The following is a 57,671-nucleotide window of genomic DNA, read 5'->3' on the forward strand; positions in this document are numbered from 1 at the left end:
TTTTAATAGAGCAGGAACAAGTAACGGAGCTTATTACGGCTCAATTACAACAATTAGAATCTAGCGCATTACTTAAGGCATGCGTTTAAAAAACAATGAAATGAAAAAGATACATATATATTTATTTGGTTTAGGAAATGTGGGAAGCACATTAATTAAACAAATCCTTGAAAGTGAACGTTTCTTTAAAACATCACATGGAATTGAATTGAAAATAGTAGGTCTGGCAAACAGTCGTAAAGTGTTAACTACCATCGATGGTGTTACTTCAAACTGGGAACAGCAATTTGCTCAACAAGCGGTAACTAGAGAGCCTAATGCTTTCTACGATTTTGCATCCATCTACAATGAAGTGCGCATAGCGGTAGATGCAACAGCGAGTAAAGAGCTCTCACAGTTTTATCCAGAACTTGTGGAGCATGGATTTCATGTGGTTACAGCAAATAAAATAGCCAACACGCTTTCTCAAGATTTCTATGACGACTTACGAGATTTATTGCGTGAAAAGGAACTTTGCTTTGAGTATGAGACTAATGTAGGTGCAGGATTACCTATTGTAGATACCATTTGTAATCTTCATGAAAGTGGTGAGCAAATCTTTGCAGTGAATGGTGTTTTTTCAGGTTCGCTAGGATATATATTTAATCGTTTTTCTCAAGAAGACGTTTCTTTTTCAACCGTTGTCATTGATGCACTTAAAAATGGTTATACAGAGCCAGATCCAAGAGAAGATTTATCAGGAAATGATGTAGCTAGAAAACTGCTTGTTCTGGCTCGCGAAGCAGGATTAAAATTAGAATTTACTGACATCACTATAGAGAATCTCGTGATTCCAGAATTACAGACAGCTTCATTAAATCAGTTTTTGGAACGTATTCAGCTGCTGGATGAGCCTTTACAAAAACGCAAATCGCAGTTGCAGCAAGACGAAGTATTAAGACACTTAGGTCAACTGGATACGCTTAATAAAAAACTAACCGTATCACTACAAGTAGTTAAAAAAGACAGTCCAGCTGGACAATTACAAGGCAGTGATGGATTTTTTGAAATTTACTCAGAATCCTATGCTTCTCACCCGTTAGTCATTAAAGGAGCAGGAGCTGGAAGAGAAGTCACCGCACGCGGATTGTTGTCAGATATTATAAAAATCGCTCGTACGGTTCCGGTGATGGTATTGAGGTAGTTAATCTGTTTTTTTAGATAATTCTTGTAATTGTAGTTTCAGTTCTTCAATTTCCTTTTGCTGCTCTTGCATTGCTTTAACTAGAATAGGAATAATCTCAGTGTAGTTTACTGCAAGAGATTTCTCAGCATCAGTACCTTCATTTACTAGTGCTGGGATTTGATCTTGTAAATCTTGAGCCATGAAACCATAATGAGTACGTTCTTCAGGATCATTTATATATTGATATTGATAGGTTTTCATTTGTAGAATTTCATTGACTCCTAGGTTAAGTGTTTTGATTTCTTTCTTTTTTCTCCTGTCAGAGGTTTGAAAAGCTCCTTGGTAATATAGATTGCGCCATGCGTTACCATTACGACCTAAATCTTTTACATTATCTAATACTGGAAAATGTGCAAAATCACTGAACATATAGTCTGCATTTGTGCCTCCTGTGCTGCCTATGTTAATACGTAAACCACCATTTGCATTATTATCGTTAGTATGAATAGCTTGAGTATATACTCTACGGAAATGTCTATTAAATATTCCTAAATCAAATCCATCATTGTTTACATTATCTATAGAGTTATTACGTGGAAACATCTGATTATTATCTAATTCCAGAACTGTGCTATTCGAAAATGAAAACGAGGTGATACCGTCATTCTGTTGATTATTTAGATCTATAATTTTATTTGTAATCGTTAGATCAGCATGAGTGGACGTTCCTTCTATTCGCAATCCGTCACCATCAGAGTCAGTGTTTAGGTGAAGAATTTTAGTTGGATTCATCTCACCTATTCCTACATTACCGTTAGTTGAGACACGTAGTTTTTCTGTTGTATTTGTAGCAATTATTAAGTCTTGATTATCCCAAGTTCCTAAAAAATGTTTTCCTGCAGTTGTTCCCGCAGTGGTCCCCATATTACCAGTGGTTTTCCAAAAAGAATCTGGATCAAAGGTGGAATTACTTGTTCCCGTAAATGGTACCCATTTAGAAGAGTCCCAATAAAAGAATCCCTTACCTGTTGTGGTGCTTTCATTGTAAACAAGTAAACTCTCTACCATGGTTCCTGTAATAGGAGCTTGAGTATTAAGGTCATCTATTTCAACACGAGGAATTAATATTCCTTTGTCATTATTATCACTTGTTATATCTAGAATAGAAGAGTTTGCAGGTGTAGCTGTCCCTATACCTACCTGAGCAGATGTAAAAACCCCATAAAAGAGGAGAAGAGTAAAGATATTTTTCATTTTGGTTGGTTTTAGAACTTACTTCCTCCATGACTTACGTACATCTCTTTTTAACAGTTGTTAAATTAATGTTAACAGGTGATTCGTCTGTCGGTTTATTAAAAACAGAATACCTTACATTTGAAAATGCTATCTCGCAAAACAAAATATGGAATTAAGGCGCTTACTTATCTCGCACGATTAGATGATAAGGAGCCAGTGTCTATAAGCACCATTGCTGATGCTGAAAATATCCCACATAAATTCTTAGAGGCTATTTTATTGGAACTGCGTAAGAATAGTGTTCTAGGATCTCGTAAGGGAAAAGGTGGTGGTTATTACTTAATGCAGTCACCAGACACTGTCCGCATGTCAACAGTTCATCGTATTCTGGAAGGACCTATTGCAATGCTACCTTGTGTAAGCCTTAATTACTATGAAAAATGTGACGATTGTATTGATGAAGATTTATGTTCTGTAAATAGATTGATGATTCAAGTGAGAGATAATACTCTAGAAATCCTAGAAAATCAAACGCTCAGAGACTTAATACGTTAATTTTTTTAAAATTATAATCCTATTGTTCTTGTAGGGTATAAATTTTATTATATTCGCAATGTTATTTTATAATGACGTTAGTTTTGGATAGGTCGTTTAAGACACGGGTTTTTAATTATTTGATCGGGCTGTTTTCAGATAATATTAGTGAAGCTCGTGTTGAGACCTTTCTTTTTTTGATACTGATAAATATCATTTTATAGAAACTTTTTCTAGCAGTGCCTCTCTTTAAGCACAATTATCACCTTATTTAGCTTTCAATTACCATTCAACTACTTGTTTTCATCCTATTTGATGACGACCTTTGCATGGACCTATTTTGTGGTCTTAAAGTTGCAAGTTTACCATTATGATTAAAACAGATATTCTTATCATAGGTGCTGGTCCTACGGGATTGTTTACCGTTTTTGAAGCCGGATTATTAAAATTAAAATGCCACATCATCGACGCACTTGCGCAACCAGGTGGACAATGTAGCGAGTTATACCCTAAAAAACCTATTTATGACATTCCTGGATTCCCAGAGGTGCTCGCAGGTGATCTAGTAGATAACTTGATGGAGCAAATTAAACCGTTTCAACCAGGTTTTACACTCGGTGAACGAGCAGACGATATAGAGAAACTTGAAGACGGAACATTTATCGTTACTACAAATAAAGGCACAAAGCATCACGCACATTCAGTGGCTATAGCTGGTGGCTTAGGTTCCTTTGAACCACGTAAACCACTTATTGAAGGGATTGCTGACTATGAAGATCATGGTGTTGCTTACATGATAAAAGATCCAGAAGTATATCGCGATAAGAAGGTTGTGATTGCTGGTGGTGGAGATAGTGCTCTAGATTGGTCCATATTCCTAACCGATGTCGCAAAAGAAGTTACACTCGTTCATAGACGAGCAGAATTCCGTGGAGCACTGGATAGTGTTGAGAAGGTTCAAGATCTAGTAACTCAAGACAAAATTAAACTTATCACACCTGCTGAGGTTACTGATGTAAAAGGTAATGGAAAAGTAGAATCTGTTACGATTACAGTTCATGATGAGGCTAAGCGTTTTCAAGAGATAGAATGTGATGCATTTATACCACTCTTTGGTTTATCTCCTAAATTAGGTCCTATTGCAAACTGGGGACTTGAGATTGAAAAAAATGCTATTAAAGTAGATAATAGTTTAGATTATCAAACTAACGTTCCTGGTATATACGCCATAGGTGATGTAAATACCTATCCAGGTAAATTAAAATTGATTCTTTGCGGCTTTCATGAAGCAACTCTAATGTGTCAGAGTGTATATCAACGCATGAATCCAAATAAAAAATATGTTCTTAAGTACACAACCGTAGGTGGAATAGATGGTTTTGACGGTTCTCGTAAAGAGGCAGAAAAAGCCGTAATTAAAAAGATAGACTCTTAATGGAACAAGATGTAAACATAATCATTATAGATAGAGAAGGCGCAGAACACGTCGTTCAAGCACCTACAGACATGAACATGAACCTTATGGAAGTTTGCAAGGCATATGAATTGCCTGTTGAAGCCGTCTGTGGTGGGATGGCCATGTGTGCTACATGCCAGGTTTATGTGAAAAGTGATCACGATCTAGGCGAGCGCAATGATGATGAGCAAGCTATGTTATGGGAAGCTTTACATGTAAAGGATAATAGCCGTCTAGGTTGTCAAATTGCGATTTCTACCGATTTAGAAGGACTCGTTGTCGAATTAGCTCCAGAGCAGTAATCTATTTTATATTTTAGCACGATGAATAAATGGATTGTTGTGTTATTTTTACTCGCTTTCGCGAAAGCGTCACTGGCACAGCAACCAGATTCTAATTCATTTCCCGCTGTTCATAATTTTGAAGCGTCCTATCTCTACGGAGCTATTCTTGAACATAATCCTGATATTGCTCATTTAATAACAGACCATCCAGATGGAGTGTTGTTGCGTTACAATCGCAAAACATTTGGAGAAGAAGAATGGGAATCAAAGTTCAATTATCCAGATTGGGGTTTTTCTGGGATCTATCAAGATATGAAGAACCTATACTTAGGTGAAGCATATGCGCTTTATGGGCATTACAATTTTTATTTTTTAAAGAGAAACCTAGAATTAAGTGTAGGAACAGGATTTGCATGGATGACGCGTCCATTTGATCCAGTTACTAATCCTCGCAACAATGCTTATGGTTCAAGAATAACCAGTTCGACTTATTTGCTCACTAATTATAGAAGAGAAAACATATATAAAGGAATAGGTGTCCAGGCAGGATTTACATTGATTCACTATTCAAATGCAAACTTTCAATCACCTAATAATTCAACTAATTCATTTCTTTTTAACGTAGGTGTGAATTATAATCTCAATTATAAAAACACTCCAGATTATAAACACTGGGAAAAGACGAGTTATAAAGAAGCGCTTAGTTTTAACGCAATTGCAAGATTTGGCGTTAATGAAAGCGATGTGCGTGGTAGTGGGCAGTTTCCATTCTATACATTTTCATTTTATGTGGACAAGAGAATAGGTTATAAAAGCAGCTTACATTTAGGGACTGAGTTAATGATATCAGAATTTTTAAAAGGATATAGAGATTTTCAAGCAAATAGTTTTCCTAACAGTGGAATCACAGGCGATGAGAATTATCAAAGAGTAGGAGTATTTGCAGGACATGAATTACATATAGGTAAGACAAGTGTCATCACACAAATAGGCTTTTATGTGTACAGACCACTAGATTATGAAAAGCCTTTTTATAATAGATTAGCTTTGCAACGCAGGTTAAACGATCATTTATTTGCAAGCTTATCATTAAAATCTCACGGCGCCGCTGCAGAAGGTGTTTCTTTAGGAATAGGTTATAGACTGTAACAATGAAAGCATATTTAAAATTTACCATGTTATTTCTATTCACGCTCTTGTCGAGCTGTGATTCTGAGAATGGATTGAATTGCACTCAAGCAGCTGGAGATCTAGTGCGACAGGAATTGAGTCTAGGTTCTTTTGATAAAGTATTGGTTTATGAAAGAACAAAATTACTGGTTCAACAAGGACCAGAATACAAAGTAATCGTTGAAACTGGTGAAAATTTATTGAATGACATAGATGTTATGATTGAGAACAATCAACTCATCATTGTAAATAATAATGGTTGTAACCTAGTAAGAGATTATGGAATCACAACGGTAACAGTCATTGCGCCTAATCTTACAGAAATTAGATCCAGTACTGGTGAAGATACCAGATCTATAGGAACACTTAGTTTCCCTGAACTCACACTCTTATCTGAAGATGCTGAGGTAGAAGATGCTTATCATACCACTGGGAATTTCTATCTAGATCTCGACGTGAATAGTTTTAGAATAGTAACTAATAACTTAAGTAATTTTTACCTCACTGGTCAGGTGGAAATAGCATATCTAGAATGGTACTCTGGTGATGGACAACTGCTTGCAAAGGATCTCGAGATTCAAAACGCCCAAATATATCATCGTGGAACTCAAAACTGGCAACTTGATGTAAAACAAAATATCACAGGTAGTATAGTAAGTTATGGTGATGTGATTTTAGAAGCCGCACCAGCATCAGTAAACGTTCAAGAGACCTGGGAAGGCAGATTGATTATTAAGAATTAATCTTTTAATTCCATCTTATAAAGCATCAATCCACTGGCTGGTGCAATGTGAGATAAATGTATTTTTTTACTTCCGTCGAGCGTTTCTTTGAATTCTTCAAGTGTAATCTTATGCATTCCTAGATCAAATAGTGATCCCATCATCAAGCGCACTTGGTGTCTTTTAAAGCCCATTCCTGTAACTCTAAAAACGAAACTCTGCTCTGGAAAAAAGTTTGCGGTGAATAAAGTATTTATTTCTATATGACAAGAGTTCACAGTGCTCACCGTATCTGTAGTATCAGATGGTTTATAGGTGTAGGACCAGAAATCGTGTGTGCCTTTAAAAAGTAAAGCAGCTTCTCGCATTAATGGAATATCTAGTTCGGTTTTCATGTACACCATTAAGGATGCACAAAAAGGATGGAATTTTTCTCCATGAGAGAATAAGTAAATGTATTCTTTCTCTTTAGGATGCTGTATCACATTAAAAGTAGCCGTAGTTTCTTCTATGGACAGTGCTCTTATGTCGCTAGGCAAATTAAGATTAAAGTCTGCTAAGAATGTGTCTAGATTTAGTGCCTCATCATCTAAGAATAATTCAATCACCGTTTCATTTACAGAAACGCGTGCGTCGGTTCTTCCTGCGGCAAGGACTTTGAAATTGGGATGATCAAGAACAAATCGCAAAGTGCGTTTCACCATTTTTTCCACAGTGGGAACGTCAGGCTGTTTTTGCCATCCATGAAATCGGAATCCTAGATACTGCAGCTTAATGAGGTAATAAAGACGTTGCGGTTTTTGCATGTGCAAAGATGGGGTTTCTAATTAATTAAATTAATACGTATCTTTGGTTTAAAGACACGTGTAATGAAAACTAAGTTAACGCTCACTATTGAAAAAGCTATCATAGAACAGGCTAAGCAATATGCAAAAGATACTGGTCAGAGCCTTTCTGAGTTGATACAAAATTATCTCAATCGACTTTCTAGAGAAAATGTAGGGACAGAGAACAACAAGCTGGCAGAAGAACCTAGTAAATATCGAAAAATGGCAGGTATTATTAAATCTGACTTAGATCCGGTAAAAGATCGAGATAAAATCAGGGACATAAGGATTGAAAAGTACATGCAATGATTTTATTTGTTGATGTAAATATTATAGTTGATTTGTTTTTGCAACGTGAACCGTTTGTTGAAAATGCTATTCAACTATTTGAAAGTGTTGAAAAGAAAAATTGGCGTATTTACACATCTGACAATGCAATTACAACAGCTTATTATTATTTAAAAAAAGCAACTAATGAGAAGCATGCAAAGAAAACAATAGCCACATTTTTAAGTGATGTTAATATTGTGCCAGTCACTAAAGAAATGCTTGTGAACGCAACAGTTAGTAAAATAAAAGATTATGAAGACGCCGTTCAATTTCAGTGTGCAGCTTCAATCACTGCAATAGACGGAATAATCACTAGAAATAAAAAGGACTTTAAGCATTCTACCATTCCAGTATTTTCTCCAGAAGAAGTGTTGTAGTATTAGAGGATAGGATTGCCTACTGCCTACTGTTTCTCATCCGTCAACTCCTGAAACATCGTTTCAAGATTTTTATTTCTTTTATTAAGTGCTAGAATTTTCAACTCATTATCATGCGCAAAGTCAAAAACAGCGCTACGCATATCTTCTTGAGTTTCAAATTTCAAAGAGTAAGTAAAACCAGTCTCGTTAACGAGATCTGTTACTTCACGCACTTTAGAAATGCGATTTAGTAATTCAGGTTCAACTTTATAGTCAAATTCTACTTCTATGACTTGAGCAGCATCGCTATTGAGATTCTTTAAGTAATCGTCAGCAACAATTTTACCTTTGTTGATAATAATCACTCGGTCACACATCGCTTCTACTTCTTGCATGATGTGTGTGGAAAGTAAAATGGTAGTATTCTCACCTACTTTTTTAATGAGCTGGCGTATTTCCACGAGCTGATTTGGGTCTAGTCCAGTAGTAGGCTCATCAAGAATAAGCACTTTTGGTTTGTGGAGTAAAGCGTTTGCCAGTCCTACACGTTGTTTGTATCCTTTAGAAAGCTGACTTATTTTTTTACCTACGTGAGAACTTAATCCAGTTTCCTCTATGACTTCGGCGATGCGGTTTTTAGCATCTTTTATTTTGTACACATCGGCACTGAAATCTAGGTACTCTTGCACATACATCTCTGGATATAATGGATTGCTTTCTGGCAGGTAACCTATGGATTCTTGAACGGCTTTTTGAGCTGTTGCAATGTCATGACCGTTTACCGTTGCACTACCTTCTGTAGGGTTGAGGTACGTGGTTAAAATGCGCATCATGGTTGATTTTCCTGCACCATTTGGGCCTAGAAAACCTACAATCTCGTCACTTTTTATAGAAAAACTAACGTCGTCCAGCGCTTTTTGGCTGCCGTAATATTTGGATACTTTTTGAACTTCTATAGACATAAGGTAAAGATAAGAATTTGTGTTTGTTACGCTTTCATTTTTTTTACGCTTTCGCGAAAGCGAAATAATTAAACTCATCCATACATAAACGATTCCAACTCTTAAAAATTTTAAAACAGTTGCTTGAGTTCTGAATTACTAGTTTACCTTTGAACTTCAATGAAGAATCAAATAAGATTATGGCTGGACTGGCACGTTTCTCTAGAAGCGTTCAGGTAGTCTATGTCTTAATTTTTAAAATATAGAGTCCTGATGATTGCGTCGGGACTTTTTTTATGCGATAAAGTGTCCTGAATGTATGGAACAGTAGCCTTTATGCTAAATTTGTATCAATTATGGAAATTACAAGAGAGAATAGAAAATGGTTGGATGACTTACAACTCGAGCATCCACTAGTTATTGCAGGACCATGTAGTGCAGAGACTGAAGAGCAAGTGCTGGAAACAGCTCATGCACTTAAAGATAGTGACGTCACTATGTTACGTGCTGGAGTGTGGAAACCACGTACTAGACCAGGTAGTTTTGAAGGAGTAGGCGCGATTGCATTACCATGGCTCATGCGTGCCAAAGAAGAAACGGGTCTTCAAATCGCCATAGAAGTAGGTAGTGCGATGCATGTGAAAATTGCGTTGCAGTATGATATAGATGTGCTATGGTTAGGAGCACGTACTACGGTAAATCCATTTCTAGTACAAGAAATTGCTGAGGCTTTACACGGAACTAATAAAGTAGTTCTTGTAAAAAACCCAGTAAATCCAGATTTGGCTCTATGGTTAGGAGCCGTAGAGCGTTTACAGGCTCAAGGAATTAAAAACCTAGGTGTGATTCATAGAGGTTTCTCAACTTATAGAAAAACCGATTATAGAAATAATCCTCAGTGGCAAATACCTATTGACTTAAAATCCATGCATCCAGACTTACCGTTAATTTGTGATCCTTCACATATTACCGGGAATCGCGAAATGATTTTTGATGTATGTCAAACGGCGTTGGATTTAAGATTTGACGGTTTGATGGTGGAAACACATCCTACACCAGAGAAAGCATGGAGTGATGCCGCGCAGCAAATCACGCCAGCTACTATGATTCAAATCATGGAGGATTTACGTATTAGAAAAAAAGACTTCTCTGATGCTAGTGTGACTGAGAATCTAGAACACATACGTACAGATATTAATAATCTAGACGCAAAAATAATAGGTCTGTTAAGTCAGCGCATGAAACTTGCTGAAGATATAGGGACCTTGAAGAAGAAAGATAATGTGTCTATCTTGCAAAGCGAGATATGGAAACGTACACTTGCTCAAATGAAAGATCAAGGTGCAAATGGCGGCTTGAGCGATTCGTTTATAGAAGCATTTTATAAAGCCATTCATCAAGAGAGCATCCATCACCAACAAAAAATGTTTGAATAGAATTAAAACTAAAATGAAAAATAAATTTAAAGATAATTCGCGGTTGAACTTTTTTAATTCAATGGTGCAGACTTGTTTTTGTTTTTCATTTTGTTTTTGTTTTTTGAGCGCAGCGATATGAAAGGAACCGTATATAGATCTACAGGAAGCTGGTACGAAGTAAAAGGAACTGATGGTGCGATGTATTCATGTCGTATTAAAGGTAAATTTAGGCTCAAAGGAATTAAAAGTACTAATCCTGTTGCTGTAGGTGATCGCGTAGAATTTGAGATTGAGAAAAAAGGAGATGAAGAAATAGGAATCATTAATGAGATTGAAGAACGCGATAATTATATCGTGCGCAAGTCTGTAAATCTCTCAAAGCAAACTCATATTATTGCTTCAAATGTGGATCAACTATTCTTGATTGTCACATTGAATAATCCGCCTACGTTTACTTCATTTATTGATCGTGTACTTGTAAGCGCTGCCGCATATCAAATCCCAGTGGTTTTATTATTTAATAAAGTAGATACATATAATGATGATCAAGGTGAGGTAATCTTGGATCCAGAAACTGGTGAAGAAATGCTCTCCATGACTGAGTTGGATCAAGTGCGCGTGTTGATGCACTTGTATAAATCCATCGATTATGAATGTATTGCAATTAGTGCCGCCACTGGTAAGAATATAGATCTTGTAAAGGAAAAAATGCTAGGTAAAACGAGCATGTTTGCCGGTCATAGTGGTGCAGGAAAAAGCACTACTGCAAATGCGATCCAACCTGGACTTGCTTTAAAGACTAAGGCGATTAGTCTACAACACAAACAAGGACAACACACCACTACGTTTGCAGAGATGTTTGATCTGGACTTTGACGCACGTATTATTGACACACCAGGTATTAAAGGGTTTGGTGTAGTAGATCTTGAAAAAGAAGATATAGGCGGATATTTCCCAGAGATTTTTGAGCGCAAGCAAGACTGTAAATTTCATAATTGTCTGCATTTAGAAGAGCCTAAATGTGCGATAAAAGCTGCTGTGGAAACCGGCGAGATTCATTTGAGTCGTTATGAAAGTTATGTGCAAATAGTAAATGGTGATGAAGATAATTACAGAGCCGATAAATACACCACGCCATGAGAATAGTGCTGCAACGAGTAAGTGAAGCGAGCGTGACTATAAATGGTAAAACTCATGGAACTATCAATCATGGATTACTTGTTTTATTAGGAATCACAACGACAGATTCTCAGGAAGACATCGACTGGCTCGTGAATAAAATTGCCGGTATGCGCATTTTTTCAGATGCAGACGGTAAAATGAACTTGAATGTAAATGACGTGGTTGGAAACGTACTCGTTATTTCTCAATTCACTTTGTATGCCAGCACTAAAAAAGGAAACCGACCTAGCTTTATAAACGCCGCAAAACCAGAAATTGCCATTCCTTTATACGAGAGTTTTGTAAACACGCTTTCGCGAAAGCTGGATAAAACCATCCCAACAGGAATCTTTGGAGCAGACATGAAAGTAGCACTAGTTAATGATGGACCAGTGACCATTGTGATAGATAGTTTGAATAGGGAATAGATTTCTTTACTGTCTATAGAGATGTTAACTAAAAGTGAATTTCTGAACTAATGTTTTAGCAATCAGGTTTTTTTTCGGTTATTGCATGCCATGAAAAATAAACTATTTCTTACATTTTTACTTTTTGTACTAGGTATTTCTATGACTATGGCTCAAGACAACTTATTGATGAGCTTAACCATACCTGTAGATTTAAAAGAAGGCGCAAATACGATAATTAGAAAAAACGATATTACATTAACTATTAATGACCGCGATGAGGTTATTTATGAAGTAGATAGAATTGTGACCGTGTTTGATGAAAATGGTTATGATAATGTAGATGCTATAGAAGCATATGATAATAGTACCATTATTAAGAAAATGGAAGCTGTTATTTATAATGCCTTTGGTAAAGAAATTGAAGTTGTTAAGAGAAAGGATTTCAAGGATTACAGTTCTGTAAGTGGATCAACTTTATATAGCGATTCAAGATACCTTTCACTAGGTTATATTCCTAGATCTTATCCAGTCACGGTGCATTATACTGCAGAAGTAAAGTATAAGTCTACGGCATTTTTACCCAGCTGGAGACCGCTAGAATCTTATGGTGTAAGTACAGAATCTTCGTCCATTAATGTGATTAATGAAACGGATATTAATGTGAGGCTTAAAAAAGAGAATTTTGATGGTTATAATATTGAGGAAATATCACCCTATCATTTTCAAGGAACAAATATTCCAGCGATTAGCTATGAAGAATATGCGCCTACTTTTTCAACTTTTGCGCCGCGTTTAAAGATTGCTTTGGAGCAATTTGAAATGAAAGGTGTTGAAGGCATTAATCCAGATTGGAATCAATTCGGTAAATGGATGTATGATTCCTTACTACAAGATGTGACAGAATTACCAGAAGGTGTTCTAGCCGAAGTTAAAGAACTTACCAAGGATGCAATTACAGATAAAGAAAAAGCTGCAATTGTCTATAAGTACATGCAAGATAGATCTCGTTATATCAGTGTTCAAGTAGGAATAGGTGGATGGAAACCAGCTCTAGCTCAAGAGGTACATGATCTAGCTTATGGAGATTGTAAAGGACTTACTAATTATACGCTGGCAATTTTGAGAGAGCTTGGAATTCCAGCATACCATGCTGTTATATATGGCGGTCGTGGTATAGTAGATATCGATCAAGATTTTTCATCAACTCAAGGAAATCACATGATTTTATATATGCCGCAACTCGATGATGAGAAAAATGTATGGTTAGAATGTACTAGTAAAACAAATCCGTTTGGTTACATAGCTGGTTTTACAGATGACAGAGACGCACTTGTAGTCACTCCTGAAGGTGGGAAAATCATGCACACAACAGTGTATGATACAGAAAGTAATACACAATCTACCAGTGCTCAAATAGAAATTGATGCAATGGGTAGTTTAAAAGCCCAAGTTGAAATAACAAGTGCTGGATGGCAGTATAGTTTTAGAGATGAACTTGCAGGAATGTCAAAAAATGATTTGTTTAAAAGATACAAATCACAATGGGGCTACATGAATGGTATTAATATTCAAGAGGCACAGGTTCAACGAGATGTCGATAAAGTAATAGTTACAGAATCTATAGCGATTCAAGCAGAAAATTATGGTTCCCAATCAGGAGAAAGATTGTTGTTTCAACCTATTGTATTGAATAGACGTCAATCTATTCCTAAAAGGCACAGAAATAGATTAAGACCTGTTGAAATAGATCGAGGTTATATAGACATTGATAATTATACGATTACCATAAGTCCAGACTTGAAAGTTGAAGCATTACCTGAAGACTATGAGTTAAATACTCCATTTGGTAATTATAAAGTCTCGGTTAAATCTGTTGACGCAACTACAATTAAAGTATTTCGAGAATTAAAAATTAATAAAGGTGTTTTCCCGAGTGAGCAATACAAGGAATTTAGAGAATTCATATCTCAAGTTGTAAAGCACGATAAATCTAGAGCTGTTCTAGCAAAAATTTAAATATGAAAAAAATAGTATTCTTTTTATTACTTGTAAGTGTTTCATTAAACGCTCAAGACTTCAAATTTGGTAAAGTGTCTGTTGAAGATTTTAATAGTCTTACTGAAGATGATAAAAATGCTGAGGCCGTAGTTCTATACAGATCTGTAGAAATCGATTTTCCATATAGCAATAACGAAGGTTATACCAAAAACACAGAAGTACATGAAAGAATTCTTATTAATTCTGAAGATGGATTGAGATGGGCAACCCAAATGGAACGCCTGTATAATCGTAATAATTCTACCGAAGAACAATTAATAGGTTTAAGAGGTTACACATATAAATCAGTGAACGGTGAAGTAAAAGAAGTGAAACTTAGAAAGGATGGCGTTTTTGAAGATGAAATTAATGAATACTGGAAAGTAAAAAAATTCACAATGCCTGACGTTCAAGTCGGTTCTATAATTGAATTTAAATACACCATAACGTCTCCGTTTGTGACGGTGGATGATATTGATTTACAATATACTATTCCTATTAAAAAGGAGAAAATTAAAATGATTTTGCCGCCTTACTACATTTATAATGTATCATTCAATCCGCGTGCAGCTTATATTCCATCGTTTGCAGAAGATAATACCAAAGACAACGGTAAAATTCAAGAGTTAAAAAGAGTGCTTGTTGAGGTTGAAGATGTTCCTGCGTTAGAAAATGAGCCAATGTCTGGAAGTTTAGATAATTTCAGATCAAAAGTTATTATTGAGTTGGCTGGGAAAAATTTTCCAGGAAAAGCGCTTGATTTGTACTCTACTTCTTGGGAAAATGTTGCCAAAACGATTAGTGATAGTAAGAACTTTGGAGATCAATTAGAGAAAACCAAATTTTTTAAGGAAGATCTTGAAGCTGTTTTAAGCTCTAATATTTCTCCATTGGATAGAGTCGAGGCAATTTTTGAACATGTAAAATCAAAAGTCAAATGGAATGATTACTATGGAGTTTATGCTCAAAAAGGTATTAAAGATGCCTATAAGGAAGGTTCTGGAAATGTAGCAGATGTTAATTTACTACTTACAGCTATGTTAAGCGATGCTGGACTAGAAGCATTTCCTGTACTAGTAAGCACAAAAAATAACGGAATCCCATTTTATCCAACTCGTGAAGGATTCAACTATGTGATAGCTCTTGTTATGATAGATGGCAAAATTATTCTACTAGACGCTACAGAAGAAAAATCTACTTTAAACGTGCTGCCTTCTCGTGTACTTAATTGGCAAGGTCGTGCACTTATTAATGATGGAACATCCTACTGGGTGGACCTCAATCCTAAAATCAATTCTAAAGAAACTACACTTTTACAAGTTTCCCTAACTGAGGATGGCTTGGTAGAAGGAAAAGTTAGAAAGCGTTTAACTGATTATGAAGCGTATCGCTATAGAAGCAGATTGGATTTAAGTGATACGTCTAAATTGATGGAGTACCTTGAGGAAGATGAATTAGGACTTACCGTGGAAGATGCGATTGTTAAAAATGCAGATAACTTAAGTAAACCTCTAGATATAAGTTACGATTTTGAACAGGAAGATGCATCAGAGGAAATAGGTGGTAGTCTATATATAAGTCCTTTATTATTTGAAGCAACCACAGTTAATCCATTTAAAAGTGAAAAAAGAACCTTGCCCATAGATTTAGTGCGTCCAGTCTCTCAAAAAATCATTGTCAACATGAAAGTTCCAGAAGGATTTACTGTGGTTTCTCTGCCTGAAAGTATAAAGGTTAACTATGGAAACGGCTATGCTGACTATATGTATGTTATAAAACTAAATGGGAATATCATCACTATTTCTTCTGATTTTAATCTAAATGTAAATCTAGTTATGCCAAATGATTATCAATTTTGGAAAGATTTTTATGGTAAAATCGTAGAAAAGGAATCAGAGAAAATAGTTCTTAAGAAAATATAAGTAGTCTCATTAATAGAGATAGTACTTAACTTTGAGGAATTAATTAAAGTTTATGAGCCTTAAACAATCACAAGAACAAGTGGACCAGTGGATAAAAAGCCACGGTGTGCGTTATTTTAATGAGCTTACTAATATGGCTCAACTTACTGAAGAGGTAGGTGAAGTTGCACGCATAATCGCTAGAAGATACGGTGAGCAAAGTGAGAAAGAAAGTGATAAGAATAAAGATTTAGGAGAAGAACTAGCAGACGTTATGTTTGTGGTACTTTGTCTTGCAAATCAAACAGGTACTGATCTAGAAGGTGCATTTGCAAAAAAGCTACAACTTAAAACAGAGCGCGACCACGATAGGCATCATAATAATGAAAAGCTAAAAAGCTAGTGATGGACCTGCTGCTCAAAAACAACAAGAGCTTACTAGATGAAAAAGTAGTTTTTACAATCACAGGTTCAAAAAGTGAGAGTAATAGATTGCTTATTTTAAAAGCACTGTATCCATCCATAAAAATTAAGAACCTTTCAAATAGTGATGACACGATTCACATGCAACAAGCGTTATCATCTCAGGAAACTACGATTGATATAGGTCATGCAGGAACCGCAATGCGATTTCTCACTGCATATTTCTCTGCTAAGAGAAATTCAACAATAGTCTTAACAGGTAGCGAGCGCATGCAACAGCGACCTATTAAAGTGCTTGTTGACGCTTTAAGATCTATAGGCGCAAGAATTAATTACTTAGGAGAAGAAGGATATCCACCGCTGCAAATCAATGGTGGTTTTATTTCAAAATCTAAGTTAAAGATAGATGCAACCGTTTCCAGTCAGTACATTACTGCCTTAATGCTAATCGCTCCATCATTAGAAAATGGTTTGGAAATAGAACTTAAGGGCGATCTTACCTCTCGACCGTATATAGAGATGACTTCTAGGCATCTAGAATCTATAGGCGTGAACCTTTCATGGAGCAAAGAAAGTTCGGCTACTACCATTAAAATTGAACCATTATTGCATCCATCTACTAAAAATCTTATTGTAGAAAGTGACTGGAGTAGTGCAGGTTACTGGTATAGTTGGGTGGCTTTGCAACCAGCAGGATATGCTTTAAGTTTAGAACATTATTTTGAAGATTCAGTTCAAGGAGATAGCAAGTTGAAGGATTATTATGAGCTCTTCGGTGTTCAAACGGTATTTAAAAATGGCCTTCTTACTTTAACTAAGACAGATCAGAAAGTGGTTCAAAATATTGAGCTTCATCTCATAAATGAACCCGATCAAGCACAAACCATCTTTGCTACATGTTTGGCCTTAGGCATTAACGCTCATTTTACAGGATTACACACGTTACGTATTAAAGAAACGGATCGTATTGAGGCATTAAAAACGGTGGGATTACGCTTTCGCGAAAGCGAGATCTCAACAACTCAAGACTCTATAACACTCCACTGTAAGCCCTTAAAAAGACAACCGCAAGAGGTCATTATTGATACTTATAATGATCACAGAATGGCATTGGCTTTTGCTCCATTATCATATATAACACCTTTAATTATTAAAGATGCTGGAGTGGTGACTAAGAGCTATCCACAGTATTGGGAAGATTTAAAAGCGGTAAATGTCGATATCACAGAAATTTAAGTGTCGATTTACTTGACAACGCCTATCTCAGAATCGTATATTTGTAAGTTCAAAATAAAACTAATATATGAAGCTATCACAATTCGGTTACGAACTTCCAGAAAACTTGGTCGCGCAACATCCAGCAGAGAATAGAGATGAATCGCGTCTTATGGTACTACATAAGAAAACAGGCGAGATAGAACACAAAATGTTCAAAGACGTCATAGAGTATTTTGAAGAAGATGATGTATTTGTGACTAATAATACTAAGGTTTTCCCTGCTAGATTATATGGTAATAAAGAAAAAACTGGTGCTCGCATCGAGGTTTTTTTACTTAGAGAATTGAATCCTACTACTAAGTTATGGGACGTTCTAGTAGATCCTGCAAGAAAAATTAGAATTGGAAATAAATTATACTTTGGTGATGACGAGAGTCTTGTGGCTGAGGTTATCGATAATACAACCTCAAGAGGAAGAACTTTACGTTTTCTTTTTGATGGTAGTTATGAAGAATTTCGTGAAAAATTAAAAGATCTAGGTGAGACTCCTTTACCTAGAGAACTAGGTCGTGAAGTTGAGGAAGAAGACGAGGAAAGATATCAAACGATTTATGCAACAAATGAAGGAGCTGTAGCTGCACCAGTTGCAGGACTGCACTTTTCTAAGCACTTGTTAAAGCGTTTAGAAATTAAAGGAATTAAGCGTACTAATATTACTATGCATATAGGATTAGGAACTTTTGCTCCTGTAGAAGTAGAAGACCTTTCTAAGCATAAAATGGACAGTGAACAAGCTGAAATTACTCAAGAAACTTGTGACATTGTTAATGAAGCAATTGATACGAGAAAGAATGTTTGTGCTATAGGAACAACTACTATGCGTACTCTCGAAAGTGCAGTAAGTAGTGATGGCCATTTAAATATATATGAAGGATGGACTAATAAATTTATTTTTCCACCTTACGAGTTTAGTATAGCAAATGCGATGATTACAAATTTCCATCATCCTAAATCGACTTTAATGATGCAAGCGGCAGCATTTGCAGGTTATGATTTATTGAAGAAAGCATATGAACTAGCTATTAAAGAAGAGTATAAATTCTCTACTTACGGTGACGCGATGCTGATCATCGATTAATAATTATAACATTTCTATAACATTTTACCGCTTAGAGCATTTCTAAGCGGTTTTTTTATGCTAATCACGTATATTGCAAACCTTTAAATCCCTAACTATGAAAAAAATTACAGCCTTATTAATTTTAACTTTTGTGTCCACCTTTTTATGGGCGCAAGATGTGGAAGGTCCTAAGCCTATCTCATGGAAATTAAAACAACAATATAATGCACCAATTGCAAAATTTGAAGGTGTTCCATATAGAGAACTTGCAAAGGAAGACGCAATTAACGATCTCGATAAAAGTATTCCTTGGAGATTTGGTTATGAGTTTGCAACAGACTTAGATCCAGCAACTGCAGGAGAAACTATTACTCTTGCAAATGGTGATCAATTATGGAGAATACGTATTCAAACTCCTGGAGCGTACACGACTAACTTACTATTTGACTGGTTCAAGTTAAAAGAAGGTGCTAGCGTGAGAGTTTATTCTCATGATCGTACTGATGTTTCTAAGCTTTACACACATGAACAAAATAACGATCAACAGATTTTAGGTATATGGCCTATCGCATCTGATGATGTTTGGATAGAATTTATTGAGCCTAGTAACTCTATTGGGCAAAGTAAATTAGGTATAGGAACTGTTGTACATGGTTATAGAAATATAAGTGAATCTTCAGATTTTAAAGCACTTAATGATTCTGGAAACTGTAATCAAGATGTAGATTGTGATATCACACCTACTGGAGCTGATCCATTTTCTATCAATCAAGTAAAAGAGGATATGAAAAAAGCAGCTGCTATGATCGTTCTAGGATCAGGTGTTTGTAGTGGTGCTCTAGTTAATAATACAGCAAACGATGGTACTCCATATTTCTTAACAGCAAATCACTGTGTAGGAAGTAATACAGGTAGTTGGGCATTCCGCTTTAACTGGCGCAGTACAGTAGCACGTTGTGCTTCTACTTCTGGTAGTATAACAGGTTCTTTTAATCAAACTGCTAGTGGAGCAACATTATTAATGAGTAGTAGTGAAAGTGATTCAGCATTAGTTAGAATTACAGATACAGGATTCTTTAACGCTAGCCCAGATGTGATTTGGTCTGGATGGAATCGTTCTCTTACAGCAACACCAGCGATTAATTTCGGAATTCACCATCCTTCTGGAGATATTCAAAAAGTATGTAGAGATGATCAAGGAGCTGTGCGTAACACAAGATCTTTTAATGGTAATGCTACAACTGAGATGTGGTTGATAAGCGATTGGGACCTTGGAGTAACTGAGCCTGGATCTTCAGGATCGCCATTATTTAATGAAAACGGACAGATTATAGGTGTGCTTTCAGGTGGTGCAGCAGCTTGTAACGGAACAAATGATAATAACCAGATCGATTACTACGGTCGTTTTGGTGTTGCTTGGGATTTTGGAAACACCGCAAGTTCTAGATTGAGAGATTGGTTAGACCCTAATAATACTGGTGTATTAACTATAGATACTTTCCCAGCCTCTCAACAATTCAATAATGATGTTGCTATTAGTGTAAATTCAGAAGTTTGTGGTACAGAATTAACATCTTCCGTTGTGATTAACAATATAGGATTAACTGCGGTTACGTCGGCATCTGTACTATACGGTTTAGGTTCTAGTAACAATTCGATTACTTATGCTGGGAATATCGCTCCAGGAAGTTCTGCAACGGTAGTTTTACCAGTTCAAGTAGTAGGTGCTACTCCACAAAACTTTACAGTTAATGTTACTAATCCAAACGGAGTAATGGATGAAGATACTTCAAACAACTCTGCTTCAAACTTAGTGCAATCTACAGCAGCTTATGACGGTAACAATACGGTAACGTTTAGTATTACTACAGACGATTATGGTGATGAAACTACATGGTCTCTTGAAGATTTATCTGGAACAATCTTACAACAAGGTCCTGCTACGCAATATGCAAGTAATTCTAATTTTACAGAGACTTTAAATGTTGTACAAGGTGAATGTTATATTTTCACAATTAACGACTCTTATGGTGATGGAATATGTTGCCTAGAAGGAAATGGTAGTTATGAATTAAGAACAGATAGCAATGTGCTTATTTTCTCAGGTGGACAATTTACAAACACTGAAGTAACAGAATTTGGAATTAATTCAACTGCAAGCGTTGATGATGCGGCTATTTCTGTAGAGATTTATCCTAACCCATCAAAAGGTCTTTACAATGTTACTTTACAAGAAAAAGCTAGTTATTCTATATATGATTTATCAGGAAAATTAGTTCAAGAAGGAAATTTAAATGCTGCTTCTAATCTTGTGAACCTTTCACAGGTAGCAAATGGACTTTATTTAATAAATATTGAAACAGCAACTGGAGCAATAACTCAAAAATTAATTAAAGAGTAACATTTAACTCCTTAACATAGAAACGCGCTGCAAGATTGTCTAATTTTGCAGCGCGTTTTAATTGATAGCTATTCCATTGAAAGACATTAAAAAAGATATAAGATCCTATACTCAAGATGAATTGAGAGCATACTTTGTGGAACAAGGTCAGCAGGCATTTAGAGGTAATCAAGTATATGAATGGTTATGGAAGAAAGGTGCTCATTACTTTGAGGATATGACTAATCTTTCAAAAGAGACTCGTGCTTTTTTAAAAGATCACTTCGTTATTAATCATATACGAGTAGATCACATGCAGCGCAGTACAGATGGTACTATTAAGAACGCAGTGAAATTGCATGATGGATTAACCGTAGAGTCTGTAATGATTCCTACACCTACCAGAACTACCGCTTGTGTTTCTTCTCAAGTAGGATGTAGTTTGAATTGTGAGTTCTGTGCTACCGCGAGATTAAAGCGCATGCGCAATTTAAATCCAGACGAGATTTATGATCAAGTAGTTGCCATAGATCAACAAAGTAGAAGTTACCATAATAGGCCACTATCAAACATAGTCTTCATGGGAATGGGTGAGCCATTAATGAACTATAATAACGTTATTAAATCCATTGATAAAATCACTGGTGATGACGGTTTAGGAATGTCTCCTAAGCGCATCACGCTTTCCACAAGTGGTGTGCCCAAGATGATGAAAAAACTCGCAGATGACAGGCCTAAGTTCAATCTAGCTCTTTCTTTACATAGCGCAATTGATGAGAAGCGCGTAAAAATTATGCCTTTTAATGAGCAATTTCCATTAGAGGACATTAAGGATGCGCTACGTTATTGGTACGATAAAACAGGCACTAGAGTGACTTATGAATATGTAGTCTGGAAAGGCATCAACGATACTAAGGAAGACATAGATGCGCTGGTTGAATTTTGCAAGGTGATACCGTGTAAAGTAAATATTATAGAATACAACTCAATAGATGACGATCGTTTTGAACAAGCCTCTAAACAAGCTGTAGATGCTTATGAACGAGAATTAAATAGATTTGGATTCATAGTAAACGTGAGACGCAGTAGAGGTAAGGATATCGATGCAGCCTGCGGTCAGTTAGCAAATAAGTCGTAGGTATTACGCTTTCGCGAAAGCGAATTCAAACCATCTTTACATCTTAATAATCACTCGGATCAAGAATAGATACTTGTGCATTTATGATTCCTTGGAAATCCTTCTCATATTGAATCGTCTTAAAAGGAGAACCAGATAACTCAAAGCCTAATTGAGCATCTAAAGAGTATTCCCAAACAATTTCTTGAGATGAATTTATTTCTCTCAGTATTCTTCCAGTTCCACTTGTGATAAGTGTGTTGCCATTCAATAATCTATAAGCTCCAGAGGTGCGAGGAGATTTAATATCACTATCTTGATAAATCCATGAGTAATCTAAAGGTGCGGTAGATTCATAAGGCATCATAATGTAATTACCATTAGAATCTATAGGAGCTGCAATCTCTACTACCGCAGACAGGTTATCATCTATATTATTGTTAAACACCATAAATGTTCCTCCAGAGTTCTCAGTACTAGCAATGTAAGTAGCGTCATGCTGACCAAATAATTTCTGATCTTGAGCATTGCCATTTTTATGTGCAAGGCTATTTCCCCAGCGGTACAGTAAATCACCACCTTTTCCAGCATTTCCTCCTGTATGGGTAGCGGCTTGGGCTGTTGTCGTGCTATGATCTATAACCCATATCTCGCTAAAAATTCTGCTGCTCATAACGATTTGATCAAACTCTTCTATGTATTCAAGGCTGTTAATGTGGTTGAAATTTGCAAGCCCATCAGTCGCTGGATTGTTTATGTCTATTAATTCTGGATGAGCGCTTACTGAGCCAAAGTTGTTCTTAGTGCTATCATAATCTTGAACTAAATGATCCCAAACGCTCCATTCCCAAACTATGTTTGCTCCATTTGATCCCAAAGGTTCTATTTCTATGATGCGATCTGGCCACACTTCATTACTTAAAAGTAAATTGAGATCTCGACCGTTGAGTATGGCTTCGCTAGAGTCTTTTTTATCCCATACGCTAGCTAGTAGATTGCCATTAGGTAAAATGACTAAATCGTGATGTAAAATAAAATCATTACTGTTATATTCCCATTGCCATACTTGATTACCATCTTTATCAAGTTTCTCGATTCCGCCGGTTTGCCCACCAAAGTTAAAGTCAGGATTATTGAGTTGAATGGCTCTATAAATACCGCCATCATTATCTAAGTATGCCATTAAAGCATTATCATCACTTTCCCATTTTTTAACTGGAAATCCTTCCTTGTCTATTAAGAAAGTTTTGTTTGTAAATGAAGGAGTAGCAAGTATATAACCATCTTGAAAACCACCAGTTTTATAAATTGTTACTGCATTTGTAAGGACTGGAGCTGCTGTCATGTCATCATCATCACTCTTGCAGGAAAGAGTAGATAGAACTAATAATACTAAGTAAGTTAATTTGAATTTCATGTAAAAAAATAAGCACCTTAAAAATAAGGTGCTTATTATAAAAACAATTGAATTTATCGTTTATTTCTTGATAAACTGTACTGTTTGAGAACCGTTATCAGTATCTAATTTCAATAAGTAAAGTCCAGCGCTTAAAGTATTAACTTTAATCTGGTTGTTCTTAACCTCTACATTTTCAGTGATTAGTTGACCTAAACCATTGTAAATAGTAACATTATTAATGATTTCTTCAGTTTGAATGTTTAAGAAATCAGTTGTTGGGTTAGGGCTAATTGTAAATAGGTTTTCAACTTGATCGTTTACAGATGCTGTTCCTTCAGTCATAAATTGCCATACAGGACCAGTTGTATTTATACCACCAACGTTTCTAGGTTGTAATTGCCAGTAGTAAGTAGTTCCAGGAAGCATATTTGTTAAATCTACAGTAGTAGCTGTTGTTGATCCCAAGCTGTTTAAAGCTGCAGGATCTGTACCGAAAAAGAATCCATAAGCTTCTGGTGCATCACCTGTTGCAGCAGCACTCCATAAAAATGTAACTTGGTCACTATTTGCAGTGTCAATTGGTACATTAGTAGCCATATCTGCAGGGAAAGGATTGATTGCTGCATCTGGAGCAGTAATAGTTCCCATTTCTGTAGTAAAACTCCATACAGGATTATTAGTTGCTGGTCCAGCTGTGTTTTTAGGAATTATTTGCCAGTAGTAAGTAGTATTATAAAAGAAACCTCTAATTGCTATTGGAAGTGTAGTCGTAGCTGGAACAGTTCCTAATGAAACTAAAGTTGTAGGTGAATCACCTAATAAAAATTCATATTCATCTGGAGCAACAGCTCCTAATGAACCATCAGCCATCCATCCAAATTGAATTGAGTTATCTGGAACATTATCTGCATTTGCATCAGATGTGTCTATGATGATTCCAGTTGCCATATCTGCAGGTGTAGGAGTGTTAGCATTTCCAGGAACTGATGCAGCACCTTGAACTACTTCTACATTATCAAAAGTAATTGCATCACCATCATTTTGTACGTGAACAAAAGCGATGTAAACACTTTGATTTAAATAAGCAGCAAGATTAACATTGAAAGAAGTAAATACAGCATTTGTATTATTACCTAACTCAGCTTCGTTTAAGTTTTCTATTTCAACAAATGTTGTTGTATCTGTTTGAGATGTAGTAGAAATTCTAATTGATAGTTCAGATCCAAATTCACCAGCATTTAAGTCAGTCGCATCAAATAATAATACATTCTGAGTTGAATTTATAGGTATAAGAGGTGAAACTATCCAATCTTCGGCACTCATCATAGGAGTTACTGCTTCCCACAAACATTGTGCTCTGAATTCTGGATCCGTACCTGCTTGAGCCCACTGAACTGTTGTTCCAAGGCCATTTGCACCATCATAAACAGCCCAACCTGCTGGAGGAAATGCTGCACCGGCACCATTAAAGTCTTCTAAGAACTGTGCTGTTCCAAAGTTAAATGACACTAGCGCCATTAGAATTAAAGTAATTTTTTTCATTTTATAGGAATTTAAGTTTATTGCGCTAAATATAGCCATATCCTAAAAAGTTGACGTCCCAATTGTTTAAGATTTAACTTGTATTTATCATATATGTTAGATTATTCGATGGAAATCGTTTTAATCGGTTGAATGGTAAGTTGTTATTTCCACGTTTTTTAGTTTTAATTCATTTTACCATTAAAAATGCTAAAATTCCCAAGCCTTATTCAATGGGTAGTATATTTGTAAACATGAAAATAGTTGAGCAAATTAAAGCACCAGTTGCCCACGAGATGGAACTCTTTGAAAAAAAGTTTCAACTTGCGATGGCTTCACGTATTGCATTGCTTAACAGAATCACTCATTTTATAGTTAATCGCAAAGGGAAACAAATGCGTCCTATGTTTGTTTTTCTTGTCGCAAAAATGATAGGCGATGGTGAGGTGAATGATCGTACCTATCGCGGTGCGTCAGTGATTGAATTAATTCATACCGCAACTCTTGTGCATGATGATGTGGTAGATGATAGTTTAAAACGCCGCGGATTCTTCTCAGTAAACGCACTTTGGAAAAATAAAATTGCGGTTCTAGTAGGTGATTATCTATTATCTAAAGGATTGTTACTCAGTATAGATAACGGTGATTTTGATTTATTGCAAATCATAAGTGTAGCCGTACGTGAAATGAGTGAAGGAGAATTACTCCAAATTGAAAAAGCACGCCGCCTGGATATTACTGAGTCCGTTTATTATGACATTATCCGTAAAAAAACCGCTACTCTTATCGCCGCATGTTGCAGCCTTGGTGCTTGCGCTGTAGCTCCTGGAAGTGATGATGTTGAGAAGATGCGCGAGTTTGGTGAAATGATAGGAATCGCATTCCAGATTAAGGATGATTTATTTGATTATGGAAACGAGCGCATCGGTAAACCTACCGGTATAGATATTAAGGAGCAAAAGATGACGCTGCCGCTCATTCATACCCTACAAATCTCCAGTAAGAAAGATCGTAAATGGTTGATCAACTCTGTTAAAAAACACAACCGCGATAAAAAACGAGTAAAAGAAGTCATTGATTTTGTGAAAAATAACGGTGGACTAGAGTATGCCGTGACAGCGATGTATGAATATCGAGATAAGGCCATGAAAATACTAAATACCTATCCAGACTCAGAGTACAAGCGATCTCTGGAGTTAATGGTGGAGTATGTAATCGATCGTAAAAAGTAAGAAATAATCAATTATTGATGTGATGAGTTTTCATTTGGGACACGCTTTCGCGAAAGCGTAACAAAAAAAATCACACCACTCTTTTACAAGACGCTACCTCATAACAAAAACGTACCTTTGCAACCGCAAATAAAACAGCATGAGTATAGTAGCAATAGTAGGAAGACCTAATGTAGGTAAATCTACCCTTTTTAATAGACTGATTCAACGTAGAGAAGCCATTACCGATGCGGTAAGTGGTGTAACACGTGATCGTCATTATGGAAAAAGTGACTGGAATGGAAAAGATTTTTCTATTATAGACACCGGTGGATACGTATTAGGTAGTGATGACGTTTTTGAGGCAGAAATTGACCATCAAGTAGAACTAGCCATAGATGAGGCTGACGTGATACTTTTTATGGTAGATGCCGAGGATGGAATTACCGGAATGGATGAAGATGTAGCAACTTTACTACGTAAGGTGAAAAAGCCTGTCGTGCTTGCTGTAAATAAAGTAGATAATCCAGAGCGTGAAGCAAACGCTGTGGAATTCTATAATCTAGGTCTAGGAGATTATTACACACTTTCAAGTACTAGTGGTAGTGGAACTGGAGATTTACTAGATAAAGTTGTTGAGTTATTACCAGATACTCCTGTTAGAGAAGATAGTGACTTGCCACGATTTGCTGTAGTAGGAAGACCTAATGCTGGTAAATCATCTTTCATAAACGCACTAATAGGTGAGGATAGATATATCGTTACAGATATTGCTGGAACTACTAGAGATTCTATTGATACTAAGTATAATCGTTTTGGATTTGAATTCAACCTTGTTGATACCGCTGGAATACGTAGAAAGAAAAAGGTAAAAGAAGATCTGGAGTTCTATAGTGTGATGCGTAGTGTAAGAGCCATAGAACATGCAGATGTTTGTATCCTTATTCTAGATGCCACTCGTGGATTTGATGGACAGGTACAAAACATATTTTGGCTAGCTGAACGTAATCGTAAAGGAATCGTGATTCTAGTTAATAAATGGGATCTCGTTGATAAAGAAACTAATACTGCCAAAGAATTTGAAGCACAAATAAGACGAGAAATGGAACCCTTTACTGATGTTCCTATCGTGTTTATATCTGTATTAAATAAGCAGCGTATTTTTAAAGCTATTGAAACAGCTGTAGATGTGTTTAAAAACAGAACCAAGCGTATAAAAACGAGTGAACTTAATGAGGTGATGTTGCCGTTGATAGACCATTATCCGCCGCCATCTTTAAAAGGTAAGTTTGTTAAAATTAAGTTTGTTACTCAATTACCTACACCACAGCCACAGTTTGCATTCTTTTGTAACCTGCCGCAGTATGTAAGAGAGCCTTATAAAAGATACCTCGAGAATCAATTGAGACAAAAATTTGATTTCCACGGTGTTCCTATTAGTGTTTACATGAGAAAGAAATAAACTTAGATATAGATTTTATAAAGACCAGCAATTGCTGGTCTTTTTTATTTGTAAGCAATCTGAATTGTAGGAATATTTATAATTTTCAAATAATATTAACGTTCAAGTTTGTTGATGGAAGTAACTTCACCTCATTAGCTAACCAACTATGAAAAGAATAATATTAATCACAATAGCCCTTCTCGCTATGGCGACAGTTCAAGCGCAGAGATTTGAGATTCAAGGTATTGTTCAGGATTCTACGAGTAAAGAATTGCTACAAAGTGCCACGGTATTTTTAGAAAGTAAAAAAGACTCTACTTTAATTTCATATTCCATTACTGATGAGCAAGGAGTTTTTAAACTTGTAGGAAATACAGGTGTTGAGGAGTTTAATTTCTTTACGTCATTTACAGGTTATAAGGAATTTACTAAAGCTATTAATTTTAAAGATGGACGTACCATCGATTTAGGAACCATTAGTTTATCAAGCGATGTGGAGTTTCTAGAAGGAATAGTGGTTAAGGCTCGCAAAGCGCCTATTACTGTAAAACAAGACACCTTAGAATTCAATGCAAAATCATTCAATACAAAAGCAGACGCTAATCTGGAAGACGTAATTAAAGAGCTGCCAGGTGTAGAAATTGATAAGGATGGAAAAATCACAGTAAATGGCAAAGAGGTCACTAAAATTCTTGTGAATGGCAAAGAGTTTTTTGGGAACGATCCTCAAGTAGCATTAAAGAATTTGCCCAAAGAAATCATCGATAAGATTCAAGTCACAGAATCTAAAACTGAAGAACAAAAGGCAAACGGTGAAGCTGGAGATGCAAACGCTAGCGAAATCAACATTACTATAGATGAAGATAAAAATAAAGGTTGGTTCTCAAGGTTGACAGCAGGCGCTGGAACAGATGATCGATATAGCGCTAGTGGTATCGTGAATTACTTTAAAGACACGTTTAGAGTGAGCGTGCTGGGAAGTACAAATAACATTAATAGTCCTGGATTCTCTTTTGATGAGATTTATGATGCGATGGGAAATAGCGCATATTCTATAAGTCGTAGTTCAAATGGTAGTTTTGGAATTAATGGAGTCAGTTTTGGAGGTTCTGGAGGAATCACTTCAAGTAGATCTGCTGGATTGAGTCTTGCAAATGATTGGGATGAAAAAGTAGAACTATCAGCTAGTTATTTTTATGGGAATAATGATACAGAAACTGCAACTGATAATAGGACAACTACCTTTTTACCAGACCGCGAATTTACCACGACATCTTCTTCTAGAGGTAGAAACATGGGAGATTCCCATAGGCTTAATAGTCGGGTAGAAGTTAAGCTAGACACTCTTACCACTATAAGTATCGAGCCTAGTTACACGCAGAGTTCCAGTAACAACGTGAGTAATCGTATTGCAAATACGCTAGATGATGCTGGACAAGAAATAGACGTTACGACATCAAGCAATTCAGATTCTGATAATTATAACGCTGGTGTAAATCTTTATGTGAGTCGTCGTTTTAAGAAAAAAGGAAATTCGGTTTCACTTTATACTACAGTAAATACTAATAATTCTGAGTCGTTAAATGATTTCTTTTCTGAGCGTATCATTTCAGATAATGGAACAATGACATCAACACAAATACAAAATCAAGTCATTAATCAAGACTCTAAAGGAACCGGATTTTCCTTTTCACCACGCTGGCGCAAATCTTTAAATGAAGACTACGGTCTTAATGTGGCCTATAGAATATCTGCAAATCATAATGAACAAAACAGAAATGTTTTTGATAGAGATGTAACTACTGGTGAGCCTACTATATTTAATGCTGGATTGAGTAATGATTTTGAGACAGATAATACGCAGCATCGTCCTAGTCTAGGACTTGTTTATTCCAAAGATAAATTCCGATGGGAAGTTACTGCAGGACTGCTGTATCAAACATTAAATACAAGTAATGCGTTGCTCGATAGTTCATTTGATAGGTCGTTTTCAAATCCTTATTTGAGAGCTTATTTGAGTAAGCAAATAGGTAAGTTTTCAAGCATTTATTTAAACTATAGTAATAATATTAATGTGCCTAGTATTAATCAATTACAGCCCGTTGAAAACAGTACAAATCCGCAAAATATTGTGACGGGAAATCCTAATCTTGAAGCCACAAATACCCATAATTTATATCTTAATTACAATAATTATAATTGGGAAGAAAATAAAGGTTTTTACTCTGGAGCAGGTTTTACATATACAGATAATCAAGTGGTAGGTATCACACTTACAAATCCAGATTTAATCAGAAACACGACTTATACAAATGTGGATGGAACTTATAACGGTTATCTCTATTCAGGTTACAGCATGAAGTTTCAAAAAGATAAACGCAGTATCAGTTTGTCTGCTGGATTAGATGGGAATTTATCACTAGATAAGGGTTTTTCTAACGGAATCGCATTTGAAACTAACAATTTGAACATTTCACCTAACCTAGGTTTTGAATACGAGATCGACGATATTTTTGAACTAGAAACAGAGTATAATATCGATTTTAATTCAAGTAAATTCTCTTTAGAAAATTTTGAAGATCAGAAATTTGTGAACCATAGAGCATCTATAGATTTAACCACATTCTGGCCTAAGAACCTAACTCTAGGATTGCGTGGTGAGTACAACGTTTTTGGTAACGTTACAGAGGAGTTTGATAACGATTCCTTTGTAATGATAGGTAGTCTAGGATACAAGTTTGCAAAGGATAAAGCAGTTGTCAAGTTAACGGCTTATGATATTTTAAATCAAGTGATCGATACGCGTCGTACGGTAGCGCAAGATTTTATTTCTGACTCGAGCAGTTTAGTATTGAGACAATATTTCATGTTGAGTTTTACCTATAAATTCTCAAAATTTGGCGGTAAAGATCCCAATAAAAACTAGAGATTTTTAGTATTACGCTTTCGCGAAAGCGTAATTAAACTTCATAAATTCTATCTAGAAGTTTATGGTATGGTTTGAATCTATTGAAAAAGCTTGAAAGCAGACATAAATCAACTACAGATTTGTTAACTTTCCACCTTTAAAATCTGCTATTGCAATCCACTATTCCTATCATAAGAGTTATCATCCCAGCCTATAATGAAGCTGATTCTATGCCTCTAGTTATCAACGACATACCTAATATGGTTGCTGAGGTAATTGTGGTAAGTAATAATTCAAGCGACGATACTATTGTTAATGCAAAGAATGCTGGCGCTACAGTTCTAGAAGAAAATAATCGCGGTTATGGTTATGCTTGTTTAAAAGGCATGGACTACGTCGCTCATTTATCTCAGTCTACTGACATTATTGTGTTTCTAGATGGAGATTATAGTGATTATCCAGAACAGTTAACCGATCTTGTAACTCCTATCATTGATGAAAACATTGATTTTGTTGTAGGTGCGCGAGTAGAATCGTTAAGAGAAAAAGGATCGATGACGGTTCCGCAAATCTTTGGAAACTGGCTGGCGACTTCATTGATGAGTTTGTTGTTCAAGTCACGTTTTACAGATTTAGGACCATTCCGTGCTATTAAGTATGATAAGTTACTGGCGCTTCACATGGAAGATAAAACCTATGGTTGGACTGTTGAGATGCAGTTAAAAGCACTCAAGAAAAAGTATACTTATGTGGAAATCCCTATGAAATACCGCAACAGAATAGGAGTTTCAAAAGTATCGGGTACTGTTAAAGGTGCTATATTTGCAGGCGTAAAAATCTTAACCTGGATATTTAAATACGGCTTCAAGAAATGATATTAGAATGGATCTGCATTATTATTTATAGTACATCACTCGTGATGATTCTATTCTATTCATTTGCACAATTAAATCTCTTATTCAATTATTTATCAGCTCGCAAAAACACAGTTGATGGACCTACATTTGATTTAAATAATCCAGCTGAGGTTCCTTATGTAACTATTCAATTACCTGTTTATAATGAGGCTTATGTGATGGAGCGATTGCTCGATAACATAGCATTAATAGATTATCCTCAGGATAAATTAGAGTTTCAAGTACTCGATGATTCAACTGATGAAACGGTGGAAACAACTCGACTACATATTGAAAAACTGGCTGCTACAGGTATAGATATTAAACATATCACGAGAGAAAATCGTGAAGGATTTAAAGCTGGTGCTCTTAAAGAAGGATTAGTTCATGCTAAGGGAGAATTCATCGCCATATTTGATGCAGATTTCCTTCCAGAACCAGACTGGTTGAAGAAAACCGTAATCCATTTTAAAGATCCTGAAATAGGAGTCGTTCAAACTCGATGGGGACATTTAAATAGAGATTACTCAATATTGACACAAATCCAGGCATTTGCACTGGATGCACATTTCACACTAGAACAAGTAGGCCGTAATTCTAGAGGACATTTCATTAACTTCAACGGTACCGCAGGAATATGGCGCAAAGAAACCATTATCGATGCCGGAAACTGGGAAGGCGATACACTTACTGAAGATTTAGATTTGAGCTATAGAGCACAGCTTAAAAACTGGAAATTTAAGTACTTAGAAGATGTAGTAACTCCTGCAGAATTACCTATCGTGATTAGTGCTGCTCGTTCACAGCAATTCCGCTGGAATAAAGGTGGCGCAGAGAACTTTAGAAAAATGTTTAAAAGAGTCATCTCCTCAGATATGTCTTTTAAATCTAAGACACATGGTGTACTGCACTTATTGAACAGTACTATGTTTCTTAATGTACTAATAGTAGGAGTTCTTAGTATTCCTATGTTGTACATTAAAAACACTTATGCACACTTACATGATTACTTTTATGTTATGAGTTTCTTTGTGGTGAGCTCCATCATATTTTTTATATGTTACTGGTACATGTACAAGAATACCTATGGCGGCGGCTTCAAGAATTTCATCAGTTACATAGGGATGTTTTTCACCTTTTTTTCCATAGCAATGGGATTCTCTCTGCATAATTCCATAGCGGTAATGGAAGGTCATTTAGGAAAACGCAGTGAATTTGTGCGCACTCCTAAATTTAATCTTGCAGCAGTAGGCGGCAACTGGAAGACTAATAAATATCTCAAGAAGAAGATAAGTCGCAATGTGATCATAGAAGGAATTTTGATGTTGTATTTCGGTTTTGGAATGTATTCTGCTTTTATAGTCGGTGATCAAGGTGGCGATTTTGGACTCTTTCCATTTCACTTAATGTTGTTTATAGGCTTCGGTTTTGTGTTCTTCCGTAGTATTACAGATAAGCAGTAATGGAACGCAGGTTAGGCAATGCACTCGGTATATTAACCATTTTAAGTGCTATACTTTACAGCTTGTTTTTCTCGCTTGAGCGAAAGCAATTCCCAGAACTTCTTTTCCTCTACACATTACTTTTTGCGGCCTTTATAGGATGTTGCTATGTGGCAAATAAGTCCACACAACAAGATTTTAAACTATTACCATCATTTTTAGGAAGGTGGTTTTACGGCTCTTCATTAGTTGGCGGTCTATTTTTCATAGGCTTGATATTGCGATTATTGCTGTTAAATAATACACCACATTTATCACAAGATTTTTTTAGGTTTATATGGGATGGGCATCAATTACTGAATGGTTTTAATCCATACTTACACTTGCCAAATGATGTCATTCAATCTGGAGCAAATCATATCCCAAATGCTACGTTGCTTCATGCTTCTATGGGCGAATTATCAAGTGGTCATTATACTAATTATCCACCGTTGAACCAATTGTTCTTTACAGCTGCTGCGTGGTTAGGAGGCGATAATACCCTAGCAAATGTGATATGGATGCGTGTTTTTATAATCCTTGCAGACTTATTTATATTCATTTACGGAATTAAATTATTGAGATTATTAGGTAAGCCTATGTGGTTGATAGCACTGTACTATTTAAATCCTTTTACGATTATAGAATTAACAGGTAATCTGCATTGGGAAGGAATGATGGCGCTCTTTTTACTCATGTCTATTTATTACTTACTCATTTATAAGAAATGGTATAGCATGCTGTTTATGAGTTATGCGATTTTATTAAAACTCTTACCGGTAATAGTGCTGCCTTTATTATTTAGGAAACTCAATTTTAAAAAAGCACTTATTTATTACGTTGCAGTTGCGCTAGTTATCGCGCTGGGATTTGCTCCATTTATTTCTCAAAATTTAATAGATAACTATACAGCGTCAGTAGGATTATGGTTTGGCAACTTTGAATTTAATGGTAGCGTTTATTATCTCGTTCGTTATATAGGTTATGAAATTACAGGTTATAATATTGTTCAAACTGCAGGTAAAATTTTACCCTTAATAACACTTATCATTATTACTCTGATAAGCTTAAAGCGTAGAAATGAACAACCAAAGGTCTTATTATCGAGTATCGTTTTAGCTTTCTTTACCTATTTACTTTTTTCCACCACGGTACATCCATGGTATCTGACCATACCATTATTATTCAGTGTATTTACTTCTTATCGTTTTATGCTCGTGTGGAGCTTCACTATTTTCTTGAGCTATTATGCTTATTCAAATGATGGTTTTATAGAAAATGGCTGGTTGATATTTCTAGAATATGCAGTAGTCCTATTAATGCTTATTTTTGATTTGAGAAAAGGGAAAACCACAATAGTAAAACAACAATCTATAGCAGATTAACAAACCAACCACCATGAAACAACTCATTATATTTCTTCTCGTAATTATTTTAGGATTTATAGCCTATGATTTTTATAAAGATTGGGACCGATTTCATGCTCCAGAATATCATTACACAACCGAAGCAGCAATAGATGCAAGTTATCACGATCAAGCAGTTGTAAGAGATTATCACGAGGCTATTGCAGATTTAAATACTTATGTAAAATTGCAATGGACGGCAAATGATATAGATGTGCGTTTACCAGAGGATGATGATTTAGAAACGCAACAAGCGGTTAAAGAATATGCAAACAAACTAGCTCACGTTACTTATCTACAACAAAAGCTAGAGCAGTCTGCGCTTTATAAAAAGCAAGGCTGGAGCAATGAGCAAATCATGGCGTTTGAAAACAATCAATCTTCACCTGAGGCTTTAAAAACCCAAAGCCAAAAAGCTTTAATGAATCAACTTTTCAAAAACGAAGTAGGAAATAGTCAGCGTATAGGTTCAAAAAGTGCCCTAACGTTTGAAATCCAAAAAATCCTAATTGATAAAGGCTATGAAATTCCACTAGATGGCGTTTTTGCACAAATCACTAGTACCGCACTAGCAGATTTTGAAGCAAAAAACAATCTCTATCCAGACGGGAAAATAGATGCGCTTACTTTTGATGCATTGATAAAGTAAGTTTCAATTGCTTGATTCACAATTTGATGACATCTTTGTCATAAGAATGACGCAAACAAGTCAATTCTAAAACTTGACCTTCATGAGCTTTACTCCTTAGGTTTGTTCCACTAATTTTAAATTATGAAAAAGATGAATCCAGTAGGAACTAAAATCAAAGAAATACGTGTCAAAAAAGGGATGTCTCAGGAAGAACTCGCCACAAATTCTCAAGTGAGTTTACGAACCATCCAGCGTATTGAGAATAATGAAAATGAACCTCGCGGTAAAACTTTACAGCTCCTATGTGAAACGCTAGATATTAATATTGAAGAGTTACTGGATTATGGAAAACATGAAGACCGACAGTTTTTAGGATTATTTCATTTATCTATCATTATAGGAATTCTATTTGGAGTAGGAAGTATTCTGATTCCTTTAATATTGTGGATGACAAAAAAGGATAAAATTAATGGTTTACAACGTGTTGGAGCACGTACCTTAAATTTTCAAATTTGGTGGTTAATTTTAATGGTTATAATTCCGGCTATTGGGTTTGTGCTTATTTTTAATCAAGGAGTGCCAGGTATTAAAGCGATGACGAGTATCATGTTAATACCAATTGTAATGATGATTATAAATGCCATTTTAGCCATGATTTTTGCTATTTTAAATTTTAGAGGCAAACAAATTACCTATCCCAGTATCATTCCTATGATTAAATAAAAAAAGGGTTTCTTATTCTTTATAAGAAACCCTTTTAGAATATTAATTTTAGGCATAGCTTATTTCTTACTCACTTCATACAAATCTGTCCTGCGATCTTTAAGGTTTTTTACTGCACCATAATTATGAAGCTCTTTTAATAAATCTAGATCTACATCGGCCACAAGAATCATTTCAGTATTTGCTGTGGCTTCTGCTTTGACGCCATTTGATGGGAAAGCAAAATCACATGGAGTGAATACCGCGCTTTGCGCATAAGAAATATCCATGTTTTCTACGGCAGGTAAATTCCCCACGCTACCAGCTATCGCTACATAACATTCATTCTCCACCGCTCGAGCTTGAGAGCAAAGGCGTACACGAGCATAAGCATTCTGTGTATCGGTCAAGAACGGTACAAAAAGAATTTGCATGCCTTCTTGAGCCATAATGCGACTCAATTCTGGAAATTCACTGTCATAACAAATCAAGATTCCTATTTTACCACAATCCGTATCAAAAGTTTGAATCTTATTTCCTCCTTGAAGACCCCAAACTTTTTGCTCGTCTGGAGTGACGTGGATTTTTTCATAACGCTCAATAGTTCCGTCGCGACGACATAAATTACCTACGTTATACAATTGTCCGTCGATAACCTCAGGCATAGAACCTGTGATGATATTGATGTTATACTTAATAGATAATTCAGAAAACTTATTTCTAATCATCTCTGTGTACTTAGCAAGTTCTCTTATAGACTGACTCACGCTCAGTTTATTATAAGCAGCCATTAATGGCGCATTAAAATACTCTGGAAACAAAGCAAAATCTGCACGATAGGCAGCAACGGCATCTACAAAATACTCAACTTGCTGCATGAGCTCGTCAAAACCTGAGTAAGGACGCATTTGCCACTGGATCAAACCTAATCTAACAGTGCTTTTTAGTGCCGTAGTTTCAGTAATCGGTTTTGTGTAATAAATGTTATCCCATTCTAGTAGTACACCAAATTCCATAGAGGCTTTATCGCCGTCTAGGTAGTTTTTAAGAACACGAGAAACGTGGAAGTCGTTAGATAACTGAAAGTTCAGTACAGAGTCTGTAATCTCTTTATTGCGCACTTTTTCTATGTATTCCTTAGGTGTCATATCACTCGCATGATTATGATAATTAGGAATCCTACCACCAAAAGCGATACCTCTCAAATTCAAATTCTCACAAAGCTCCTTACGATAATCATACAAACGACGACCTAATCGCATACCGCGGTATTGTGGTTTTATAAAAACTTCAATACCGTAAAGGACATCTCCATCATCATCGTGCGTGGAGAATTTATAGTTACCAGTAACTTGCTCATACGTATACTGACCACTAAAGTCTTCATATTTTACAACTATCGACAGCGCACAAGCAACGATTTCTTCATTCACTTTAAGCACAACCTGACCTTCTGGGAATTTTTCTATGAGCGTTTTAATTTGCTCTTCTTTCCAATAAGAATCTGGTAGATTGTTGTAAGAATCAATCATCGCATGCTTCAACTCTTCATAATCTTTGAGTTGCAAGAACTCTAGATTCAAATTGTCAATCTTACTCATATTTATATCACTCATGGTCGTGTACTTGTATTTTAAATGTAATGGGAATTCAGTAATCTTTAGCTAGGTAAAAAGTTAATTTTTCAAGCATAAAAAACCTGTAAACTGCCATGCGTTGAGCAACTTACAGGTTTTGTGTTATCATGCTTTATTATAGTTGTTTTAAATACGCTTTCGCGAAAGCGCAAAAAAACAGCATAACTAACAATCTACATCTCTAATAAATAAGCAAAAATCAAAGGAGCAACGATTGTTGCATCACTTTCTACTATAAATTTAGGAGTGTCTTGATCTAGTTTTCCCCATGTAATTTTCTCGTTAGGAACGGCTCCAGAGTAGCTTCCATAACTAGTCGTAGAGTCTGATATCTGGCAGAAATAGCTCCAAAAAGGCGTGTCTGTACGTTCCATATCTTGGTACAACATAGGCACCACACAAATAGGGAAATCTCCTGCAATCCCACCACCGATCTGGAAGAAACCGATTCCTTTTTGTGAATTATCTGTATACCAGTCTGCAAGGTAAGTCATGTATTCAATACCGCTTTTTACGGTGCTCGCTTTTAACTCGCCTTTCATCACGTAGCTGGCAAAAATATTACCCATCGTACTGTCTTCCCATCCTGGAACGATGATCGGTAAATTAGCCTTAGCAGCAGCATACATCCATGAATTCTCAATAGGGATTTCATAATACTGTTCTAGAACACCGCTTAATAACAGTTTATACATGTATTCATGCGGGAAATAGCGCTCGCCTTTTGCCTCTGCATCTTTCCATATCTTAACGATGTGCTCTTGAAGTCTTCTAAAAGCTTCTTCTTCAGGAATACAAGTGTCGGTCACACGATTCAATCCTTGTTCTAGCAATTCCCATTCATCCTGTGGTGTTAAATCGCGGTAATTAGGCACACGTTTATAATGACTGTGCGCCACGAGATTCATTAAATCTTCTTCTAGGTTAGCTCCAGTACATGAAACGATATGTACCTTATCCTGACGAATCATCTCGCCAAATATTTTCCCAATCTCGGCCGTGCTCATAGCTCCTGCAAGTGAAACGAGCATTTTTGAACCTTGGTTCAGTTGTGCTTCATAACCTTTGGCGGCATCTACTAGAGCTGCACTGTTAAAGTGTAAGAAGTAATTTTCTATGAAATCTGTTATCGGTTTTCCCATGTTTTGTTTTTTGAAGACTAGTCTTCTATGTTTTTCATTTTCTTTAATCCAGCTTTGGCAAACGAGTTTCCTGCTTCGTAACCTTCAGCTCCTTCTAGGGCTATATCTTTAAATTTATAGCTCAACATTTTATAGTACAATTTTGCAGCTAGAAAGTCTGATGATTTCTCTGCTGGATTAGGACATAATTCTACGATGTCAAATCCTACTACGTTCTTCTCTGCAAATACCATTTTTAAGAAATCGAGCGTCTCGTACCATAACAGTCCGCCAGGTTCTGGTGTTCCAGTAGATGGACAAATTGATGGGTCAAACGCGTCTAAATCTATAGTGATAAATACGTTTTCAGTTAGAGCTTCGGTAGCTTTTTCTGGCCAGTAATCATCTTCTACCATTTCATGAGCAAAGAAGATTTTCTCATCATCATTAATTCCTACTTCTATGCTGTCCATAGAACGTATTCCTACTTGGACAAGATTTGTTTTTTGGCTGGCTTCATAAACGGCGCAGGCATGATTGCATGTGCTACCATCATATTCTTTACGCAAATCTGCATGAGCGTCTATTTGTAGAACACTCAAGTTCTCGTACATCTCATTAAATGCTCTTATAGAACCTATGGAAACAGAATGCTCTCCACCAAATAGGGTGACAAATTTATTTTTCTTGATGTACTTTTTAGTCGTTGCATGCACAGCATCTACCATAGCCTCAGGCGAGCTGTTTTCACTTACCGGATCTGCTAAGAAAACACCGTGATGATATACCTCAGTATCAGTTTCAATATCATATAATTCCATGTTTGCGCTAGCATCTAGAAACGCCTGCGGACCTTTGTCTGCACCTTTTTGCCAGGTGCTAGTTCCATCATAAGGAACTGGAATTAAAACAATAGATGCATTATCTAATCCAGCATATTCATCTGGGATTCCTGCATAGTTTGAATTGCTCATGTTGTGAAGTTAAAGTTGGTATTAAAGTTAATTGTTGATTTAAAGTTAGGTTTTTATTTGTTTTGTTTCCATTCCCCAGCCCTAAAGGGTGCGGAAACAAAAGCTGTTTTTTCAATTTCAATTTCAATTTCAGTTTCAGTTTCAGTTTCAAATTCGAGTTCGATTTTTTGTTTCCATTCTCCAACCACTTCGACTTAGCTCAGTGCATCGCCTAAAGGGTGCGGAAACAAAAAATGCACTATGTTTATTTCAAATTCAAATTCTTATAAAAATCTCACCCTTTAGGGTTGGGGAAAAGATTTCGGTAATTCAAGTTTAATAGTCGGTCTTCGAGAGCTTCAGACCTCGATTTCATCTTTCCAGCGAGCATTGAGGTGGTCACTGAGTTTATCGAAGTGTTCTCGAAATGCGGTTTTCAAATTCATTAATATCCTAAAATCCCTAGCATCTGTTCTGAGCTTTGTTGTTCTTTAAAGACTCTGGTTTGAATGTTTCCATCCTCGTCACGATCAATCAAAATGTGTTTAGGTGCCGGAATGAGACAGTGCTGTAGTCCTCCATAACCACCTATACTTTCTTGATATGCTCCAGTATTGAAAAAGCCTAAATAGAGCGGCTTATCTTTATGATATTTAGGTAAATAAATAGCATTGATATTTTGTTCACTGTTGTAATAGTCATCACTATCGCAGGTCAGTCCACCTAAAAGGACACGTTCATACTCGTCGTTCCAGCGATTGAGCGCTAGCATGATAAAACGTTTATTGATTGCCCATGAATCTGGTAAAGTCGTGATAAATGAACTGTTGATCATGTTCCATTTTTCACGATCGTTTTGTTGTTTTTGGTACAACACTTTATAAATAGCGCCACCACTTTCACCTACGGTAAAGGAGCCAAATTCTGTAAAAATATGTGGTACATCAACCTCTGCCTCATCACAAACTTGCTTGATTTGAGCTACGATTTCATTAATCATGTATTCATAGTCAAAGTCAAACGCGAGCGAATTCTTTATAGGGAATCCACCACCTATGTTGAGACTGTCTAATGATGGACAAATCTTTTTAAGGTTCACATACACCTTCAAACATTTGTGCAACTCGTTCCAGTAATAAGCATTATCACGTATTCCAGTATTGATGAAAAAGTGAAGCATTTTAAGCGACACTTGCTCGTGATCTTGGATTTGAGCTTTATAAAAATTCAAGATATTTTTATAACCTATTCCTAAACGGCTGGTGTAGAACTCAAACTTAGGTTCTTCTTCACTAGCAATACGTATTCCTACTTGGAATTTCTTATCAGTCACATCAGTTAATAAATTGAGTTCCTCATAATTATCTATGATAGGAATACAATTTTTATGACCTGAATTGATAAGATCAGCAATATTCTCGATGTACTTCTCACGTTTAAAACCGTTACTGATAATATACGTGTCGTTCTTAATTTTTCCTTCGGCTTTTAAGCTTTTGATAATGTCTAGATCAAACGCACTGCTCGTTTCCAGGTGAATATCATTACTCAACGCAGTGTCCAGCACGTGTTTAAAGTGTGAACTCTTAGTGCAGTAGCAATAATTGTATGTTGCTTTGTAGTCCGCTTTCGCGAAAGCGTTACTGAACCAACCTTTTGCTCGCTGAATATTATCAGAGATTTTAGGGAGATACGTGAACTTTAATGGTGATCCATGCTGTTCTACAAGTCCCATCAAGTCGATGTCGTGAAAGTGAAGTTTTTTATCTTCTAGTTTAAATTCCTCTGTTGGGAAGAAGTACGTTTGATCGATAAGATCAATGTATTTAGTATTCAAGGGCTATAGGTTAAATGTAATTTTAAAGTAAATTACAGAGTAAACAAAATAAACGTTAATTAAAAATTGAGTTACCTAAATATAAATTGAATGGCGATAAGAAGGGACAATATTATTTCTTTTTTTTAAATAATTGCAAAAAAAAATAGCGTTGCTCATAAAAACAAGCAACGCTAGTAATAATAAGTGTTTCAGGCTTATATCATCTTTAAATTGATGATTTCTTGCTCTGTTAATGAACGGTAATGACCACGTGGAAGGTCTTTTTTAGTCAGTCCACCCATCACAACTCGATCAAGAACTTTAATTTCATAATTCACGGCCTCAAATAAGGTCTGAACGATATTATCCTTACCACTGTGAATTTCGATTCCTAGTTCGTTATTACGTCCACCTTCTACGTAATTGATTTCTTTTACTTCGATAGTTTCGCCATTAATAACGATTCCATTACGTATTTGCATTAAATCCTCGTGCTTGAAACTTCTATCAAGTGCGACTTGATAAATTTTGCGCATTTCTAGATTAGGATTATTCAGTTTGTTTGCCATTTCTAGATCGTTAGTAAACAACATCAATCCTACAGATTGTCTTCCTAGACGGCCTACGTAATGCAAGTTTGCTACTCCAGCACTCTGCATTAAATCAAGTACCGTTTTACTAGAGCGTTCACCTTTACGTGGTGCGATAAAACCTTTAGGCTTGTTAAGAATAAGATACTGCTTTTTATAAGGCTGTATGTTCTGACCATCAAATTTTACCTCATCAGTCAGTTTTACACGATATCCCATTTCAGATACCGGTTTACCATTTACGGTAACGCTACCAGCTTTTATATAAATATCTGCATCGCGACGGCTGCATATTCCAGAATTTGAAATGAATTTGTTCAAGCGTATCGTTCCGTCGTCTATTTTCTTCTTAGAAGTACCTTCAGACTTTTTACGCATGATGTATTCCTTCTTAGTAACTGGATTACCGCTTCGTGAAGTTCCTACAACTTGATTTTTACCACCACGAGTTGTAGGTCGGGTAGGTGCATTTCCTCTAGAAGATGATTTTCCTCTATTATCAGTGCTGCCAGCATTGCGTCTATTGCCGCCTCTTGAGTTTGAAGAATCTTTGCCGCCATCACGACCGCTACCTCTTCCACTTGCTCCTTCATTACCTCTTCCCATGGTATTAAATTTTTTGCAAAGATAGCTTTTTCAGAATGTGATAATGCAAAAAGAATTTTAAAGTATAGATGTCACTTGTAATAAGTTAAGTGCGCCTTTTATTTAAATTTCACCGTGGTTTGGCGTTCTCGATTTACATGTAATTGAGTGACATCGGGTCTGGAATAATGTCCTACGGCGTCAAAGTTTTGACGTTCTTCTAGCACACGATTAAAATCCAGCGTTGCTGTAATAATTTCTTCATTACCTATTTGTGGTTCAATAATCCATTCACCATCTGGTCCAGCGATACAACTGCCGCCATTTGCTAGAATTGCTGGAGACTTTTCTAGAATCATATCAAGATAAGGCGTGTTTGCCGGGAAATCTTCTTTGAACATGGTGCTCGATACTGAAAGTACAAAAGTGCGTCCTTCTCGAGCGATGAATCTTGTGATGTCTTTAGTATTGTGATCACTTCCAGGCCAGCAAGCTACGTGTAGATTTGTTCCTTGGGCATACATGGCAGCGCGTGGTAGTGGCATCCAGTTTTCCCAGCAGTTGAGTCCACTTACCGTAAAGTCTTTCAGTTTGTGAGTTACCAGTCCATTTCCATCTCCAGGCGACCAGGTCAATCGCTCGTCATAAGTAGGTTGTAATTTGCGGTGAACACTTTCTATGCTTCCGTTTTGGTTGATATATACCATACTGGCATAAACGCTATGTCCGCCACGATCTTGAGGTCTTTCTATAATCCCTAGATAGATGGCTATGGAGTTCGCTTTCGCGAAAGCGCAAATCGTATCCAATTCTCCATCCTCAATAGAGATACTGTTCAACACATAGTGTCTATGTAATTCTTTCACTTCTTTTTTATTCCACGCAGCACCATCCATAATGCTTAACCAAAACGGATAACCTGGTAATAATCCTTCACCAAAAACCACCAATTCTGCATTTTGCTTTTTGGCATCTTCCAGTGTGGAAAGTATTTTATCTATTGTCGCCTTTTTATCTAGCCATACTGGCGATATTTGAGCAAGAGCTACGTTGATGAGGTGTTGCATTAAAAGAAATTTTGAAGTCGATCTACAATAGCTGGTAAGTCTATTAATAAAATAGAAACGACACCACCAGCAATAATGATTTTAAGGATAAAGTGGATTAATAGATATTCTCGCTTGCGTCGCGAACTCCACAACAGCGGTAAACAAACCAGCAACGCTCCACCTATAAGCGCAAAATAATAACGCATATATCCTATATCAAAGTATAATAGCAATGCTACTATAGGAGCTATAGTTAATAAGGTAAGTATCGTGTAAAATCGTTTGCTTGCTTTTTCTCCCAGCACCACCGGAATGGTCTTATAGTTTTGGGCTAGGTCACCTCTTAAGTTCTCCAAATCTTTAATCAACTCGCGCATGGCAAGAATTAAGAATAAGAAACTACCGTGAACAAATACCACCAGATATAAATTGCGGTAATACATAAATAACACAAAGAAAGGTGTGATAGCAAGTAGTGCTGCTGTAAGATTACCAGCAAAAAGCACTCGTTTTATCTTATGAGAGTAGAACCACATGGCAAAAATATAAGCTGCAAAAAATAACCCAGCTCGCCATGAGACTATGAGACCTAAAATAAAAGCAATCGCATTTACCGTAAAATAAACGGACCATAATGTGGAACGACTCACTTGGTTTTCCAGCAAGGTTTTTTGAGGTCTATTGATTAAATCTTTCTCGCGATCGTAAAAATTGTTGATGATGTAACCACCGGCAATAGCTGCCGCACTAGCAAGGATAATCAACCACAACTTATAATCCAGCACAATCTCCTTAACAGATAATTCTGGAGCTATAATAAAAACCGCAGCCAGTAATTGCGCCACCGCAATAATACTGATGTTGTACAACCGTACGGTAGAAAATAAGCTCAGTGCTTTAATGACTAGCGTTTTAATACTAGACTTGGTGCTCATGGGATATGCCTGATCTTTATTCACTCGACTAAGTTAAGCAGAAACGATTTTGTAATTGATAATGGTTTGTGAAAAGTGTCACTTCTATTTGTTATTCTGAACCTGCCAGACGGCAGGCAGGTTTATTTCAGAATCTGCTGATAATAAAACATTATCATTATTTCACCTACAATCATAACACTTTTTAATTCTCTAGAAATCTACCTTTGAAGATTTATTGAAAAGGAAATTTGATCATGAAATTCCCTAGATTAAAATAGATAAAAATACTTTTTTATAGAATCTTTTATATTTATTAAGTTTTAAATTACTAATAATCAATTATTTATGTTTAATTCCATAATTGATTTTTAGTTTTAAGATTTCTTTAGGAAACAAAGTTGATTATTGAGGAACATAAGTTTGAAAAGATGCATCATTTTCAAACGAGTTAAGCCGAAAATCGATAAGAGTAGGCACAATACAAATCGTGATTACTATAAATTAAACCTAATCACAAAAATTATTTTTTATGAAAAAGTATTTTAAATTTTTACCAGTTTTATTTTTTGGTCTTTGCTTAGTTTTAAATTCTTGTAGCAAAGAATCAGAATCATTAAATTCAAATCAAAACAATGTAGCTAAATCATCAAATGATAATATTTCTAATATTTTATCTTCGCTAGATTTTGCAGTTCAAGCAAAAATCGAAAATAATAATTTATCTGATGAAGAGTTAAGTACAATGTTTATTAATCATCTGCAGTCTATAAATGGCTTAGTAGTTGAAGTTGATTCTTCACCTACAAATATTGAAAGTATGGAATTAAGCGATGATTATTGGTTAGCTGCATCTTTAATTCACGACGTTTCGGGTTACAGCACTTCAGATGATTATAAAAATGCTTTGAATTTACTTTCCAGTGATTTATCCAATTATGATTTAACGGCATCAGAGTTGACTACCACTCAAGGAAACATTTCATTTATGCTTGCTTTCGTAGATTACATGGAAAGTCTATCTTTACAAGAAACAGCTATAATTTCTAAGTCTGGAGATTGTGATGGCTGGTGGAGTTGTTGGGGTAAATGTGCTGCAGGTACTATAGGTGGAGCTTTAACTGGTGGTGTTGCTGGGTGCGCTGCTTTGGGTGGAATTGGTGCTGCAATCGGTGCTGCTGTGACTATATGGGCTGGACCAGGTGCTGCAGGTGGAGCTGGTGTTGGTGCCGCTGCTGGATGCATTGTTGGAGGAGCTGTTGGTTCTATTGGTGGAGGATTGGCAGGAGCAGCTGCTTCTTGCGATTAAAATTTTGTTATGAAAAAATACATTTTTAAATTACTATTAACTGGTTTTATTTTTATTTCGATTGCCACTTTTTGTTCATATCTGATAAATTTGAACCAAATGAGATTTATTGGGACATCATCTGAATGGAAATTTGATTATTCCAAAATTGGCTTTATAATCTTTTTTATAATGTTAGTTTTAAACATTATTGGAATAGGATTGTTTTACCTAATCAGAAAGAAAATAACATAATCCAAAAAACTCCCATCACAACCGTGATGGGAGTTTTAAAATATTATAATTTGAGTTCTAAAAATTATAAACCACTTCTAGTTTATAATCTTTCAAGCTTTGCTCTGCTTTTTCTAGATCTTCAGTAAATCCTAGGATATAACCACCACCACCAGATCCACAAAGTTTCAAGTAGTAATCACCTGTGTCCAGTCCGTTTTTCCATAAGTCATGGAACTGTGCTGGAATCATAGGTTTAAAGTTGTCGAGAACGATATGGGATAATTTCTTAACGTTACCAAAAAGACCTTTTACATCACCGCTCAAGAAATCTTCCACACACATATCTGTGTATTTCACAAACTTGTTTTTCAACATACTACGGAAACCTTCTTGCTTCATATTCTCCATAAAGATATTTACCATAGGAGCTGTTTCTCCTACAATACCAGAATCTAGCAAAAATACAGCGCCTTTACCAGTTGTGGATTGAGAAGGAATATCTGCAGACTCTATATCTTCAGTACTGTTAATAAGGATAGGTAAACTCAAGTAAGAGTTCAACGGGTCGAGACCCGAACTTTTACCGTGGAAAAAGCTTTCGATTTTTCCAAATATTACCTTTAAAGTCAGCAGCTTCTCGCGAGTTAAATTTTCAAGAACTGTGATTTTTTCAACCGCATACTTATCATATACTGATGCTACAAGAGCGCCACTACTTCCTACACCATAACCTTGTGGTATGCTGGAGTCAAAAAACATTCCTGCAGCAACATCTTTCTTTAAAGCATCGATGTCAAACTGTGGGAACTCCTTATCATGTTGCATCAACTGCTCGATGTGACCGGTAAGTCTAGATAGATTTTTGTTTGATTGAAGTTGTTCCTCGGTAGGATTATCACTTATTTGTAAGGCACCTTTATAGAAATTATAGGGAATAGAAAGACCTTTTGAATCTTTAATAATCCCATACTCACCGAAGAGTAAAATCTTTGAATAAAAAAGCGGTCCTTTCATAGCGTCTAAGTTAGCACTTTTTTGCACCTGTGCCCAGTTGGTCGCAAATATAGTGACCATTTTGACAATATTCCACTAATTTGTTGTTAATCAACTGTTGTACAGCGTCCTTATTTTCATGTGGATATAGCATGTGTACGTTTGCACCAGCGTCTAGCGTGAAACACACAGGCACACCTGTTTCTTTACGGAACGCCCATATTTCCTCGATAATTGATAGTGTTTTAGGCTTCATGAGTATGAAGTATGGATGCGAGGTCATCATCATTGCGTGTAAGGTCAATGCTTCACTTTCGGTAATCTTTATAAAAGTATCAAGATCACCTTCCTGTAATGCTTTTTTAAGAGTGGAAAGGTTCTCGTGAGCTTGTGAGAATCTCGCTTTCGCGAAAGCGTGTCCATTCATCAACTCGTGTCCCACGGTAGAACTCACCACTTTTTCACCTTTATCTACCAGTAAAATCGTGTCCTGAAAATCCTGAAAAACAGAATGTAAATAATCACTTGTATCAACACCATAGTATTGCGAACTGCCTTCAACCTCATCATGCGTTCCCCAAACTACTGCACTACCTTTCAAACTACGGCATGCACTTCCTGAACCTAATCGAGCGAGGAATGACGCTTTATGAAAATCCATTTCCTGACCGGTAAGCGTGCTTTCAAAATCCATCATGCAAACAGATATTGCCGCCATGCTGCTCGCACTACTCGCGATTCCAGAACTATGTGGAAACGTATTATGTGTATCAATCTCAAAATGATATTGAGATATCCACGGACAATAGTCGGCTATGCGCTTGAAATAAGCCTCAATCTTAGGAGCAAATTCGGGTTTAGGAGTACCATCATAAGAAATGCTGAAACCGTGATTACCACGTGTAGCATTAATAGTTGTTGCCGTGTGACATGAATCTAACGTGAAACTAATAGACGGATTTGCAGGTAATTGCATGCCGTATTTACCCCAATATTTTACAAGCGCAATATTAGATGGCGCTTGCCATTTTGTAGATAAATGGTCCTTTAAAATAATCTCACTTTCTAACTTAAACTGATGTTCCAATGGGCTCGAATTAAGTGACAAAGATAATTATAACTAAGTAGCCTTTAAACCTGTCATTCCGAATTTATTTCAGAATCTGCTGGTGATAAAAATGTAAGTTTATATTACCCATAGTTTAAGCTCCTTTCCTAAGATAAGGAAAGGTGGGCAAATTGGAGTTTACGCAAATTCGGTCGGAAAGGTTGAAAAACGGAAGTTAGAATTAAAGTCTTACGTTTTTTCAACCACTCCTGATATCACTTCGTCAAGCGAAGTAACATCTGTCCTCGCCTTATCTAAGGCGAGGAGCTTTTACTACGTAGGATTTAAAAAAGCTCCTTTCAGATCCCTGATAATTTGTTCTCACAAATTTCTGGGAGAGGAAAGGTTGCTTAGGCTCGGCAGAGACTAAGAAGGAAAGGTTGAAAAACGGATGTTATCCTAAACCCAAACTTTAATCTCGAAACTTCATCAACCAAACATTCAAATCATGTTCCAATTTATAAAAGTCTTCGTTTTCAGAATACTTCAGTTTTATCACAGACGATATTCCTTCTTGTTGGGTCTGAGACTCTGATACATCTTCAAATGAAATGGATTTATGCGGTCGGTGGTGATGGTTATTTATTACTGCTTTAATTTCTTTAGTTAAGTTCATCTCCTGCGCACCATCTTTAAACTTGCCATAATCTGCTATATACTTGAGTTTGTTGTCTTCAATGGTAAGAATCTCTTTCCCATTACGATTCCATAGAAACATTCTTATAAAATGCCAGCCTAGCAATCCTAAAATTCCCAATCCGATTAAATAGCTGAAATGAAAACCGCCACCATTAAAAATCCCTAAGAAAATGGCTGTCATTAATCCTGCGATCATAAATAATAAAAATCCTAAAACTATAGTTACGATTAATGCCGCTGGTTGTGCATGAATGGTTAGTTTATTATTTGTAATTTTTATTTGTTTCATACGAGTAACTGTTCAAAAAATCCGCCAATCGCTCTAGTTCTGTCTACAAAGTGAATTTCTAGAATCCATTCTCTTTTGTTTCCGTTTCCATCAGGTTCAAAGAGGTTTTTACTGTTCTCGGGATGGATATAGTTCAGTTTGTTCTCACTTTCTAGATTCTCATGTGGAAAATGACCAATTAAATGTCCAGCGATAGGACCGCCAAATTCCCAGCCATATTCTGTTGCTTTTTGAACGCAATACTCATAAAAAGCAGCACCAGTTAAATCAGTTTTTGAGAAGAAATAATCCCTGCATTCTTGCCAAGCAGTTTCTATATCTTTCTTTAATTTGATTTTAAGTGGATCTGTTCCTATAACATAAGTACGTCCATAGTCTGCTTCCCATTCTTCTAGAATAGGTCCAAAGTCTAGGAATACGATATCATCTTCCTGAATTAACAAGTCCGGCGGATTCTCATCATAAGGATATAAGGTGTTTGCTCCAGCTCTTACGATACGTTTGTGCCAGTATTTCTTGATTCCAAAGAGCTCATCGGCAAGTTCAAAGACTTCGGTGTTAACCTCTTTTTCAGTTTTACCAGCTGCGATGATGTTTCTGTTTTCCAGTTCTTGAAACAGTTGTGCTGCTTTAGCTTCGGCAGCGATGAGGTTTTTTAGGACTTTGTTCATGTTGTTTAATTCTGGTTGTTCTTTACAAAACCGAAACCTCTCCCTAACCCTAAAGGGTAGGTTTCTACCGTTAAGATAATAGCATCTATATCAAGAAGTCTCACCCTTTAGGGCTGGGGAAAAGACTTCGTATTTTCAAAATTTACGACAGTAAACTCTAACAACACTTTTGTCTTTATATTAAAACTGCTACTGCAGTAAACTAAATCAATCCTTTCAATTCCTCAAAATCAAGACCGCCATAATTACCACTGCTCATCATAAGAACCGCAGTGTGGTCGAAGTCTTGACTAAATAGCCATTTTTTAAAGTCGGCTGGATCCGTTTTTACAATGAGGTCATCTCTATCAAAAGATTCAAATATTTGTTGCTCACTTATCGGTTTCAGTTTTTTAATCTCCACCGCATGCGGACTATAAAAAACCACGGCAACATCAGCCGCGTCGAGTGTGTTTTTATACTGTTCCAGGAATTCTGGATTTAAACTTGAATAGGTGTGGAGCTCGAGACAAGCGATTAACTTACGCTCGCTGTATTGATAGTGTACCGCACGCGTAGTCGCTTCCACTTTACTTGGAGAATGTGCAAAATCCTTATAAATCACACAATTCTTATTTTCGGCAACTTTTTCTAATCGCTTGGATGCACCCTTGAAGGATGCAATTGCTTCATAAAAATCATCTTCATCTATTCCCATGTGCTGGCAAATCCATTTCGCACCAGCGAGATTAGATAAATTATGTTTCCCAAAAATCTCAATAGGCATATCACCTTCAGGAGTTTCTAGATAAGTCGTTCCGTTGATGATGGAATGAGCAGGAATAGAATAAGCATGTTTGCGAGTAGGTTTTGTGGCAGCCTCGGCAATTGTTTTTACGGCAGCGTCATCTTCATTATAAACCAGGATACTTCCATCACGCATGCATTCTACAAAAGTCTCAAACTGACTCAAGTAATTCTCCCAAGTCGGGAATACGTTTATATGATCCCAAGCAATTCCAGAGATGAGTGCAATGTTAGGTTCGTATAAATGGAATTTGGGTCTGCGATCTATAGGACTGGATAAATACTCATCACCTTCCAGGATCATAAATTCATTATCATCAGTAAGATGAACCATGGTTTCAAAACCTTCTAGTTGTGCACCTACCATGTAATCTACCTCACGATCGTGGTAATGCATCACGTGTAATATCATAGAGGTTATGGTCGTTTTACCATGAGAACCACCTATAACTACGCGTGTCTTATTTTTAGATTGCTCATAAAGATACTCTGGATAACTATAAATTTTTAAACCTAAATCTTGAGCTTTGAGAAGTTCTGGATTGTCGGCTTTGGCGTGCATTCCTAGAATAACAGCATCTAGATCTGAGTTTATATTTGATTGATCCCAACCCATTTTTTCTGGTAACAGGCCATATTTATCGAGCCTAGATTTACTAGGTTCAAAAATGGTGTCGTCACTACCGGTAACTTGATATCCTTTGTGATGTAACGCAAGAGCGAGATTGTGCATGGCACTGCCGCCTATTGCGATAAAATGTACGCGCATAATATATTTACTTAGTGAAAAGTAAAATTACTAATAAAAGCATGGAAAGACTAAAATTTGCGCGCCTTTACGCAATTAATCACCTATGAGATCGTGATCTATTTTAAGTCTAGTAATATCTTCCAGAATGCTTTCCTCTTTATGAGACGCATAAGCTTCTTGTAAAATGACTAACGCTTTGAGATATTCCTTAGTCTTGTTTTCATAAAGTGAAGCCAGTTTCTTGTAAGTAGTTATGGAACCACCTATTTCGATTGCTTTTTTATAATATTTCTCGGCATCACGATATTCCTTATCATGCTCTGCAATAAATCCATGAGCCAGTTGTCCATCTACTGGAGAGATTCCAGTAAGTTGGTCTGCATATTTGCGGCTGGTTTTATAGGAACCACCTACTATTCCTGGTAACTCACAATACAATTGTACCAGTGCCCATCTTACTTCGATGTGATTAGGATCTAGGGAAGCTGCTTTTTTTAAGTGAAATTTAATGTCATCAAGATGTCCTAGCGCGTCAAATTTTGAAATATTCTTTGCATGTAAACCCAATGTTCCTCCATAGAGAAAATGATAATCGGCATTTGAGTTGTCTAAGTTGATGAGCTTTTTATAATAAGGAAATGCCGTTTCATAGCGCTTTGCACGGGCTTCGATATCGCCTAAACGGCGCAATATTGTGGCGTCATTTTGGTTTTCTAGCAGTAAGGATTTGAAAATAGGTTTTGCTTGTTCATATTTCTTGAGATTGTATAGGGATTCCGCTTTCGCGAAAGCGTCCTGACTCCAACTCATTGCACCACAAAGTAGCAGTGCGATAAAAAGCATTTTTTTCATAGTTTAAAAATATCAAAAAGTAAGCCAACTGAGATTAAGGAGTTGTTAAACTTAGTTATCAGTTATCAGTTATCAGTTGCAAGTGGAGAGCACTTCGACAAGTTCAGTCATCACTTCAATGCTAGATATGGAACTATACGCGAGGACTGAGGCTCTCGAAGTCCGCATTAAGAATATCGAGTATCGAATATTAATTAACGATTACCGATTTTTCAATCAAATCAGTAATTAATTTTTCACGCAGTGAAAAGAAAATTAATAATCGGCAATTTTAAGTTTTTAAACACCGCATTTCGAGAATCCTTCGACAAACTCAGTGACTACTTCAATGCTCGAAATGGAACTATAAGCGAGGACTGAGGCTCTCGACGTCCGCATTAAGAATATCGAACATCGAATATTGATTAACGATTAACGATTTGAGATTAAGGATTTTTCAATCAAATCAGTAATTAATTTTTCACGCAGTGAAAAGAAAATCAGTAATAGGCAATTTTAAGTTTTTAAACACCGCATGTCGAGAGTTCTTCGACAAACTCCATGATTACCTCAATGCTAGATATGGAGCAATCAGCGAGGACTGAGGCTCTCGAAGTCCGCAATAAGAATATCGAACATCGAATATTGATTAACGATTTGAGATTAAGGATTTTTCAATTGAATCGGCAATTAATTTTTCACGCAGTGAAAAGAAAATCAGTAATAGGCAATTTTAAGTTTTCAAGCACCGCATTTCGAGAGCACTTCGACAAGCTCAGTGACTACTTTAATGCTCGAAATGGAACTATAAGCGAGGACTGAGGCTCTCGAAGTCCGCAATAGGAATATCGAATATTGATTAACGATTAACGATTAACGATTCTTCAATCAAATCAGCAATTAACTTTTCACGCAGTGAAAAGAAAATTAATAATCGGCAATTTGATACGTAAAAACCTTGCTCAAATATATAAAAGACTGCCTACTTTCAACGTTTCCCTCACCCAAAACACCATTTCCCTCAGTCTAATTTTATTATGGTATGAACTATGCTTAAATTTATAGAACATTAGAAAATTTATGAAACCTATTCTTCAACTTACTACTATACTATTGTTTTTTGCGATGCAACATGGCGCGGCTCAAAATTTCTATATCGACAAATGGCGCGAGGTAGAACAATTTGAACTTCAAGATAAGATAGAAGATGCCACAAAAGTGGTGGATGAGATTTATAAATATGCTCGACGTAAAAAGGACAAAGATCAGTATATCAAAGTCTTTCTTTTCAAGTCAAAATATCAATTAATAAACGAGGAAGAAGCGCAGTATAAAATCATTGCCGAATTAGATGAAATGATTCAGGAAGCAGATTTCCCTAATCGCAATATTTATAACGGAATAAGAGCAAAATTACTAGACGATTATGCACGTAATAATCAATGGCAAATAAGACAAAGAACTGCTGTAGATACTGATGATGTTGATTTTAAAACTTGGGATGCAAAACGTTTTTATAGTGAAGTGCATCAGAGTTATCAAGCGTCAATCGCGCAACCAGAAAAATTAGTAAAAGTGCCGCTAAGTGATTATAGTGCCATCATAGGACCTATGGCACCAGCACGCTTTTTAAGACCTACGCTGCTGGATATTTTATCACATCAAGCTCTTAACTTCTATAAAAGTGAATATTTCTACTTAACCAGTCCCAAAGAAGAGTTTACAATCACTAAAGAAAATGCTTTTCTCAACACTGCCGACGTATTAAAACTGAAACGTCCTGCTGGCGATACCATATTTTCTAAATATGATGTCATGCAGCAATATGCACAACTCGAGAAATTACATGCAGATTTAAAAAATGAGGCCGCTTACATTCATGTATTTACAGACAGGATGAATTATGCGCAAAATCGGCTAGGAACCAGACAGGTTTATGACGATTATGAAAATCAATTAAAAGATTTAATTTCTAAATATTCAAAAAGCCCAGCGGTTACTGAGGCTTATTATTACCTCGCTCAATATTATCAAGGTTTGAGCTCTCGTGGAGAAAAAGAAGAGCAATATACTCACCGTAAAAAAGCGATTGAAACAGCCGAAAAAGCAATCAAATTATATCCTAATTCCTATGGGACAGCGTTGTGCCAGCAATTATTAGCACAAATTCATCAGCCTAGTTTGAGTCTTCAAGTAGAGGACCTAATTATTCCAAATCGACCACATCGCGGCGTGGTGAATTATACTAATGTCAAGAAAGTTGATTTGTTCTATATCAAAGTTTCGATGGAGGAAAACTTGCGCGACTTACGTTTTGCAGATAGTTTGAATCAAGTATTCATAGATCAAGCAATAAAAGCTCAAAAGCTCGCTCATCAAGAGTCCATCAATTTACCTCAAGGTGATGATACTTTTAATCACACCTATGAGTATGCCGCACCTGCATTAGATAATGGTCGCTATGTCATTATAGCAAGAACTGGAAAAGGTGATGAAGTGAAATATGCACGTACTTTTATTACCATCACTAACCTTACTTTATTTAAAAAAGACAGTAGCAAAGGAACTGAACTATTAGTTAAAGATAGGACTACCGGTAAACCTGTGGAAGGAGCGGTTGCTCAAGTCACTTTTAATAAAAAATCACGGAATTTCAAAACAAATCGTGATGGCGTAGCGATATATAACATCAAAAGTATAAGAGGTCGTCAAGAAGTTATCATCAGTAAAAATGGAGATAGTTTATCCACAAGCTACTATGGTTATTATCGTGATAGAAATAATAGAACTATAGATGAAGAAGATATTGACGTAAAAACATTCACTTATTTAGATCGAGCCATTTATAGACCTGGACAAACGGTTTATTTTAAAGCGATTTTATTAAAGAAAAAGGGGAAACAATCCAGCGTAGTCGCAAATCAAATTCTCGAAGTCTATGCCGAAGATGTAAATGGCAATGAGATTTATAGAGCTGATTTAAAAACAAATGAATTCGGTAGTGTTAATGGTTCTTTTGAGATTCCTAAAGACGTGCTCACAGGTGAATTTACTTTATATATTGAGGAGTCAGAAAAGGAGACAGCTTTTACAGAATCTGTAGATAGTTGGGACGAAGGAGAAATAGAATTTAAAGTAGAAGAGTATAAACGACCTACTTTTGAGGTGGATTTTGATAAAATAACCGAGACTTATAAGTTAGGAGACAGCGTCACTTTTTCTGGTAACGCCAAAGCTTTTCTAGGAAGTAACATTACAAATGCCAAGGTCGCCTACAAAGTTCATAGAAGTTATAGGTATTCAAGATGGCGTAGCGGTTATTATGGGAATAATGATAAAGTTGTCCAACAAGGAGAAATCACAACTGATGAGAAAGGCGTTTTCAAAGTAAAATTCCTAGCCGAAAATGATACAGAAGCCGATCTCAAGTACAAGCCTATTTACAATTATAGAATTGAGGTAGATGTTACAGATTTAAATGGCGAGACTAGAAGTGGAAGTGCCACGATGAAAGTAGGGAAGAACTCGATTCAAATTAATTCTCAAATTCCGCATCGCTTTACAGTAAAACGAAATAGCTTTAAAGTAGGTGTTCAAAATCTAAATGGTCAGTTCGTGAACGGAAAACTCATTGTCGAGCTGCGCAAGAAACCACAAGCCGAGCATGTCATTATTTCATCGAGTTTACCACAAGCCGAGTTTCAAGAAATAGATAATAAAGAATATCGCAATACTTTTCCTAATGCCGAATTAAGAAAAGATGAAATAGAAACCGACTGGAAAAAAGCACCTATCATTTTCAGAAAAGAAATCACCACTGATTCGCTAACAACGATTGAAGTTCCTGTTACTAAAAACTGGGAAAACGGATCTTATTATATGTATGTACGAGCTGTAGAGCCAGAACAGAGTTTTGATAACGAAGATGATGTTGTGGATTCTAGAGAAGAAACAAGTCTCTGGGCAAATTTTGAACAACCATTACAACCGGAGCTTGTTTCTAGTCATAGTGAATACACTAAAGACGCAGCAATATTTCATGTTTACACTTCTATGAATGGAGTTTATGCCACCTTGACGGTGTGGACCAATCAATCAATGGTGGAAGAGAAACTCATCTTCCTTAAAAAAGGGAAAACCACTCTGTCATATCCTTGGAGTCAAGTAAATGGTAAAGAAATTAGCATGCAATTACAGGTGCAAAAGGAAAACAGCTTCCAGCAAACCAATCTCACGACCGTTGAAAAAACAATTCCACCAGCGGTTGCATATCAAATAAAAACAGAAAGCTTTAGAAATAAACTACAGCCTGGAGCTGAAGAAACATGGTCATTTACTATAAAAGACGACAACAAAGTCCCTATGCAAGCTGAGATATTAGCAAGTATGTATGATAAGAGCTTAGATGAGTTTGCGACGGCAGGTTGGAATAGACCAGAAATAAAAAATTATCAAGTTACATTCAATCCATCATTTTTCAACACTGTTACTCGAAATGGTTTGAAAAGAATTTACTTTTCTTTTCCTTATGTAGATAGTTATTTCACAATTACGACTGCTTATCCAGATATCAATTTACATGGCCTTAATTTTTCAAATCCGATAAGAGGTTTTAAAAATTACAAATCAGAGATAGAAGTTAAATTACAACAGCTTAATCCAATTGAAAACATGGTGGTAGGTAAGGTTGTTGATAATAATGGTAATGTTTTATATGGAGTAACTGTCGCCGTTGAAGGTAAAAGTCATAAATCATTTTCTGATTATTCTGGAAACTTTGTAATTAAGGCTAAACAAGGTGAGGTTCTAACGTTCAAGGCTTTTGGTTTGAAGACCATTAAAACTTCAGTTAATAAGAAGGCATTTATTACGGCAATCTTGACGTACTCAGGAAATCAGTTCTATACAGAAAATATAGAGGACTATCATAATATAATTTCTTTGGATTCACCAGACTACGGAATAGAGCAATTCAGTAATGATGGTAGGCTTGATGCAAACCTTGAAACCGCAATGATAGCGGATAATGAAGAATCTAAGTATGGAATAGTTAGTTGGTCTCCTAGTGACAGTCTTAACGCTGGTTTTGTCAATACTCTCCAAGGTCAAGTGGCTGGATTAAATGTTTTTGCAAATACGGGACAACCTGGTGCAAATGCTTTAATTCAGTTGCGAGGTGTTAATTCTATAAATGGTAATACAGAACCACTAATCGTAGTTGACGGAGTTCCTATAAGTGAAGATGATTTTAAATCGTTAGATCCTAATAGCATTTTCCAAACAGCCATACTTAAAGATGCTGCTGCAACTTCTATTTATGGAAATCGTGGAGCAAATGGAGTGATTATCATTTCTACTAAAGAAGGCGTTACTGCAAATGATATCGTACTACGAGAAATGAATTTGAATAACGTTCAGGCCCGTAAAAACCTTAAAGAAACCGCTTTCTTCTTACCAGAACTGCGCACAGATCAAGAAGGTAATCTTAAATTCTCCTTTACATCTCCTGAGGCATTGACCCAATGGAAACTGAGATTGCTGGCGCATGATAAAAAAGGAAAAACAGCTCAACTGGAACAACTAGTCGTGACTCAAAAAGAAC

The 57,671-nt window shown here is 36.2% G+C and carries 47 protein-coding genes (2 of these 47 running past the window's edge); 29 read left to right on the forward strand and 18 right to left on the reverse strand.

Features of this window, described 5'->3' with window-relative positions:
• Together ACSHWW_RS01940 and ACSHWW_RS01945 are read left to right on the forward strand one after the other, a co-directional pair.
• Positions 1-89, forward strand: partial view of an alpha/beta fold hydrolase gene (locus ACSHWW_RS01940; protein WP_435680715.1) — the end only. Its footprint begins 901 nt before the window's first position; 89 of the gene's 990 nt are visible here — the last part of the coding sequence; the start codon falls outside the window, past its left edge; it ends in the stop codon at positions 87-89.
• Positions 90-100: 11 nt separating this feature from the next.
• The gene (locus tag ACSHWW_RS01945; protein ID WP_435680716.1) at positions 101-1,183 is read left to right on the forward strand and encodes an aspartate kinase; all 1,083 of its coding nucleotides are present in this window, start codon (positions 101-103) and stop codon (positions 1,181-1,183) included.
• On the opposite strand, the gene ACSHWW_RS01950 is transcribed toward ACSHWW_RS01945, so the two are convergent.
• Positions 1,184-2,419, reverse strand: a complete 1,236-nt coding sequence (locus ACSHWW_RS01950; RefSeq protein ID WP_435680717.1) for a tail fiber domain-containing protein — start codon at positions 2,417-2,419, stop codon at positions 1,184-1,186.
• A 126-nt stretch (positions 2,420-2,545) separates the two neighbouring features.
• Between ACSHWW_RS01950 and ACSHWW_RS01955 the strand changes: the two genes are divergently transcribed.
• From ACSHWW_RS01955 to ACSHWW_RS01975, 5 genes are all read left to right on the forward strand, one after another.
• Complete coding sequence (locus ACSHWW_RS01955; protein ID WP_435680718.1) at positions 2,546-2,956, forward strand: RrF2 family transcriptional regulator; 411 nt, start codon at positions 2,546-2,548, stop codon at positions 2,954-2,956.
• Between the two features lie 349 nt (positions 2,957-3,305).
• Entirely contained in the window at positions 3,306-4,370 is a 1,065-nt protein-coding gene (locus ACSHWW_RS01960) for an NAD(P)/FAD-dependent oxidoreductase (protein WP_435680719.1), read from the forward strand.
• Entirely contained in the window at positions 4,370-4,693 is a 324-nt protein-coding gene (locus ACSHWW_RS01965) for a 2Fe-2S iron-sulfur cluster-binding protein (protein WP_435680720.1), read from the forward strand. Before ACSHWW_RS01960 ends, ACSHWW_RS01965 begins: the two co-directional genes overlap by 1 nt.
• Positions 4,694-4,714: 21 nt before the next feature.
• Positions 4,715-5,824 (forward strand): acyloxyacyl hydrolase, encoded by a 1,110-nt coding sequence (locus tag ACSHWW_RS01970; protein WP_435680721.1) that lies wholly within the window; start codon positions 4,715-4,717, stop codon positions 5,822-5,824.
• A gap of 2 nt (positions 5,825-5,826) precedes the next feature.
• A complete protein-coding gene (locus ACSHWW_RS01975) occupies positions 5,827-6,588 on the forward strand; it encodes a head GIN domain-containing protein (protein ID WP_435680722.1) in 762 nt (253 codons plus the stop codon).
• On the opposite strand, the gene ACSHWW_RS01980 is transcribed toward ACSHWW_RS01975, so the two are convergent.
• Positions 6,585-7,373, reverse strand: a complete 789-nt coding sequence (locus ACSHWW_RS01980; protein ID WP_435680723.1) for a tRNA pseudouridine synthase A — start codon at positions 7,371-7,373, stop codon at positions 6,585-6,587. The genes ACSHWW_RS01975 and ACSHWW_RS01980 overlap by 4 nt on opposite strands.
• Before the next feature lie 63 nt (positions 7,374-7,436).
• Between ACSHWW_RS01980 and ACSHWW_RS01985 the strand changes: the two genes are divergently transcribed.
• Both ACSHWW_RS01985 and ACSHWW_RS01990 read left to right on the forward strand, forming a co-directional pair.
• On the forward strand, positions 7,437-7,703 hold the full coding sequence (locus ACSHWW_RS01985; protein ID WP_435680724.1) for a DUF6364 family protein: 267 nt from the start codon (positions 7,437-7,439) through the stop codon (positions 7,701-7,703).
• Positions 7,700-8,101 carry a type II toxin-antitoxin system VapC family toxin gene (locus ACSHWW_RS01990; protein WP_435680725.1) on the forward strand — a complete coding sequence of 134 codons (402 nt, stop codon included), beginning with the start codon at positions 7,700-7,702 and terminating at the stop codon, positions 8,099-8,101. The genes ACSHWW_RS01985 and ACSHWW_RS01990 overlap by 4 nt, the downstream gene beginning before the upstream one ends.
• Before the next feature lie 26 nt (positions 8,102-8,127).
• Here ACSHWW_RS01990 and gldA read toward each other — a convergent pair whose 3' ends face one another.
• Positions 8,128-9,045, reverse strand: a complete 918-nt coding sequence (gldA, locus tag ACSHWW_RS01995) for a gliding motility-associated ABC transporter ATP-binding subunit GldA (protein ID WP_435680726.1) — start codon at positions 9,043-9,045, stop codon at positions 8,128-8,130.
• A 335-nt stretch (positions 9,046-9,380) separates the two neighbouring features.
• On the opposite strand from gldA, the gene ACSHWW_RS02000 reads away from it, so the two are divergent.
• From ACSHWW_RS02000 to rlmN, 10 genes are all read left to right on the forward strand, one after another.
• On the forward strand, positions 9,381-10,460 hold the full coding sequence (locus ACSHWW_RS02000) for a chorismate mutase (protein ID WP_435680727.1): 1,080 nt from the start codon (positions 9,381-9,383) through the stop codon (positions 10,458-10,460).
• Positions 10,461-10,577: 117 nt separating this feature from the next.
• On the forward strand, positions 10,578-11,582 hold the full coding sequence (gene rsgA, locus ACSHWW_RS02005) for a ribosome small subunit-dependent GTPase A (RefSeq protein ID WP_435680728.1): 1,005 nt from the start codon (positions 10,578-10,580) through the stop codon (positions 11,580-11,582).
• On the forward strand, positions 11,579-12,031 hold the full coding sequence (gene dtd, locus ACSHWW_RS02010; protein WP_435680729.1) for a D-aminoacyl-tRNA deacylase: 453 nt from the start codon (positions 11,579-11,581) through the stop codon (positions 12,029-12,031). The genes rsgA and dtd overlap by 4 nt, the downstream gene beginning before the upstream one ends.
• Before the next feature lie 90 nt (positions 12,032-12,121).
• Positions 12,122-14,029 carry a DUF3858 domain-containing protein gene (locus ACSHWW_RS02015; protein WP_435680730.1) on the forward strand — a complete coding sequence of 636 codons (1,908 nt, stop codon included), beginning with the start codon at positions 12,122-12,124 and terminating at the stop codon, positions 14,027-14,029.
• Positions 14,030-14,031: 2 nt separating this feature from the next.
• Positions 14,032-15,972, forward strand: coding sequence for a DUF3857 domain-containing protein (locus tag ACSHWW_RS02020; RefSeq protein ID WP_435680731.1), 1,941 nt, complete (start codon positions 14,032-14,034; stop codon positions 15,970-15,972).
• Positions 15,973-16,024: 52 nt separating this feature from the next.
• Positions 16,025-16,354 (forward strand): nucleotide pyrophosphohydrolase, encoded by a 330-nt coding sequence (locus ACSHWW_RS02025; protein WP_435680732.1) that lies wholly within the window; start codon positions 16,025-16,027, stop codon positions 16,352-16,354.
• Positions 16,355-16,356: 2 nt separating this feature from the next.
• Positions 16,357-17,610 carry a 3-phosphoshikimate 1-carboxyvinyltransferase gene (locus tag ACSHWW_RS02030; protein ID WP_435680733.1) on the forward strand — a complete coding sequence of 418 codons (1,254 nt, stop codon included), beginning with the start codon at positions 16,357-16,359 and terminating at the stop codon, positions 17,608-17,610.
• Between the two features lie 67 nt (positions 17,611-17,677).
• Positions 17,678-18,730: a tRNA preQ1(34) S-adenosylmethionine ribosyltransferase-isomerase QueA gene (queA, locus tag ACSHWW_RS02035; protein WP_435680734.1), complete on the forward strand. Its 1,053-nt coding sequence runs from the start codon at positions 17,678-17,680 to the stop codon at positions 18,728-18,730.
• 97 nt (positions 18,731-18,827) lie between these two features.
• A complete protein-coding gene (locus tag ACSHWW_RS02040) occupies positions 18,828-21,113 on the forward strand; it encodes a T9SS type A sorting domain-containing protein (RefSeq protein WP_435680735.1) in 2,286 nt (761 codons plus the stop codon).
• A gap of 76 nt (positions 21,114-21,189) precedes the next feature.
• Positions 21,190-22,230 (forward strand): 23S rRNA (adenine(2503)-C(2))-methyltransferase RlmN, encoded by a 1,041-nt coding sequence (gene rlmN / locus ACSHWW_RS02045; RefSeq protein ID WP_435680736.1) that lies wholly within the window; start codon positions 21,190-21,192, stop codon positions 22,228-22,230.
• Between the two features lie 43 nt (positions 22,231-22,273).
• Here the strand turns inward: rlmN and ACSHWW_RS02050 are convergent, their stop codons facing one another.
• Both ACSHWW_RS02050 and ACSHWW_RS02055 read right to left on the reverse strand, forming a co-directional pair.
• Positions 22,274-23,626 (reverse strand): aryl-sulfate sulfotransferase, encoded by a 1,353-nt coding sequence (locus ACSHWW_RS02050; RefSeq protein ID WP_435680737.1) that lies wholly within the window; start codon positions 23,624-23,626, stop codon positions 22,274-22,276.
• A 60-nt stretch (positions 23,627-23,686) separates the two neighbouring features.
• Positions 23,687-25,150 carry a choice-of-anchor J domain-containing protein gene (locus tag ACSHWW_RS02055; protein ID WP_435680738.1) on the reverse strand — a complete coding sequence of 488 codons (1,464 nt, stop codon included), beginning with the start codon at positions 25,148-25,150 and terminating at the stop codon, positions 23,687-23,689.
• A gap of 233 nt (positions 25,151-25,383) precedes the next feature.
• On the opposite strand from ACSHWW_RS02055, the gene ACSHWW_RS02060 reads away from it, so the two are divergent.
• The 8 genes from ACSHWW_RS02060 (at position 25,384) to ACSHWW_RS02095 (ending at position 35,829) form a co-directional block, all read left to right on the forward strand.
• Positions 25,384-26,361 (forward strand): polyprenyl synthetase family protein, encoded by a 978-nt coding sequence (locus ACSHWW_RS02060; RefSeq protein WP_435680843.1) that lies wholly within the window; start codon positions 25,384-25,386, stop codon positions 26,359-26,361.
• Between the two features lie 139 nt (positions 26,362-26,500).
• Positions 26,501-27,802, forward strand: coding sequence for a ribosome biogenesis GTPase Der (gene der, locus ACSHWW_RS02065; RefSeq protein ID WP_435680739.1), 1,302 nt, complete (start codon positions 26,501-26,503; stop codon positions 27,800-27,802).
• Positions 27,803-27,950: 148 nt separating this feature from the next.
• Positions 27,951-30,710 (forward strand): outer membrane beta-barrel protein, encoded by a 2,760-nt coding sequence (locus ACSHWW_RS02070; protein ID WP_435680740.1) that lies wholly within the window; start codon positions 27,951-27,953, stop codon positions 30,708-30,710.
• A gap of 164 nt (positions 30,711-30,874) precedes the next feature.
• A complete protein-coding gene (locus ACSHWW_RS02075) occupies positions 30,875-31,567 on the forward strand; it encodes a glycosyltransferase family 2 protein (RefSeq protein WP_435680844.1) in 693 nt (230 codons plus the stop codon).
• Positions 31,564-33,051 carry a cellulose synthase family protein gene (locus ACSHWW_RS02080; protein WP_435680741.1) on the forward strand — a complete coding sequence of 496 codons (1,488 nt, stop codon included), beginning with the start codon at positions 31,564-31,566 and terminating at the stop codon, positions 33,049-33,051. Before ACSHWW_RS02075 ends, ACSHWW_RS02080 begins: the two co-directional genes overlap by 4 nt.
• A complete protein-coding gene (locus ACSHWW_RS02085; RefSeq protein ID WP_435680742.1) occupies positions 33,051-34,454 on the forward strand; it encodes a glycosyltransferase 87 family protein in 1,404 nt (467 codons plus the stop codon). The genes ACSHWW_RS02080 and ACSHWW_RS02085 overlap by 1 nt, the downstream gene beginning before the upstream one ends.
• Positions 34,455-34,467: 13 nt before the next feature.
• Complete coding sequence (locus ACSHWW_RS02090; RefSeq protein ID WP_435680743.1) at positions 34,468-35,124, forward strand: peptidoglycan-binding domain-containing protein; 657 nt, start codon at positions 34,468-34,470, stop codon at positions 35,122-35,124.
• Between the two features lie 123 nt (positions 35,125-35,247).
• A complete protein-coding gene (locus tag ACSHWW_RS02095; RefSeq protein WP_435680744.1) occupies positions 35,248-35,829 on the forward strand; it encodes a DUF4870 domain-containing protein in 582 nt (193 codons plus the stop codon).
• 59 nt (positions 35,830-35,888) lie between these two features.
• On the opposite strand, the gene ACSHWW_RS02100 is transcribed toward ACSHWW_RS02095, so the two are convergent.
• The 7 genes from ACSHWW_RS02100 to ACSHWW_RS02130 all read right to left on the reverse strand — a co-directional run bounded on the left by ACSHWW_RS02100 (position 35,889) and on the right by ACSHWW_RS02130 (position 44,521).
• A complete protein-coding gene (locus tag ACSHWW_RS02100) occupies positions 35,889-37,424 on the reverse strand; it encodes a bifunctional GNAT family N-acetyltransferase/carbon-nitrogen hydrolase family protein (RefSeq protein ID WP_435680745.1) in 1,536 nt (511 codons plus the stop codon).
• A 194-nt stretch (positions 37,425-37,618) separates the two neighbouring features.
• The gene (locus ACSHWW_RS02105) at positions 37,619-38,587 is read right to left on the reverse strand and encodes a deoxyhypusine synthase family protein (RefSeq protein ID WP_435680746.1); all 969 of its coding nucleotides are present in this window, start codon (positions 38,585-38,587) and stop codon (positions 37,619-37,621) included.
• Positions 38,588-38,604: 17 nt separating this feature from the next.
• The gene (speB, locus tag ACSHWW_RS02110) at positions 38,605-39,540 is read right to left on the reverse strand and encodes an agmatinase (protein WP_435680747.1); all 936 of its coding nucleotides are present in this window, start codon (positions 39,538-39,540) and stop codon (positions 38,605-38,607) included.
• A gap of 424 nt (positions 39,541-39,964) precedes the next feature.
• On the reverse strand, positions 39,965-41,356 hold the full coding sequence (locus ACSHWW_RS02115) for an arginine decarboxylase (protein WP_435680748.1): 1,392 nt from the start codon (positions 41,354-41,356) through the stop codon (positions 39,965-39,967).
• Positions 41,357-41,553: 197 nt separating this feature from the next.
• Entirely contained in the window at positions 41,554-42,534 is a 981-nt protein-coding gene (locus ACSHWW_RS02120; RefSeq protein ID WP_435680749.1) for a pseudouridine synthase, read from the reverse strand.
• A gap of 98 nt (positions 42,535-42,632) precedes the next feature.
• Entirely contained in the window at positions 42,633-43,580 is a 948-nt protein-coding gene (locus tag ACSHWW_RS02125) for a carbon-nitrogen hydrolase family protein (RefSeq protein ID WP_435680750.1), read from the reverse strand.
• Complete coding sequence (locus ACSHWW_RS02130) at positions 43,580-44,521, reverse strand: geranylgeranylglycerol-phosphate geranylgeranyltransferase (RefSeq protein ID WP_435680751.1); 942 nt, start codon at positions 44,519-44,521, stop codon at positions 43,580-43,582. The genes ACSHWW_RS02125 and ACSHWW_RS02130 overlap by 1 nt, the downstream gene beginning before the upstream one ends.
• A 487-nt stretch (positions 44,522-45,008) precedes the next feature.
• On the opposite strand from ACSHWW_RS02130, the gene ACSHWW_RS02135 reads away from it, so the two are divergent.
• The gene (locus ACSHWW_RS02135; RefSeq protein WP_435680752.1) at positions 45,009-45,785 is read left to right on the forward strand and encodes a hypothetical protein; all 777 of its coding nucleotides are present in this window, start codon (positions 45,009-45,011) and stop codon (positions 45,783-45,785) included.
• A 291-nt stretch (positions 45,786-46,076) separates the two neighbouring features.
• On the opposite strand, the gene ACSHWW_RS02140 is transcribed toward ACSHWW_RS02135, so the two are convergent.
• From ACSHWW_RS02140 to ACSHWW_RS02165, 6 genes are all read right to left on the reverse strand, one after another.
• Complete coding sequence (locus tag ACSHWW_RS02140) at positions 46,077-47,015, reverse strand: mevalonate kinase family protein (RefSeq protein ID WP_435680845.1); 939 nt, start codon at positions 47,013-47,015, stop codon at positions 46,077-46,079.
• A 10-nt stretch (positions 47,016-47,025) separates the two neighbouring features.
• Positions 47,026-48,081, reverse strand: coding sequence for a diphosphomevalonate/mevalonate 3,5-bisphosphate decarboxylase family protein (locus ACSHWW_RS02145; protein ID WP_435680753.1), 1,056 nt, complete (start codon positions 48,079-48,081; stop codon positions 47,026-47,028).
• 433 nt (positions 48,082-48,514) lie between these two features.
• Positions 48,515-49,030 carry a hypothetical protein gene (locus ACSHWW_RS02150; RefSeq protein WP_435680754.1) on the reverse strand — a complete coding sequence of 172 codons (516 nt, stop codon included), beginning with the start codon at positions 49,028-49,030 and terminating at the stop codon, positions 48,515-48,517.
• A complete protein-coding gene (locus ACSHWW_RS02155) occupies positions 49,027-49,701 on the reverse strand; it encodes a M24 family metallopeptidase (protein ID WP_435680755.1) in 675 nt (224 codons plus the stop codon). The genes ACSHWW_RS02150 and ACSHWW_RS02155 overlap by 4 nt, the downstream gene beginning before the upstream one ends.
• 202 nt (positions 49,702-49,903) lie before the next feature.
• Complete coding sequence (locus ACSHWW_RS02160) at positions 49,904-51,256, reverse strand: UDP-N-acetylmuramate--L-alanine ligase (protein ID WP_435680756.1); 1,353 nt, start codon at positions 51,254-51,256, stop codon at positions 49,904-49,906.
• Positions 51,257-51,331: 75 nt separating this feature from the next.
• On the reverse strand, positions 51,332-52,090 hold the full coding sequence (locus ACSHWW_RS02165) for a tetratricopeptide repeat protein (protein ID WP_435680757.1): 759 nt from the start codon (positions 52,088-52,090) through the stop codon (positions 51,332-51,334).
• A 1,059-nt stretch (positions 52,091-53,149) separates the two neighbouring features.
• On the opposite strand from ACSHWW_RS02165, the gene ACSHWW_RS02170 reads away from it, so the two are divergent.
• Positions 53,150-57,671 carry the 5' portion of an MG2 domain-containing protein gene (locus ACSHWW_RS02170; RefSeq protein WP_435680758.1) on the forward strand. Its footprint extends 2,156 nt past the window's final position, so 4,522 of the gene's 6,678 nt are visible here — the first part of the coding sequence; the start codon lies at positions 53,150-53,152; its stop codon lies beyond the right edge, outside the window.

This window comes from Nonlabens sp. (assembly GCF_051251825.1).
Classification (GTDB): domain Bacteria; phylum Bacteroidota; class Bacteroidia; order Flavobacteriales; family Flavobacteriaceae; genus Nonlabens.

Bases quoted from the DNA above. Each gene is read 5' to 3' on its own strand.
- ACSHWW_RS02150 (WP_435680754.1), bottom strand. From the start codon at position 49,030: ATGAAACAAATAAAAATTACAAATAATAAACTAACCATTCATGCACAA.
- dtd (WP_435680729.1), top strand. From the start codon at position 11,579: ATGAGAATAGTGCTGCAACGAGTAAGTGAAGCGAGCGTGACTATAAAT.
- ACSHWW_RS02125 (WP_435680750.1), bottom strand. From the start codon at position 43,580: ATGCAACACCTCATCAACGTAGCTCTTGCTCAAATATCGCCAGTATGG.
- ACSHWW_RS01975 (WP_435680722.1), top strand. From the start codon at position 5,827: ATGAAAGCATATTTAAAATTTACCATGTTATTTCTATTCACGCTCTTG.
- ACSHWW_RS01950 (WP_435680717.1), bottom strand. From the start codon at position 2,419: ATGAAAAATATCTTTACTCTTCTCCTCTTTTATGGGGTTTTTACATCT.
- ACSHWW_RS01955 (WP_435680718.1), top strand. From the start codon at position 2,546: ATGCTATCTCGCAAAACAAAATATGGAATTAAGGCGCTTACTTATCTC.
- ACSHWW_RS02140 (WP_435680845.1), bottom strand. From the start codon at position 47,015: ATGAAAGGACCGCTTTTTTATTCAAAGATTTTACTCTTCGGTGAGTAT.
- der (WP_435680739.1), top strand. From the start codon at position 26,501: ATGAGTATAGTAGCAATAGTAGGAAGACCTAATGTAGGTAAATCTACC.
- ACSHWW_RS01980 (WP_435680723.1), bottom strand. From the start codon at position 7,373: ATGCAAAAACCGCAACGTCTTTATTACCTCATTAAGCTGCAGTATCTA.
- ACSHWW_RS02165 (WP_435680757.1), bottom strand. From the start codon at position 52,090: ATGAAAAAAATGCTTTTTATCGCACTGCTACTTTGTGGTGCAATGAGT.
- ACSHWW_RS02090 (WP_435680743.1), top strand. From the start codon at position 34,468: ATGAAACAACTCATTATATTTCTTCTCGTAATTATTTTAGGATTTATA.
- ACSHWW_RS02020 (WP_435680731.1), top strand. From the start codon at position 14,032: ATGAAAAAAATAGTATTCTTTTTATTACTTGTAAGTGTTTCATTAAAC.
- ACSHWW_RS02135 (WP_435680752.1), top strand. From the start codon at position 45,009: ATGAAAAAGTATTTTAAATTTTTACCAGTTTTATTTTTTGGTCTTTGC.
- ACSHWW_RS01965 (WP_435680720.1), top strand. From the start codon at position 4,370: ATGGAACAAGATGTAAACATAATCATTATAGATAGAGAAGGCGCAGAA.
- queA (WP_435680734.1), top strand. From the start codon at position 17,678: ATGAAGCTATCACAATTCGGTTACGAACTTCCAGAAAACTTGGTCGCG.
- ACSHWW_RS01960 (WP_435680719.1), top strand. From the start codon at position 3,306: ATGATTAAAACAGATATTCTTATCATAGGTGCTGGTCCTACGGGATTG.
- ACSHWW_RS01985 (WP_435680724.1), top strand. From the start codon at position 7,437: ATGAAAACTAAGTTAACGCTCACTATTGAAAAAGCTATCATAGAACAG.
- ACSHWW_RS02095 (WP_435680744.1), top strand. From the start codon at position 35,248: ATGAAAAAGATGAATCCAGTAGGAACTAAAATCAAAGAAATACGTGTC.
- ACSHWW_RS01990 (WP_435680725.1), top strand. From the start codon at position 7,700: ATGATTTTATTTGTTGATGTAAATATTATAGTTGATTTGTTTTTGCAA.
- ACSHWW_RS02160 (WP_435680756.1), bottom strand. From the start codon at position 51,256: ATGCGCGTACATTTTATCGCAATAGGCGGCAGTGCCATGCACAATCTC.
- ACSHWW_RS02015 (WP_435680730.1), top strand. From the start codon at position 12,122: ATGAAAAATAAACTATTTCTTACATTTTTACTTTTTGTACTAGGTATT.
- ACSHWW_RS02025 (WP_435680732.1), top strand. From the start codon at position 16,025: ATGAGCCTTAAACAATCACAAGAACAAGTGGACCAGTGGATAAAAAGC.
- ACSHWW_RS02050 (WP_435680737.1), bottom strand. From the start codon at position 23,626: ATGAAATTCAAATTAACTTACTTAGTATTATTAGTTCTATCTACTCTT.
- ACSHWW_RS02055 (WP_435680738.1), bottom strand. From the start codon at position 25,150: ATGAAAAAAATTACTTTAATTCTAATGGCGCTAGTGTCATTTAACTTT.
- speB (WP_435680747.1), bottom strand. From the start codon at position 39,540: ATGAGCAATTCAAACTATGCAGGAATCCCAGATGAATATGCTGGATTA.
- ACSHWW_RS02120 (WP_435680749.1), bottom strand. From the start codon at position 42,534: ATGGGAAGAGGTAATGAAGGAGCAAGTGGAAGAGGTAGCGGTCGTGAT.
- gldA (WP_435680726.1), bottom strand. From the start codon at position 9,045: ATGTCTATAGAAGTTCAAAAAGTATCCAAATATTACGGCAGCCAAAAA.
- ACSHWW_RS02155 (WP_435680755.1), bottom strand. From the start codon at position 49,701: ATGAACAAAGTCCTAAAAAACCTCATCGCTGCCGAAGCTAAAGCAGCA.
- ACSHWW_RS02100 (WP_435680745.1), bottom strand. From the start codon at position 37,424: ATGAGTGATATAAATATGAGTAAGATTGACAATTTGAATCTAGAGTTC.
- ACSHWW_RS02060 (WP_435680843.1), top strand. From the start codon at position 25,384: ATGAAAATAGTTGAGCAAATTAAAGCACCAGTTGCCCACGAGATGGAA.
- ACSHWW_RS01945 (WP_435680716.1), top strand. From the start codon at position 101: ATGAAAAAGATACATATATATTTATTTGGTTTAGGAAATGTGGGAAGC.
- ACSHWW_RS02080 (WP_435680741.1), top strand. From the start codon at position 31,564: ATGATATTAGAATGGATCTGCATTATTATTTATAGTACATCACTCGTG.
- ACSHWW_RS02000 (WP_435680727.1), top strand. From the start codon at position 9,381: ATGGAAATTACAAGAGAGAATAGAAAATGGTTGGATGACTTACAACTC.
- ACSHWW_RS02040 (WP_435680735.1), top strand. From the start codon at position 18,828: ATGAAAAAAATTACAGCCTTATTAATTTTAACTTTTGTGTCCACCTTT.
- ACSHWW_RS02085 (WP_435680742.1), top strand. From the start codon at position 33,051: ATGGAACGCAGGTTAGGCAATGCACTCGGTATATTAACCATTTTAAGT.
- ACSHWW_RS02105 (WP_435680746.1), bottom strand. From the start codon at position 38,587: ATGGGAAAACCGATAACAGATTTCATAGAAAATTACTTCTTACACTTT.
- ACSHWW_RS02030 (WP_435680733.1), top strand. From the start codon at position 16,357: ATGGACCTGCTGCTCAAAAACAACAAGAGCTTACTAGATGAAAAAGTA.
- ACSHWW_RS02070 (WP_435680740.1), top strand. From the start codon at position 27,951: ATGAAAAGAATAATATTAATCACAATAGCCCTTCTCGCTATGGCGACA.
- rsgA (WP_435680728.1), top strand. From the start codon at position 10,578: ATGAAAGGAACCGTATATAGATCTACAGGAAGCTGGTACGAAGTAAAA.
- ACSHWW_RS01970 (WP_435680721.1), top strand. From the start codon at position 4,715: ATGAATAAATGGATTGTTGTGTTATTTTTACTCGCTTTCGCGAAAGCG.